Here is a 57123-nt window from a genome sequence, read left to right as displayed (position 1 = left end):
CGCGGTGCCGAGATGGATGGCGTCCACCGGGCACACACTCCGGCATTCACCGCAGTTGGTGCAGTTGTCGCGCTCGGGCCGGGTTTCCAGCCCGCAGGTCCGGTCACACTTGCCGCAATCGGTGCACGAGTCGGCCACGCGGTACTTGAACGGCGAGAACCGGCCAAGGATTTCCAGCACGCCGCCCGTGGGGCACAGGAAGCGGCAGAAGAAGTAGGGAATGAGCAGCCCGAGCAGCAACGTCCCGACCACTATCGAGGTCCGTATCAGCCACAGGGGGAAGGCGTGCTCAAAGGTCAGCACGGTCGAATTGACGAACTCGCCGGTGCGGATGGGCACGGCCCAGCGCGGGTTGTGCATGCCGAAGAACAGGACCGCGCAGATCGCGGCGGCCACGTACTTGCCGTACCCGGCCACGGCCGCGAACTTGCCGCGCACCTTGCCGCGCAACACCGCCACCTTGCTGAACAGCTCGTTGAGCATGCCTGCCGGACAGGCGTAACCGCAAAAGGCCCTGCCGAAGAGCAGCCCCGAGGCCAATATGCCCAGGAGCACGATCAGCCAGAGTTGTTTGCCCGGACACTGGACAACCGGACAGTTGGCGCAGCTGACGTAAGGCACGGCAAAGGGACAGCGGAATATCCCGTAGTAGGAGAACTCCGCGATGGTGAACAGGGCCACGGCCTGAATGAGACGGCGGATCCAGTAGCGGGCGCCTCTGATTGCGGTGGTACTAGACATCCTTCACCCCGTACTTTTCGGCAAGGCGCCGTCCCTCGTCGGACAGCGCGGGAATGAATCCGGCCTCCCGGAAGCAGGCCTGCCCCTCTTCCCCGCAGATGAAATCGATGAACGCCATGGCCATGTCCCGGTTTTCGGCCCACTTCATCATCCCGATGGTGAACGGGATGGGCGGGGCCGGGAAATACTCCTCCGGGATGGGAATGACCTCGAAGGCCTCGCGGTAGCGCGGCAGGCGGGTGATGCGGCGTTCGACCACGGCCGCGTCCGCCTTGCCCGCGGCCACGTCGGCCACGTCGTGCTGGACGCAGGAGCCCAGATAGATGGAGTTGGCCGTGGCCTCCTTGACCACCCCGCTCTTCTTGAGCACGCCCATGGCGGCCGCCCCGCCGGGGGGCGAAGAGTCCGGCGAGCACAGGGTTTTGACGCCGTCCTTCTTCAGGTCCTTGATGGAAGCGATTCCGGCCGGGTTGCCCTTGGGCGTGACCAGAACATATTCGGTGAAGCACAGGGGCTGGAAGGAGAGCATTTTGCCCTGCCCTTTCAGGGCCTGGGCCAGTTTGAGCACGCGCGGAGCAAAGACTTCGGTCCTGGCGCTGCCGCCGAGCAGGGACTTGCCCAGGGCTCCCGCAAAGGCCCCCGTATAGCTGATGGACCCGCCCATGGCCTGTTCGAACTTGGCGTTGGCGGGCATGAACGCCTCGGCCAGCCCGCCGCAGGACCAGACCTGCAGACTCCCGCCGGCAAAGGTTCCCTGCGACGCGGCCGCAGCCGTGTGCGCGCCCATGGGCACGAAGGCGGTGGTCAACGCCGCCCCGCCGCCGACCATGAATTTACGTCGGCTCAACCGTTTTTTATCATCCGACATCCGTAATGCTCCTTACCGGGGATTCCCGCAGCGTCCGCCCGACACTGTTTGCATTTGGTGAAAACGTAGAGTTCCTTGCCGCATCGACGCCTAACCTCGGCCATGTCCCGGCCCGTGGGTCGGCAAAAATGTTTCAGCCCGTTGCGTGGAATGAGGGGCATGGGGTTGAATACCTTGGCCCCGAGCCGCGCGGCCATGCCGGACACTGCCTCGGCCTCGTGCATGTTGATTTCCGGAATGACGACCATGTTGACCTTGACCACCATGCCCGCCTCGGCGGCCCGGGCAATGCCCTCGCGCTGGCGGTCGATGAGGATCCGCGCCGCTTCCGTTTCCTTGATCCAGATACCGCCCTCAAGGATGCGCGGTTGCACCTGGGCCACGGTCTCCGGGGTCACGCCGTTCACGGTGACCGTCAGGGTGTTGACCCCGACCGCGACCAGCCGATCCATGCTTCGCGGCAGGGCCAGGCCATTGGTGCACAGGCACAAGGCGGCCCCGGGGGCCTGCCGCCTGACTCGTTCCAGGCATTCGAAGGTCTCTTCATTGGCCAACGGGTCGCCCGGCCCGGCGATGCCCACGATGGAGTCGCCGCCGTATTCATTCAGAAAGGCCAGGGCCCTGAGCGCGGCGGCGCCGGGCGTCATGACCACCGAGGCCGTGCCCGGTCCGGGCAGGTCCGGGTCGTCGGACAGGATGCGTTCGCAATAGGCGCAGGCCAGGTTGCAGCGCGGGGCGACGGGCAGGTGGATTCTGGCCACCTGGCCGTGGGCCTCGTCGTTCAGGCACGGATGAAAGGGGATGGGCGAAGCATGACGCAACACATCCCCCTGTTCCCGAATCGCTGTCATGACTTCCATACGGGCACTTCCAGGGGTAAAAGGTTCAGCGGCGCAAAGGCGCCCATGCCCGGAACCAGCCGGACGGACCACATCAAAAATAAAAATCGTCTATGGATTTCCCTCGAAGCGATCTATAGCACGACAGGCAAACCAGGACACCTTCCCGCACTCAATCAGGATTTTACACCAAATCACGTGCGTCCCCCCTCCGATGGCCAGGCGCAAAAAAAGGGCGGCGGGTCGCCCCGCCGCCCTCGCGACTTCGAATCGTAATGAACCCCTTATTCCTCGTCGTGCTTCTTGTTGGCCGCGATGACCTTTTCGGTCTCCTGGGGCGGGCATTCCTCGTAAGCGGCGAACTCCATGAAGAAGGTGCCCTGGCCGCCGGTCATGGAGTTGAGGTCCGGGGCGTAGCGCAGCATCTCGGCCATGGGCACGTGGGCCTTGACCTCGGTGATGCCCGCCTGGGAGTCGGAGCCGAGCACCTTGCCCCGGCGCGACGACAGGTCGCCGATGACGTCGCCCATGAACGAGTCGGGCACGGCCACGGTGACCAGCATGATCGGTTCGAGCAGGGCCATCTTGGCCTTTTCACAGGCCTTCTTGAAGGCCAGGGAACCGGCCACCTTGAAGGCCATTTCCGAGGAGTCCACGTTGTGGTAGCTGCCGTCGTACAGGGTCACCTGGAAGTCGATGACCGGGTAGCCCGCGAGCACGCCGCGCGCGGCGGTCTCCTGGATGCCCTTGTCCACGGCCGGGATGAACTGGCGCGGGATGGAGCCGCCCACGATCTGGTCCACGAACTCGTAGCCTTCACCCGAGCCCTTGGGGGCCACGTGGATCCAGCAGTCGCCGAACTGGCCGCGCCCGCCGGATTGTTTCTTGTGGCGGCCCTGGATTTCCTTGGCCCCGGTCTTGAAGGTCTCGCGGTACGGGACCTTGGGGGTCTTGAGCAGGATGGCGGTCTTGTAGCGGCGCTTGGCCTTCTCGACCGAGATCTCGATGTGGTTCTGGCCCATGCCCGAGAGCAGGATGTCGGCGGACTCCTCGTCGCGCCCCAACGTCAGGGTGATGTCCTCCTCGAGCAGCTTGGCCACGGCGGCGTAGACCTTGTCCTCGTCGCCCTTTTCCTCGGGAGCCAGGGCGAAGGTGATCAGCTGCGGGGCCAGTTCGGGCTTGGCCAGCTTGAACTCGCCCTTCTCCACCAGGGTGTCGCCGGTGTGGGTGTTCTTGAGCTTGGCCAGGGTGACGATGGCGCCCGGGCCCATGGGGGTCTTGACCGGGGCCTGCTCCTTGCCGTTCATGAGCAGGAGCTGACCCACGCGTTCCTTTTCGCCGTTTGCGGTATTGACCAACTGGGAATCGGGGGAGAGCTGGCCCGCCAGGACGCGAACCACGGTCAACTGTCCCGCGAACGGGTCGGCCTGGGTCTTGAAGACGAAGCAGGCCAGGGCCTCGTCCGGGGAACTGGTCAGTTCGGAGCCGTCCTCGCCCTGCCACGGCTTGTGGTCCAGCGGGCCGGGCAGCAGGCTCTGCACGGTGTCCAGGATCATTCGGCCGCCCTGGCAGTTGAGCGCGGCGGAGACCACCACAGGCACGAGTTCGCCGGAAGCGACGCCAGCCTGGAGGCCCTTGGTGATGTCCTCGGGGGCCAGTTCGCCCTCCTCGAAATATTTCTCCATGAGCTCTTCGTCGGATTCGGCGATGTTCTCGATCATGGTCTCGCGGATGGTCTCGACCTCATCGGCGATGTCGCCGGGGATGTCCCCCTCGGTGACCGCGCCGTCCGCGCCGAAGATCAGCGCCTTGCCGGAGAGCATGTCCACCACGCCCTTGAAGTCCTCCTTGGACCCGATGGGGTAGTAGAGCAGGGCCGGACGCGCGCCCAGGGCATCGGAAATGCCGTTGAAGGCCAGGTCGAAGTCGGCCCGGTCGCGGTCCATCTTGTTGATGACGATCATGGAGGGAAGACCCATCTCCTGGACCTGGGCCCAGATCTTGCGGGTCAGCGGCTTGACGCCGTCCACGGCGTCGATGACCATGACCACGCCGTCGGCGGCGGTCAGGGAGTAGGAAAGATCACCGGCGAAGTTGGAGTCGCCGGGGGTGTCGATGAGAAAGTGGTCGTTCTTGTTCCATTTGAAGCTGGCGAAACCGGGCTGGATCGAACCGCGACGCTTGATTTCCTCGGGCTCAAAGTCGAGAACGGTGCTCCCTTCTTCGACCTTGCCGAGGCGGTTTACAACTCCCGAGTTGAAAAGCAGCATCTCGGCGACGGTGGTTTTGCCGCTACCGCCGTGACCGACGAGTGCATACGTTCTTTGGGTCTTGAGGTCAGGCATACTTCACTCCACATCGTTTCTGGTTGTCCTTAACGGAGTCGCGGAGCCGCTTTCGCCCCGCGAAAAGCACAGCACTTGGTTTTTTACGGGTTTAGTCCTATAGGAAGACCAACGCGAGAATGTCAAGTGTTGCCAGCTCTTCAACTTTATTCCAACCACTTGAAATAACGTTCTTTTTCTACGAGCTTCTTCATAAAATACCCTCTTTCGCAAACAATATCAATCCGTTGTCGCGACATTGAGAGAAACTTCCAGGAGTCCGCATTGCAGCTCACAAGCGAGATTTTCACCTCCCCGGCCCAGGCCATACGGACCGGGGGCGCCCACCTGTTCTGGTCGGGCAATATTTCGGAATCGCTAAGGAATTCCATAGCGGAATTCGGCCAGTCCGCCCCGGTCCTGGTGTTCAACGGAATGGGGGGACCGACCCTGGCAGCGGGCAGCGCCCGGCTGGCCATACTGGCGGAGCTCGACCGGCCCGTTCTGGCGCGCATGGTCGAGGGCGCGGACGACGTCTCGCTGGGGCTGCTCTACCTGGCGGACAACGCCCACCGGCAACTCGACGACGCCATGCGCTTCAAGGCCCTGCAATATTTCGCCCCGCTCCTGGACAGGACGGACCTGGAGCAAGACGTCCTGCCCCGCCTCGGGGTACGGCCCAAGTCCAAAGACGCACGCCTGCTTCTGGACTGGCTCGGTCTGCCCGAAACGTGGCAGGAGCTGCTCGGGCGCGGCACCCTGCCCCTGGCCGCCGGGATGGTCCTGGCCCGCATGAAGGATGCGGACCGCGACGCGGTCATGCCGCTGTTCGCGGACATGGCCTGGTCCCGCTCCAACGCGGTCAACGTCCTGACCTGGCTGTACGAGGCCGCCCGCATGGCCGGAACGCCCGTGGCCGGGGTCATGGACAAGGCCGGCATGCCCGCCCTGCTCGACCAGGGGCTGTCGCCCAAGGACGCCATCGCCCGGCTGTGCGCCGTGGCCCGCCAGGCGCGCAACCCCGAGCTGACCCGACTGCGGGAGCGGTTCGACGCGGCGGCCCGGACCGTGACCGGAGGCACGGCCTGGAAGCTGGTCCAGCCCGACAATTTCGAGACCGACGGGGCCGAGCTGTCCGTGCGGGTCAAGGACCCCGAGCAGCTCGCCAGGGCCGTGGAAGAACTACAGGGCATGGCCGACAACCCGGCCTGGCAGACCGTGTTCCGTCCGGACGGTGACAATGACTAAGCTGCCCAGCCATCTGCGCAAGATCGGCCAGGTGTTCGTGGACGAGTCCATGACCGGCACGCCCATCGCCCGCCGGGTCCGCGAGCGGCTGGCCGAGGGCGGCCGGGCGGACATCCCGTGGACCGTGATCCCGCCCGACCAGGACCGCGTGGTCTTTGACCAGGGCGATACCCAGGCCATATACCTCAAGGAATACAAGGGGCGCTTTCTGCGCTTCTGCCCCGGCACCCGCGCCTACCACTGCTGCGGTTACCGGATCATCCACATCGGCGAGAACTGTCCCATGGCCTGCTCCTACTGCATCCTCCAGGCCTATTTCCAGGACCGGGTGCTCAAGGTCTGGGCCAACCAGGACGACCTGTTCCGCGAACTGGCCGACGGCTTCGGCGCGGACCGGAACACCCGCTACCGGGTCGGCACCGGCGAGTTCACCGACTCCCTGGCCCTGGAGCACCTGACCGGCTACAGCCGCGACCTGGTCCATTTCCTGGAGGACTACGACAACGTGGTCCTGGAGCTGAAGTCCAAGGTGGTGGACCTGTCCTGGATGGACGGGACCACGCGCACGGACCGCGTCCTGCCCGCCTGGTCCCTGAACGCCCCGTTCATCAACGAACACGAGGAGTTCGGCGTATCCACCCTGACGCAGCGGCTGGAAGCGGCCCGGACCTGCGCCGAGGCGGGCTTCAAGGTCTGCCTGCATTTCGACCCGATCATCCGCTTCGACGGCTGGCGCGATGGCTACGCCGAGATCATCGACCGCATCTTCGACTATGTGAAGCCGGAGCAGATCGCCTACATGTCGCTGGGCTCCTTCCGCTGCATGCCCCAGCTCAACCCGATCATCGAGGACAAGTTCCCGGAGACCACGTACATATATAATGAATTCGTCCCCGGCCTGGACGGCAAGGCCCGCCTGCTCCGCCCCCTGCGCGTGGAGCAGTTCCGGTTCATGGTCGACCGCCTCCGCGCCCACGGCATGGAGGAGCAACTCTACTTCTGCATGGAATCCACCGAGGTCTGGAAAGAGGTCTTCGGCTACGCGCCCAAGGACTTCGGCGGGCTGGGCAAGCGGCTGATGGGACGGGGATTTGGAGATATTGGCATTTTATCAAAAATATGATACTCGATACGCGTTTTATCAAGTCCGCCACATACTTCTAGGGGAGATAAAGATGCAACTTGGTATTCGAATATTATTCGTGATAGTTATGTCAACAATGCTTTTTGGGCTTTGCCAATCTGCCACATCCGCGCCTCATACCCCCCGAACAATTCATGAAGAAATTCAGTTGTTAAAAAATGAAGACATAGCTTTATCATGCAAGATTGCTACTCTTAAAACTGACTCATCTGCTGATAGCAGAATTTTATCAATGCAAATTCAAATTCTTGAATCTCATGCTGTCTGGACTGCAGCAATCGTATCTACTATTCTTGCGCTTTTAAGCATCCTAGGATTCAAACATATTAAAGCTTTAATGACAAAAAGGATCGAATCACAACTGGATGAGAGTGTCCGTAATGCTGAATTTTATTTTCTCAACAAATTATCTGCAATGGAACAAGATGTTTCAATACTAAAGAATAAAGCAGAACAAGATATTATTTGGCTCAAAAAAAGAGCGCTTGAAGAGTCTGCAAACATCAAAAAAGGCAACGCCAGCTCACCGGAAATATTAGAAGAATACAGCGAGCGCATAGCGAATGTCAAAGACAAAGATTCAATGACTGCTGAAGATTGGTACTTGATTGGTAGAGCTCATCAATTAAAAAACAACTTCGCTGAGGCAGTCGCAGCTTATGACAATGCTCTTAAAATTGATAGTAATTTCAAAGAAGTTCTGCTCGAAAGAGGCAATTGCAAAGCAGATTTAGGAGATCAAGCCGGAGCCATTGATGATTATTCCCTCTTGATTAAACAAGAACCAGGTTACGCTTGGGCATACAATAATCGTGGTATTATTTATTTGACCAAAAGTGAGTACGACTTGGCAATCAAAGACTTTCAGAAAGCGCTAGAAATATGCCCCGACCTTACCCAAGCAGAAATCAACTTAGCTGAATCATATTTAATAAAAGGTTGCCCAGAAAAAGCGATTTCGACCCTATTAGATATGAACTTAAAGTCAGCTAATTCTATGTACATTGATCAGGCGAATTATATAAAATGGTTGGCCGAATCAAAGATCGGAACAGACCGCGATCAGCTGATTACTCACCTCTCTAGCCTCGCGTCTGCTTCGTTTATTAATTGGGATTTTACCATTATTGATGCTTGGCTTGAAGAAACCGATATCCCTTCCCAGACAAAAGAAGACATAAGAAAAAATCAAATTCGTTTAAGTTCCGACCGTCAAACCAAATAAAAGCTCCATGTTGCCCCTTGCCAAGCGCGGCTTGATGCGTTAAGTACCCCCGACTTTAAATTCACACATCCCGCCCATAACTCCGGGTGGCCCGTGATGGCACGGGCTCCTTAATGGACCGCGGGATGGACGAAAAACCCAGGAGATTATCATGGCTTACGTTACTATGAAGCAGATGCTGGAGACCGGCGTCCACTTCGGCCACCAGACCCGCCGTTGGAACCCCAAAATGCGCCCCTACATCTTCGGCGCCCGCAACGGCATCCACATCATGGACCTGCAGCAGACCGTCAAGATGTTTGCCACCGCCCATGACTTCATCGTCGACACCGTGGCCAAGGGCGGCAAGGTGCTGTTCATCGGCACCAAGCGCCAGGCCCAGGAGTCCGTCAAGGCCGAGGCCGAGCGCGCCGGCATGTTCTTCGTCACCCATCGCTGGATGGGCGGCACCCTGACCAACTTCCAGACCATCAAGAAGTCCATCGACCGCCTCAAGACCCTCGAGCAGATGTTCGAGGACGGTTCCATCTCCCGCTACACCAAGAAGGAAGCCGTGGGCATGAACCGCGAGGTCAAGAAGCTGAACCTGGCGCTCGGCGGCATCAAGGACATGAACGACGCCCCCAAGGCCGCCTTCGTCATCGATCCCAAGCGCGAGCAGATCGCCATTCAGGAATGCCGCAAGCTCGGCATCCCGGTCGTGGCCGTGGTCGACTCCAACTGCGACCCGGACCTGGTCGACTACATCATCCCGGGCAACGATGACGCCATCCGCGCCATCAAGCTGTTCGCCACCCACATGGCCGACGCCTGCCTCGAGGGCGCCGCCATGCAGAAAGACTACGAGGCCAACGCCAGGGCCGAAGCCAAGGCCGCTGCCGCCGCCAAGGAAGAAGCCGCCCCCGTTGCGGAAACCGAAACCGAAGAGAAGGCCGAGGCTCCCGCCGAAGCCGCTTCCGAGGAGTAGAAATAATGTCGATCACCGCCGCACAAGTTAAGGCCCTGCGCGAGAAAACCGGCGCGGGCATGATGGATTGCAAAAAGGCCCTGGCCGAGTCCGGAGGGGACGAGGAAAAGGCCGTCATGTACCTTCGCGAGAAGGGGCTGTCCAAGGCCGCCAAGAAGGCCGGACGCGCCACCTCCGAAGGTCTGGTCACCCCCTACGTCTCCGAGGACGGCAAGACCGCCGTCATCGCCGAGCTGCTCTGCGAGACCGACTTCGTGGCCAAGGGCGACGACTTCGTGGCCTTTGCCGAGGCCCTGTCCAAGAAGATCGCCGACCTGGACGTGACCTCCGGCGACGCCGAAGCCCTGCCCGCCGAGGTGGCCGACGTCACCGACCTGATCGCCAAGCTGGGCGAGAACATGGGCGTGGGCCGCTTCGCCAAGGTCTCCACCGACGGCGTGCTGGGCGTGTACATCCACTCCAACAACAAGCTGGGCGTCATCGTCGAACTGACCGGCACCGACGACGTGGAGGTCGCCAAGGACGTGGCCATGCACGTGGCCGCCATGAACCCGGCGTGCATCTCCCCCGAGGAGCTCCCGGCCGAGATCCTGGAAAAGGAAAAGGCCCTGTATCTCAAGCAGGCCATGGACGAGGGCAAGCCCGAAGCCATCGCCGAAAAGATCGTTACCGGCCGCCTGAACAAGTTCTACAAGGACGTCTGCCTGATCGAACAAGCCTTCATCAAGGACGACAAGCAGACCATCAAGCAGATCCTCAAGGGCGGCACCGTGGCCAGCTTCCACCGCTTGGCGCTCGGTGAAAAGGCCGAGTAACCGAACAGCCGAAAAAATGAAAACGGGCCTTACGGCCCGTTTTTTTTGTCTGAAAAACATGCTATCGCCTTTGGGCGAGATCGTATCGCAACCTTTCTTACACGTAGGGGTACCAATGACCAAGACGCGTTATTCGCGGATTCTACTGAAACTGAGCGGCGAGGCGCTGGCCGGGGACCAGCAGTTCGGCATCGAGCCCGAGGCCATCGGGCAGTTCGCCAAGGAGATCGCCGAAGTGGCCGCCACCGGCCTGCAGATCGCCCTCGTCATCGGCGGCGGCAACATCTTTCGCGGCATGGCCGCCTCGGCCAAGGGCATGGACCGCGCCCAGGGCGACTACATGGGCATGCTGGCCACGGTCATGAACGCCCTGGCCGTCCAGGACGCGCTCGAAAAGAACGGCTGCGACACCCGGGTCATGACCGCCCTGTCCATGGCCGACGTGGCCGAGCCGTACATCCGCCGCCGGGCGTTGCGGCACATGGACAAGGGCCGCGTGGTTATCTGCGCCGCCGGTACCGGCAACCCCTACTTCACCACGGATTCGGCCGCGGCCCTGCGCGCGCTGGAACTCAAGTGCGACGCCATTTTCAAGGCCACCAAGGTGGACGGCGTGTACGACAAGGACCCGGTCAAGTTCGACGACGCGGTCAAGTACGAAACCGTCTCGTACATGGAAACCCTGGAAAAGCGGCTCGGCGTCATGGACTCCACCGCCATTTCCATGGCCAGGGACAACAACCTGCCGATCATCGTCTTCAACCTGCACAAGGAAGGCAACATCCGCAGGGCCGCCAACGGCGAAACCATCGGAACCATTGTTCAAGGAGACTAATATGCAAACCGTACTCGACGACGGCAAAAAGAGAATGGCCGGCGCCATCGGCGCCCTGGACAAGGAATTCGGCAAGCTGCGCACGGGCCGCGCCACCACCGCCCTGGTTGACTCCATCCAGGTGGACTACTACGGCACGCCCACGCCCATCAGCCAGCTCTCCTCCGTGTCCGTGCCCGACTCCAAGACCATCACCATCCAGCCCTGGGACAAGGGCGCGTTCGGCGCGGTGGAAAAGGCCATCCAGTCCTCGGACCTGGGGTTGAACCCGGTCAACGACGGCAAGATCATCCGCATCTCCATCCCGCCCCTGACCGAGGAGCGCCGCAAGGAGCTGGTCAAGGTGGCCAAGAAATACACCGAGGACGCCAAGATCGCCATCCGCAACGTGCGCCGCGACATGAACGACGCGCTCAAGAAGATGGAAAAGGACAAGGACATCTCCGAGGACGACCTGCGCCGCAGCGAGGCCGAGGTCCAGAAGATGACCGACGACTACGTCAAGAAGGCCGACGAAGTCATGGCCGCCAAGGAAAAAGAAATCCTCGAAATCTAGGACCATCCTTGAGCATGATGCATATTCCCACCCACATAGCCATCATCATGGATGGCAACGGCCGGTGGGCGAAACAGCGCGGGTTGCAGCGATCCGACGGCCACAGGGCCGGGACCGAGGCGGCCCGCGCCGTCGTCACCCGCTGCCGCGAGCTCGGCGTTCGCCATCTCACCCTGTACACCTTCTCCAAGGAGAACTGGTCGCGCCCCAAGGACGAGGTCAGGACCCTGTTCGACCTGCTGACCACCTTCCTCAAGCGGGAGGAAAAGAGCCTCAAGGAACAGGGCATCCGCCTCCAGGTCCTGGGCGAGATCGACGACATGCCCCTGGCCGTGCGCCAAGTGCTCCGGCACGTCATCCGCCAGACCGCCGATTGCGGGGAAATGACCCTGAACCTGGCGCTCAACTACTCGGGCCGGGAGGAAATCCTCCGCGCGGCCCGGGCATTGGCGGCCAAAGGCGTCTCGCCCGAGGCGATCACCGAAGAGGTCTTCGCGAACGAGTTGTGGACCGCGGGCCAGCCCGATCCGGACCTGGTCATCCGCACCAGCGGGGAGTTGCGGCTGTCCAACTACCTGCTCTTCCAGTCCGCCTACTCCGAGTTCTACTTCACGGACATCTACTGGCCGGACTTCACCCCGACGGAACTGGAGAAGGCCATAGCGGACCTGAACGGCCGCCAGCGCCGCTTCGGCAAGACCGGCGACCAGCTGGACGGCGCATAGGCTCCCCTCCCCCGCGCGACGGCCGGGCGAGTTGCCCCCTGCCGTCAAATAGCGTAGAGGAAACGGGTTCGAACCGAGTCCGGAATCACCATTAACCGCTGAAATAATCCATGGATATCTCCCCGCACAAGCAACGAATCGCCACCAGCGCCGTCCTGGCCACGCTCCCCGCCCTGGCCCTGATCTTCCAGGGATGGGTCCTGTTCGCGGTTCTCGCCCTGTTCAGCGTCCTGACCCTGTGGGAATTCTACTCCATGTTCCGGCCCGTGCAGTCCATGACCGCCTTCAAGTCGCTGGGCGCGGCCTGCACCTTCCTGCTCATGGGGGCCTACACCACCGGGGACGCCCGCTATCCCGGGGTCATCCTGGCCCTGGCCTTCTGGGCCTCGTCCATGGTCTTCCTGCTGCGTTACAACAAGGACGTCACCGCGTCCTACCGCCACGCGGCCGTCTTCCTGGCCGGGCTGTTCTACATCCCGTTGAATTTTCATTTCTTCCTCTATTTCGACCGGCTGGAAATCCTGCTCGTCCTGGGCGCGGCCGTGCTCTCGGACACCGCCGCATTCTACGCGGGCTCCCTGTTCGGCAAGAGGAAGATCTGGCCGCGCATCAGCCCCAAGAAGTCCTGGGCCGGGTCCATCGGCGGCATGACCGCCTGCACCGTGGGCACCATGGCCTGGGGGCTCTTCCTCGGCCTGCCCGAGGTGGCCTGGTGGAAGTGGCTGCTGCTCGGCATGGCCCTGAACGTGGCCGCCCAGATGGGCGACTTCTTCGAGTCCGCGCTCAAGCGCTCCCTGGACATCAAGGATTCCGGGACCATCCTGCCCGGCCACGGCGGCCTGCTCGACAGGGTGGACAGCCTGCTTCTGGTCATCCCCTGCTACGGCCTGATCTCCATGTTCCAGCCGTTCTTCCCCTAGGCAGGCCGAGCCGCCCATGAAAACCTACATCTCCTCCTGGCCCGCCTCGGTGGAATGCCCGCCCTTTCCGCGCAGGCTCGCCATCCTCGGGGCCACCGGCTCCATCGGCGATTCGGCCCTGAAGGTCGCGGCCAAGCACCCGGAGCGGTTCACGGTCACGGCCCTGGCCGGAGGCCGCAACGGAAAGAAGCTGGCCGCGCTGTGCGCCAGGTTCCGCCCCGCCTACGCCGCCGTGCTCGACGAGACGGCGCGCAAGGAATTTCTCGACCACCTGCCGACCGGCCACGCGCCCGAACTCCTGGTCGGCCCCGAGGCCTACGTGCGCCTGGCCGCCATGGACGAGGTCGACCTGGTCCTCTCGTCCATCGTCGGGGCCGCCGGGTTCGAGCCCACCCTGGCGGCGGCCGAGGCGGGCAAGATGATCGGCCTGGCCAACAAGGAGTCGCTGGTCCTGGGCGGGCACCTCATCCGCGCGGCCTGCAAGGCGTCCGGGGCCGTGATCCTGCCCGTGGACTCCGAGCATAACGCGCTGTTCCAAGGCCTGGCCGGACACGGTGCGGACCACGAGATCAAGCGCCTGATCCTGACCGCCTCGGGCGGCCCGTTCCGGGGCCACGACCGGGCGTTCCTCGAGACCGTCACCCGCGACCAGGCCCTGGCCCACCCCAACTGGAGCATGGGCGCCAAGATTTCCATCGACTCGGCCACGTTGATGAACAAGGGGCTGGAACTGATCGAGGCCTGCCACCTGTACGGGCTGCCGCCGGAAATGGTCGGCGTGGTCGTCCACCCCCAGTCCATCGTCCACTCCCTGGTGGAGTACGTGGACGGCTCCCAGCTGGCCCACCTGGGCACCCCGGACATGCAGGTGCCCATCGCCCACTGCCTGTGCTTCCCGGAGCGGGTCACGGTGGACGTGCCCCGGCTCGACCTGGCCTCGGTGGGCACCTTGACCTTCGAGGAGCCGGACCTGGACGCCTTCCCCTGCCTGCGCCTGGCCCGCGAGGCCTTCGACGCCGGACCGAGCCACCCCATCGTGCTCAACGCGGTCAACGAAATCGCGGTGGAGGCCTTCCTCGGGGAACGCATCGGCTTCACAGACATACCGACCATGATCGAGGCCGGGCTTGACCGCCACGCCCCTGTGGACGTATCCACGCCCGAGGCGGTCCTGGCCCTGGACCACGAGGTCCGGCGGGAAACCGAGGCCCGCCTCTAGCCAACCAGCTGAAAATGGTTATAGTCATTCGAGCCGCACGCTTTTTTCACCAACGCGGCGACACGAGGAATTCATGATCACGAGCATCATCGCCATTGTCCTGGTCCTGGGCGGACTCATCTTCTTCCACGAACTGGGGCACTTTGTCGTGGCCCGTGTCTTCGGCATGGGGGTCAAGGCCTTCTCCCTGGGCTTCGGGCCCAAGCTGGTCGGCTTCACCTCGGGCAAGACCGACTACAAGATATCCCTGATCCCGCTGGGCGGCTATGTGGCCCTGGCCGGCGAACAGGGCGAGGAGGAGACCGACTTCGCGGACGACAAACTCTTCTCCCACCGCCCGGCCTGGCAGCGCCTGTGCGTGGTGGCCGCCGGTCCGCTCTTCAATTTCCTGCTGGCCTTCCTGATCTACTGGTTCCTTGTCATGGCCCAGGGCCAGGCCGTGATCCTGCCCCTGGTGGGCGGGGTCCTGCCCGACTCCCCGGCCGCGGCGGCCGGATTCGCCAAGGGCGACATGGTCGAGGCCATCGACGGCGCGCCGATCGACTCCTGGACCCGGATGGTCGAGACCATCCGCGCGGCCGACGGCAGGTCCCTCCAGGTGGCCGTGGACCGGGCCGGGGCCAAGCTGACCCTGACCGTCACCCCCCACGTCAGCACCTTCAAGAACCTCTTCGGCGAGGACGTCACCGTGCCCATGGTCGGCATCAACCAGGCCGGGCAGGTGCGCTACGAACCGATCGAGGGCATCGGCGCCCTGACCGCCCTGCAGCACACCTGGGCCATGTCCGAGGTGGTGGTCAAAGGATTCTTGTCCATCATCGAGCGGCTCATCCCGGTGGAGTCCGTGGGCGGTCCGATCATGCTCGCCCAGATGGTCCACGAGTCCGCCCAAAACGGCCTCTACGCCCTGCTCGGCATGATGGCGATCATCTCCATCAACCTGGCGATCATCAACCTGCTGCCCATCCCGGTGCTGGACGGCGGGCACATCCTCTTCTTCGCCCTGGAGATCGTCTTCCGCAGACCACTCAACGACCGCTGGAAGGCCATGTCCATGCGCGTGGGGCTGCTCATCCTGCTCCTGCTCATGAGCCTGGCCATCTTCAACGACGTGCGCAGGCTGCTCGGCTAGGCGTCCCCATGGCCATGCCCAAGACCACGCAACCGCGCGACCTGACCCTGGTCCTGTCCGGTCCCGAGGAACGGCTCCAGCTCGTCCTGGGCCAGCCCGGCCCGGACGGCCTGACCCTGCTCGCCTCCCGCCAGTGGACCGTGCCCGGCCAGTCCGTGCGCTTCCTGGTGCCGGGGCTCAAGTCCGTGCTCGACGAGTTCGGCCTGGACACCTCGGTGTTGGGGCGCATCGCCTGCGTGCGCGGCCCGGGCAGCTTCACCGGCCTGCGGCTGGTCCTGGCCGCCGCCGAAGGCATGGCCGCCGGGCTCGGCCTGCCCCTGGCCGGATTGGACTACCTGCCCCTGCTGGCCACCGGCCCCGGCCCGCTGTTGGCCGGTCCGCTCCACGTCCTGACCTACGCCCGGCGCGGCCTGGTCTACATGCAGTCCTTCAGTTGCCCGACGCTCAACGAAATCGCCCCCCTGGACGCCCTCACCCTTGAACAGGCCAAAAAACACATGGCCGACATCGGCACGGAGGCGCACCTCATGGGTACGGGACTACGCAAGAACCCCGCCTTTTTCGCGGACCTGACCCAGGCCGAGCCCGGCTACGTCCTGCTCGACGCCGCCTCCGACAACCCCGCGCCCGAGCGGCTTCTGGCCGCCGCCGAGCGGGCCGCGTTCAGCGGGGAATCCATCGAGCCCATCTACGTGCGCCCGTCCGACGCCGAGGCCAACCTGGACCAGATCGCGGCCAAGCGCGGCCTGGACCCGGAAGAGGCCCGCAAGAAGCTCGAGGCCCTGAGCCGGGCCTAACCCTCCCCGCAGTCCCGGCCCCGCCGCCCGGACAAGGTTGCCAGAGCGCCCCGCTTGCGGGTAGATTCGGGCATGCAGACCAACCCCGTCCTCCTCGAAGTCTTCAAGAACCGCTTCTCCTCCATCGCCGAGGAGATGGGCGTGACCCTGACGCACACCGCGTTCTCGCCCAACATCAAGGAGCGCCGCGACCTGTCCTGCGCGGTCTTCGACGCGGACGGCGACATGATCGCCCAGGCCGCGCACATCCCGGTGCACCTCGGGTCCATGCCCCTGTCCGTCAAGTCCGCCATGGCGGCCATGGACGAGCGCGGCGGGTTCGCGCCGGGCGACATGGCCATGCTCAACGACCCGTTCAAGGGCGGCACCCACCTGCCGGACATCACCATCGTGGCCCCGGTCTTCGCCAAAGGCGCGGACAAGCCGGTCTTCCACGTGGCCAACCGCGCCCACCACGCGGACGTGGGCGGCATGGCCTCCGGGTCCATGCCCCTGTCCACCTCCCTGTTCCAGGAGGGGCTGATCATCCCGCCCGTGCGCATCGTGCGCGGCGGCGAAGTGGACCGCGAGCTCCTGCTGCTCATCCTGAACAACGTGCGCACCCCGCAAGAGCGCGAGGGCGACTTCTCGGCCCAGTTCATGGCCAACGTCACCGGGGTCCGGCGGATGACCGAATGCATCGGCAAATACGGGCTGGAAGCCTGCGCCCACTACGCCCGCGCGCTCATGGACTACTCCGAGCGCATCACCCGGCAGGCCGTGGCCGCCATCCCGGACGGAACCTACGAATTCGAGGACTACCTGGAAGACGACGGCCAGGGCGCCCGGGACATTGCCATCCGCCTGGTCATGACCGTCACCGGCGACCGGGCCCATCTGGACTTTTCAAGGAGCGGCGACCAGGTGCGTGGCAGCGTCAACGCGGTCCGGGCCATCACCCTGTCCGCCGTGCTCTACGTGTTCCGCGCCCTGGCCGCGCGCGACATCCCGGCCAACGCGGGCTGCATGCGCCCCCTGGCCGTGACCACCCGGCCCGGTTCGGTGGTGGACGCGGACTTCCCGGCCGCTGTGGCCGGGGGCAACGTGGAGACCTCCCAGCGGCTGGTGGACGTGCTCCTCGGCGCACTGGCCAAGGCCCTGCCCGAGACCATGCCCGCCGCCTCCCAGGGGACCATGAACAACCTGACCATCGGCGGCCGGTCGGCCAAGGGCCCGTTCGCCTACTACGAGACGCTGGCGGGCGGCATGGGCGCGGGCCCGAACCACGACGGCGAATCCGCCGTGCACTCGCACATGACCAATACCCTGAACACTCCGGTGGAGGCCCTGGAATACGCCTACCCCTTCCTCGTGCGCGAATACGCCATCCTGCGCGGCACGGGCGGCCAAGGTGCCCATCGTGGCGGCGACGGCCTGGTCCGCGAGATCGAGCTGCTGGCCGACGCCGAAGTCACGGTCCTGTCCGAGCGCCGCGCCCGCGCGCCGTTCGGCGTGAACGGCGGCCTGCCCGGCGCGCCCGGCCGCAATGTGCTCATCCGCGACGGCCGACCCGGCCCCGAGCCCGGCAAGTTCCACCAGACCCTGCGCACCGGGGACCGCGTGCGCATCGAAACGCCCGGCGGCGGCGGATTCGGAGAGCCCGAAGGCGACTGACGCACTCCGTTACCGAAGACTTGATACACTTCGGCCATGTGACCGCCCTACGACTGTAACCTGCCGGAGATAGAGCAGTTCCCATAAGGAGTTGCTCCCATGGACCGCATCCGCGTACTTTTCGTCTGCCGACACAACAGCGGCCGAAGCCAGATCGCCGAGGCCTTCCTGACCAGGTTCGGCCAGGGCCGGTTCGAGGCCCGCAGTGCCGGGACCGAACCCACCGCCGTCGATCCCCTGGTCATCCAAGCCATGGCCGAAGTGGACGTGGACCTCCGCGGAAAGGCCGCCGCCGACGTCCGCGACCTGCTGCACGACAGCCCCCCCTACCACTACGTGATCACCACCTCCGGCCCGGACGTGCTCAAGGACCTGCCCCAGCTGCCCGCCCGGACCGCACGCCTCAACTGGGCCTTCCCCGATCCCGAATACGTCACCGGCTCAAAGGATGAACAACTCGCTGCCGCCCGCGCCATCCGAGACGACATCCGCACCCAGGTCATCCGCTTTCTGAACGATTTCTAGGAGGGGGGGGAGACGCCTCCGGCGGCCGGGGGAAGGGAAAGGGAAACCCTTTGAAAAGGGCTTTCCCTTTCCCCTTCCCCCGGACCCCCCATCCCCTTTCCCTTCCTAAACTTTTTGTTTGCGCATCCGCGCGTGCGGTGGTTTGCGAAAAGACGTGCCTCATTCGTGACGATGTGGGGAATCAATACCTCGAGAAATAAGTACGCCAAGTCACCCTCGCACGGCTCTGCCGAAGGCACACAAAAAGTTTTGGAGGGTCCAGGGAACCTTTTCCAAAAGGTTCCCTGGCGGGGTCCGGGGCAGCGCCCCGGCCGCCGGAGGCACCCCAAAAGAAAAGGCCGGTCTGGCGACCGGCCTTGAATGTTCTCCCAGGGCGGCCAAGGGCGGCTCCGGGAGGACATGCGGGGGGCTTTTTTACGGCGTGAGCCGCTGGGTGGTGTTTTCGATCTGCCGTCCCAGCGGCGTCTGCAGGGAAATTTCCCGTTCCACCTTGGTGATGCCCTTGAGCACGGTGGAGTGTTTGCGGCCCAGGTGTTCGCCGATGCACTTGAGCGACAGTTCGGTGTGTTTGCGGGCCAGGTAGAAGGCGGTGTTCCGGGCCAGGACCACGTCGCGCTTGCGGCTCTTGGAGCGCAGTTCATCTTCGGACAGGGCGTAGTATTTGCAGATGAAGTCGATGATGTGCCCGATGTCCGGGGAGGCGTTGCGCACGGCGTAGTTCTCGAGCACCTCCCAGGCCAGGTTCATGGTCACGTCGCGGTTGAGCAGGCGCGCCTTGAGGATCAGGTTGTTCAGACAGCTCTCTAGCTGGCGGATGTCGGTGGTGATGCGCTCGGCCAGCAGTTCGGAGACTTCGCCGGGCACCGCGACCTGCATGCGCCGGGCCTTGTCCAGGATGATGCGGCGGCGGGTCTCCATGTCCGGGCGGTTGATGTGGGCCAGAAAACCCGAGCAGAACCGTGACACGAGGCGGTCGTCCACCTTGTTGAATTCCTTGGGCATGAAGGAGCTGGTCAAAACCACTTTGCTGCCGCGCTCGCGCAGGGCGGTCAGGGTGCAGAGCAGTTCCTCCTGCATCTTCTCCTTGCCCTGGAAAAAGTGGACGTCCTCGAGCAGCAGGACGTCGAGGGCTTCGCGGAACTGGGCCTTGAACTGGTTGACCTGGCCGGATTTGAAGGCCAGCACCCAGCGGGTGGCGAACTCTTCGGAGGACAGGCAGGCGACCCTGAGGTTCTTGCGGTTGGCCGTGCGGCACAGTTCGTTGCCCACGGACTGGAGCAGATGGGTCTTGCCAAGGCCCGGCCCGGAGCTAAGGAAGAGGTGATCGGAATTGAAGGCGGTGGAGCCGATGGACTTGCTGGCCGCGCAGGCCAGCTCGTTGGACGGGCCGACCACGAAGTCGTCGAAGGAGAAGCGCCAGTTGGAGACCGTCACGGGCTTGAGCGACTGGCCCAGGGGCAGCCCCATATGCTGGGGGGCCCGCTCCGCGACGGCCTTGGTTTTACCCACGGCCGGGGTCGCCTTGGGGCTGGGCTGGCGCGCGCCGATGTTGATGGTGATGCGGGGCTCCGCGCCGAGAACCTCGGCGGCGGATTCGCGGATAACCTGGAGCAGGCGGTCGCGGACCCAGTTGGCCACGAACTCGTTGGGCGCGGTCAGGGTAAGCCGGTTACCCTCCACGCGACCTTGCAGTGGTTTAATCCAGACAGTGAAGAGACCAGGGTTGAGGCTCTTCTCGAGAGAGTAGAGTATTTGCTTCCAGGCAGTGTCGATCATGTTGAGTGAGATAGTGTATCGGGTGGGTTTGGACAATTCGCGTTATTCAATGAAACGGCCAAGACTCGGACAGGTTATCGACAGCATATGGAACATACAACATGCTGTAATGTATTGATTTATGCAAAAACCCACAGCGTGTCGGCGTTTTCGGCTCACCGGGTTTGAAACACCGGCGTAACAAGGGTTTTCCGGCTCTCAAATTTATCTAGAGAATAGAGGTTTAAACAGGTGTTGAAAAACTTTTCCACAACAGAAAAACTAAATTTTACCCAATTATTGACCATTTCACTCTTTTTCGCGTCCTTCGAATTCGATTTGTGACAACCTGTATCCTATGCAATCGGGAGTAGACCGGAGCATATTGTCATAACATATTGAAATAAATTGTAATTTAAAAACAACAACCATTCCTATACAGACCCGGCTAGAAATCCGGCAACGACGATATGCCGCAAAACCCCCGTCCCCCTAGGGCTGCCGGGTACGCACCCGTTAGGAACAGGTGTAACAATACGGATTCAAAAACAAAAAAATAGCCGTAACAGAAACGCCAGGAAGGGCAAGGGGTCCCGGCGGTGGGGAAAAATCCCGGCCTATGGAAAAGATCTATCCCTGACAATCACGGGTCGGATACTTCCCGCAGGCGAATTTGGGGGATTCCGGGCAATATCCGAGCTGTTCGCAGCGGGCGCCGCCGTTGGCGAAAATGGCCGGAAGCTTGTCCTTGCAGATGGCCAGCATGGCGTCGGCCATGGCCCGGACCTCCCATTGGGCGCGGTTGCAGCAGCGCAGGTGGAAGAAATGGTGCAGGCTGCGGCAGTTCATGGTCAGGACGATCTTGGTTTCGGCGGCCTGGGGCAGGACGAAACGGGCGTCCTCGTTGGCCTTGGACTTGCGCCCGTTGGCCACCAGGATGTCACGCAGGTCCGAGTAGGCGGACTGGACCTCGGCCATGAACGTTTCGAAGCGCTCTTTCGCCTCGGGAATCCTGGCGATGGCCGGGGGCAGGATGTAGTCCATGTCGTTTTCGGCCACGTAGCGCTGGCTCTGCTGGGAGTAGGAGGCGATGCGGTGCCGGACGACCTGGTGGGAGCAGGCCCGGGAGATGCCTTCCACGGCAAAGGTCATGGACACGTGCTCGACGGGGCTGTCGTGGCCCGACTCCATGGTCTTGGACACGAAGTCGGCCTGAACCTGCGGGTCGATCTCGCCGGAGAGCAGCCGGGGCCACATGTCGGCCACGAACCCGGCGTGGTAGCATTGCCGGAACGCGGCATAGATGAGGGACAGGGCGTCGGGGGTCATGGCCAGGAATTCGACCCTGAGTTGCTTTTCCGGCATGTATTCTACTCCGTATATATATGTGGGTGAAAAGGTCTTTCTGCTTACCGCAAACGGCCTGGGCTGTCACCAGTCCGGCCCCGGACCGGCTCAGTAGCCGATCTTCTCCAGGGCGTCGTCCACCATCTCCTCCGGGGACCGCGCTCCTTGTAATATGAAATGGAGCACGCCGTAGAAGGTCGGCTCCACCTCGGCCAGCCGGGCCGACAGCCCGCGCCACAGTTCCTCGGCGTTGGCCTGCCCCCCGCGTTCGGCCACCCGGTCCGAGAGCAGGCGGGTGTCGGCCATGAGGTAGAAGACCTTGCCCGCCCCGTGGATGAGCGGCTGCACGCCCGGGTCGTCCACCAGGGAATCCTCGAGCACGATGATCGCGCCCCGCCCCCGCAGGGCTTCGGCCGCGGTTCGGGCATCCGGCGGCACGAGCACGGGCTTGTCCGTGCGTTCGGCCAGCAGCCGGGCCAGTCCGGCCCGCCCGGAGCCGGGCAGCCCGATCAGGACCACGTTGCCGGTCTCGCGCCACGGGTCGGCGTAGTCCTCGCGCCGCTCGCCCCGGGCAAACCCCTTGGCCGCCCCGGCGTCCTCCACGTCGTACTCTTCATTGATGAGATATTTGGCCATCGTCTCCCCGACGGGTTCAGGTTTGTGTTGCCACGCGGAAGGTATCAAGTAGGATGGTCAAAAGGCAAACCCAAAACCGACTGCCATGCCCAAGGAACTGATACACTTCAAGACCGCGGAAAAGACCGCCGCGCTTCTCGCCGACACCCGGTTCGCGCCGGGGCTGGCCGCCCACCCCCAGGGTGTGCTCCTCGGGGCCGTGCTCCACGACGCCCTGTTCTACGGGGCCACGCCCCGCGCCCTGCCCATGGCCCGCCTGGCCCACCGCATCCACGGCGCGCGGGGCGAGGACACCTACGCCCTGCTCCGGCTCCAGGCCCGGCACGCGGCCCGGGCCGCGAACCGCGACCTGGCCGGAGCCCTGCTGGTGGGCATGGCCTCCCACCTGTGGGCGGACACGGTTATGCATCCCATGGTCTGGCACCTGACCGGCGACTACTACGCCGCCTCCCGGCGCGAGAAGTCCCTGGCCCGCCAGCGCCACCGCGCCCTGGAGTCGCTCCTGGACATGACCGCCTGCCCGGAGATGATCGGCCGCCCGCTGTACCGCATCCATGACCAGTTGGCCTCCCTGGGCCCGGCCCTGTACGAGGCCCTGCCCCTGGACGGCATGGCGGAACTGGCGGGCATCCGCCCGGGCAAGGCCGGTCCGGCCCTGGCCTCGGCCCTCAAGGTCTTCGCCGGGTTCCAAAGGCTGTTCCCGGTCCGTCGGCTGGCCTTTGCCCTGTACGCCGCGTCCGCCTGGATGCCGGACACGGCCCGGGAGATCGCCGCCCTGTTCTACGCGCCCCAGTGGCTCGACCAGGCCGATCGGGTGAACGGTGCCATCCGCTACCGCGACCCGGTGTCCGACGAGGTTCGGGAAGAGAGCGCGGCCGAGCTCATGGACCGGGCCGCCGACCGGGCCGGGACGCTCTGCCGCCGCCTGGAACCGGCGGTCTTCTACGGGGCCGGACAGGTCCTGCCGGAGACCGGGCCGTCTCTGGACTCGGGCAGGCGCGGCTCGGGCACCCGGGAGATGCGTCACATGGCCGAAAAATTTTTCCCCTCACTTCCGCAACATTCCCGATAGGATGTTGCCCTGACATCATAAATACCGTATCGTATCCGAGTAGTCCCCATTTAACCAAACAGGAGTCGCCATGAAAAAATACATCCTTATCGGCGCGGGCGTCATCGTCGCAGGCCTCATCACCGCCATCGTCCTCGTCATCCTCAACCTCGGCGACCTGATCAAGACCGCCGTGGAGGAATTCGGCCCGCCCATCACCAAAACCGAGGTCCGTCTCGGCTCGGCCGACATCTCGGTCCTGTCCGGATCCGGAACCCTGTCCGACTTTTACCTGGGCAACCCCGCCGGGTTCAAGATGCCCAGCGCCATGGAATGCGGGACCATCCGCGTCAAGGTCAACACCGACTCCCTGACCAAGGACAAGATCATCATCGAGGAAATCTACGTGGACAGCCCGGTCATCAGCTATGAGAAGCGGGGCAGCACCGACAACTTCCAGACCATCGTCAACAACATCAAGAAGACCGTGGCCGGGGAAAAGAAACCCGGCGAGGCCAAGACCGAGGAAGCCAAGTCCGAGACCGGTTCCGAAAAGACGATCCAGATCAACAACTTCATCGTCAAAAACGGCAAGATCAACCTGGGCGGCTCTCTGCTCGACGCTTTCGGCGACCAGGGCATGGGCATCGACCTGCCCGACATCCACCTGAAGGACATCGGCAAGGACAAGGAGACCTCCCCGGCCGAGGCGTTCGCCCAGATTCTCGGGCAGATGACCGGCGACGTGACCGGCACGGTCACCGAGGTGGGCAAGCAGCTCAAGGAAGCCGTGGGCAAGGCGGTCGAAGGCGCGTCCGAGGCGATCAAGGGCGCGGGCGACGCCGGCGAATCCGTGGGCGGCGCCATCAAGGGACTGTTCGGCGGCTCCAAGGAATAACCGCCGTCCGCACGCACACACAGGGCCGCCCCGGCATGCGCCGGGGCGGCCTTTTCCGTTTCGCCGGCCCTTGCCGGGCGGGCCGCGAATGCAGTACAGGTCCAGATCATGAGTTCCACTCCGTACACGGCCGAAGCGGTCCGAGACGGCGAGACCATCGCCGACCTGCGCATCCATATCCAGGGCAAGACCTGGCACCTGTGGGGCCGGGACGGGCTCGCGAGAGAGACCGGACTGGCCGAGGCTGTGAGGGACGACGCCCTGCCCGTGCTGCTCGGCGCGGGGTTGGGCCATTGCCTGGACCGCCTGGTCGCGCGCGACCTGCCCGTGGCCGTGGTGGACCGGGAGCGCGGATTGCTCGAACTGACCGGAACCCTCGACGGCCGCGACCCCGACGCCTGCCTGCACGTGGACGACCCGGACCCGGCCCGGGCAATGGACCGGCTGGCCGGATGGCGGGCGAAACACGGCGGTCGACCGCTGGTCCCGGTGGTCCTGCCCCTGTACCAGCGGCTCGACCGGGACTATTACGGCGCCCTGGCTCAGACCCTCAAGGCGGGCGCGGCCACGGACTTCTGGTCCCTGGCGCGCTACCCCAAGTTCCGGTCCGACAATCCCCGCGTGCTCTTTTTCGACTCGGACTACTTCCTGTGCCGGGAGATCCTGGCCGCGCTGGACCGGCTGGGCGTGGCTCACCGCAGCCTGCCGCTCAGGGACCGCGAGACCGGCTCGGGCGAATTCATCGAGGGGCTGCTCAAGGCGGTCATCGACTTCCGCCCGGACCTGGTCCTGACCGTCAACCACTTCGGCCTGGACCGCGAGGGCAAACTGGCCGGGCTGCTCGACGACCTCGGCCTGCCGCTGGCCTCCTGGTTCGTGGACAATCCGCACCTGATCCTCTTCGACTACGACCACCCGGGCGCGGACAACACGGCCATCTTCACCTTTGACGCGGGCAACCTCGAAGCCATGCGCGCCCGGGGATTCCGACACGTCCACCACCTGCCCCTGGCCACCGACCCGCAGCGGTTCAGACCGGACGCGGGCCCGGCCCCGGCCGAGTGGAGCGCGGCCATCTCCTTTGTGGGCAGCTCCATGGCCGAGCCGGTCAAAAAAAGCCTGGCCCTGTCAGGCCTGCCCGCTTCCCTGGCCCGGGAGTACGAGGCCGTGGCCGGGGCCTTCGGCCGCTCGGGCGAGACCTCGGTGGCCCATTTTCTCGAATTCCATCGCCCGGACTGGCTGGACACCATGGCCTCCCTGAGCCGCGAACAAAGGCTGGCCGCCGAGTCCCTGCTCACCTGGGAGGCCACCCGGCAGTACCGGTCGGCCTGCGTACGGGCCACCCTGCCCTTTTCCCCGCTGGTCGTGGGCGACGAAGGCTGGACCGCCCTGCTGCACGGCACCGGCGCGCGGCTGCTGGCCAACCTGGACTACTACGCGGACCTGCCCCGCTTCTATCCGCGATCCGAGATCAACTTCAACTGCACCAGCCGCCAGATGAAGGGCGCGGTCAACCAGCGGGTCTTCGACGTCCCGGCCTGCGGGGGATTCCTGCTGACCGACCATCGCGAGCAGATGGAGGATCTCTTCGACCTGGACCGCGAGGCCGCGGTCTACCGCACGGTGGAGGAAATCCCCGGCCTGGTCGAGCGGTACGCCGCCGATCCGGCGGCAAGGGCGAAGGTCAGCCGCGCGGCGGCCCGGCGCATCCTGGCCGAACACACCTATGAAATCCGCATGAAAAAACTCCTCGAGACCATGCGCGAGACCTTCGCCTGATAGCCGACGCCTGTTTCTCACGAAAAGCCTCCCCTTTAATTCCACGAGGCCCGGCGCCCTCCAGCCGCCGTGCTCCGGGCGTTTTCCACCGTCTCGCACATCGTCCGGCGGGCCGCGTTTTTCCCCTGTGTTCAGAGACATAAAAAATCGTTCACACGACCTAAAGTTTTCTTCACCCCCGCCGATGAAGTGGGCAACAAAAGAAGGTTTTCCCGGTGGGATGTGACCCCCGGGATCGTACCTAGGCATGGAAGCCAAAACAATTTCAAGGAGGAAATTATGTCTCTGGTTATCAACCACAACTTGATGGCGATGAACGCTTCGCGCAACCTGGGTGTCTCGTACGGCAACCTGGAAACGTCCACCCGTCGCCTGTCCTCGGGTCTGCGCATCACTCGGGCGTCGGATGACGCCGCCGGTCTGGCCGTTCGCGAATTGATGCGTTCCGACATCAGCTCCCTGCAGCAGGGCATCCGCAACGCCAACGACGCCATCTCCCTCATCCAGACGGCTGACGGCGCGCTCGGCGTTATCGATGAAAAGCTGATCCGTATGAAGGAATTGGCCATGCAGGCCTCCACGGGTACCTACAACTCCGACCAGCGCCTGATCATCGACTCCGAATATCAGGCCATGGCTTCGGAAATCACCCGTATCGCCAGCTCCACCGACTTCAACGGCATCTACCTGCTCAACGGCGCCCTGTCCTCTTCGACCCACGACGGTTCCGGACTGAAGTCCACCGGCAAGCTGAAGGTCCACTTCGGTACCGGCAACGACTGCTCCGAAGACTACTACTACATCCAGATCAACTCGGCCACCGCGTCGGCTCTGGGTGTCGGTCTCGGCGCCACCGGCACCAACGGACGGTCCATCTCCACCCAGGCGTTGGCCCAGAGGTCCCTGGATGTCCTCAACAAGGCCATCATCTCCAAGGATAAGATCCGCGCCAACCTCGGTTCGCTGCAGAACCGCCTGGAGAACACCGTTACCGTTCTGGAAATCCAGGCCGAGAACGTCCAGGCCTCCGAATCCCGCATCTCCGACGTCGACGTCGCCACCGAGATGACCGAATTCGTGCGCAACCAGATTCTGACCCAGTCGGCGGTCTCCATGCTGGCCCAGGCCAACAGCATGCCGAGAATGGCCCTGTCCCTGCTCGGCTAGTCGGCAATCGCATCGCTTCAAGGCGACTTTCGGGCCGGGCTCCTTGGGGGCCCGGCCCATTGTTTTTACGGAGTAATTTTCGTCTCGCACCGTGGCATCAGGATTGCAGGCCATTTCATACCTAATGGAATGGGAAAAATCTTCCGATTAAGGATGCAGCCATGGCAGACAGCACGTATACATCGGGTTCGATCAACTTTACCGGCCTGGGCAACGGGACGGACTTCAACACGCTCATCGACGGGCTTGTCGATGTCGAGCGGGGCCGCGTCACACGCCTGGAGAACTGGAAGGCCTCCTGGGAGCTCAAGAACGAGCAGTTCCAGGAGCTCAACACCCAGTTGCTCAGCCTGAAGACCTCCCTGGAGGGCATGGACTCCCTGAACGAGTTCATGACCAAGGGCGTGGCCAGTTCCAACACGAACCTGCTCATGGCCACGGCCGACGCCGAAGCCCTGGAATCCACCCACACGGTGGTCATCAACCAGCTGGCCACCAACGACATCCTGATCACCAATTCCGGCGCCAGCTCCCTGGATTCGATCATCGCCTCGTCGGACACCTCGTTCACCTTCTCCTACGGCGGCGAATCCTTCACCATAAACGACATCCACGCGGGCACCACCCTGAACGACTTCGTCGATCTGATCAACAACCACCCCGATTCGCGGGGCATCATCCAGGCCTCGACCATCTTCGACGGCACCTCCTACCACCTCCAGCTGGCGGGCAAGGGGCTGGGCGCGGACAACCAGCTGGTCATCTCCAACGCGGGCTCCCTGGCGTTCGGCGCGGGCGGCTTCGTCGAGACCCAGAACGCCCAGAACAGCCAGATCCGCGTGGACGGATTCCCGGCCTCCAACGCGAGCTGGATCGAGCGCGGCTCCAACAGCATCGACGACATCATTTCCGGCATCACCCTGGATCTCAAGGAGGCCTCCCCGGGCTCGGTCGTCAGCCTGACCGTAACCACGGACACCGACGCCATCATGGACAACGTCACGTCCTTCGTGGAAGCGGTCAACACCATCCGCGCCCAGATCATCGCCCTGACCAAGGTGGACGACACCAAGGGCGGGACCAGCACCGGCGGCAACTCGCTGACCGACTCGACCGAGACCAAGGGATCCATCCTGACCGGCAACTACGGCATCGACATCATCTCCCAGAACCTGAAGAACATCACGGCCAACATCGGCGTGGGCTTCACCGTCTGGGACCCGGACACCTTGTCCGGCGACAAGTACTCCGCCCTGTCCCAGCTCGGCATCATGACCGACGCCGAACAGGGATCGCCCACCTACGGACTGCTGACCATCGACTACGACAAGCTCGACGAGGCCCTGCAGGACGATCCCACCGCCGTGGCCGAACTGTTATCCCTGGAGCCCACCGGGGTCAGCCGGACCACGGACTTCACGTTCAACTCCCTCATCGAAGGGACCACCATGCCGGGCGACTACGACATCGAGGTGGTCAGCGACGGCACGCAGATCGTCAGCGCGACCATCAACGGCGAGGAGGCCGCGGTGTCGGGATGGGAGATCACCGGGCTGTCCGGCGACGCGCTCGGCATGGCCATCCGGCTGAACAATACAACGGCCGGAACCTACAACGGCAAAGTGGCGGTCAAGACGGGCAAGGCCACCGAGATGATCAACGAACTGACCGAGTTGACCAAGCCGTACAATAAATTCACCTATGAAGGCGGTCCCCTGGCGGTTCTGCAGAACAACTACGGCGACATCATGAAATCCATCGACGACAAGATCGCCTTTGAAGAGACCCGGATCGAAAAACTGGAACGCAATCTTCGCTTGAAGTATTCCCGTCTCGACACGCTGCTGGGCCAATATCAGCTCAAGCAGGGACAACTTGAAGCGGCATTGGCACAGCTTGAATAGCAAGGAGTAATTGATGGCCAACCCAGCAAAGGCATACCTGGCGACCCAGATCGAAACCACTACCCAGGGGGAACTCCTCCTCATGCTCTATGAGGCGGCGATCAAATTCCTCAAACGGGCGAAGCGGGAAATCGACAACAGGGACTATGCCAAGAAGGGCATTTACATCTCCAAGGCCATGGCGATCATCCATGAGCTGTCCGAGAGCCTGAACAAGGAAAAGGGCGGGGACATCACCCCCAAGCTCGGCCAGCTGTACATGTTCTGCACCACCCAGTTGGTCAAGGCCAACATCCGCCTGGACAACAAGATGATCGACGACGTCATCAAGATCCTGGACGGATTGCGCTCGGCCTACGCCCAGATCGTGCCCATTCACGACGGCAAGGCGGCCCCGGGCGACACCGTGTCCACGGGCGCGCCCCAGCCGGCTCCGACCCCGCAGGCCCCGCCGGTCCTGAACATGCAGCCTCCCCAGGCCGCGCCTCGGCCCGCGCCCGCGCACAAGCCGACGCCTCAGCCCGCGGCCAAGCCCGCCCCAGCGCCGGCCGAGCCCACCCCGCTGCGGACCGGGGCCTCGGCCGCCAAATTCCGTGCGGCCAACGCCTACAACAACGCCAACCGATGATCCTCCGGCCCCGCAAGGGGCCGGTTTTCATTTCGCGGGCAAGGAACTGTTTCACTTGAATCATAGGCAGTCATTTACAACACATGCGGCATGTGTCACCTTTCCGCCATGGTTGAATCCCCTGTCCGCGTTCTCCACGTCATCAAGTCCCTGAGCCTGGGCGGCACGGAGAAGGTCATGCAGCTCTTCGTGGCCAACCTCGATCCGGCCCGGTTCGCCCCGGCGGTCTACAGCCGGGTGAACGGCGTGCGCGCCTCGCAGATTCGCGCGGCCGGCGTGGACACCTTCATCGGCGCCGACCTGCTGGGCGTGATCGAACGCTTCAGGCCGCAGATAGTGCACGTGCACCGGGCAGGCTGGCCCGAACCCGATCTGCTCATGCCCATCAAACGCGCCCGCGTGCCCGTGGTGGTGGAAACCAACGTCTTCGGCCGCCACGATCCCAGCCCCCAGGCCAAGATCATCGACCATACCCTGTTCGTCTCGCGCTTCTGCCTGGACCGGTTCTTCGCGACCACGCCCGTCGCCCCGGCCCCGGCCCGGTACTCATACCTATACAACCCGGTGGACACGGACCTGTTCGCCAAGGCTGCAGCGCCGGACCGGGACTTCTCCCGGCCCGTGGCCGGGCGCGTCTCCCGGCCCGACCCGGGCAAGTGGTCGCGCCTCGCCCTGGACTTCCTGCCTCTGCTCGTGCGCGAGGTGCCCGACTTCCGCTACCTCATCATCGGGGGCATCCCCGAGGCCAGGGATTTCGTCCGCGAACACGGCCTCCGGGGACACGTCCTGTTCCGCGACCAGGTCAAGACCGACGCGGAGATCGCCGCCTTCCTGAACGGGGTCTCGGTCCTGGCCCACGCCAACGACACGGGCGAATCCTTCGGGCTGGCCATTGCCGAGGCCATGGCCTGCGGCCTGCCCGTGGTCACCCATCCGAGCGAAGGATTGCGCGACAACGCCCAGCTCGAACTGGTGGAGCACGGCGTCACCGGGCTTGTGGCCGACAGCGCGGAAGGCTATGCCATGGCCCTCAAGTACCTGTTTTCCCATCCCGAAGAAGCGCGGCGCATGGGCATGGCCGGCCGGGAAAAGGCCGCGCGCCTGTTCCGCATGCAGGACATCGCCCGCAAGCTTGAAGCCGTGTACCTGGAACTGCTCCGACGCAAAGGAATCGTGCAATGAACACCGGATTGATAGAAGCATACACCGCCGCCGTCCTGGAATTCGGTTTCCGCGACGGCCCGGACGCCGCGGCCCAAGGCAAAACAGATCCGGCCGACGCGGCCGCCTTTGCCGAACGCTCCCTGCGCATCCTGGACAAGAGCAGGGGCGAAACCCTGGTCCTGTTCGGCCTGGGCAACGGCGGGCACGCCCTGGCCCTGGCCGCCGGATTGCCCGAGGCCGCCCGGCTGGTGGTCTGCGAGACCGACCCGGCCGTGGCCCGCGCCTTTCTGGCCGCCAACCCTGCCTGGAACGCTCCTGATTCGCGGCTCCTGGTCCTGGCCGACACCTCGCCCTGGGCCCAGCTCTACATCCTGGCCATGAGCGGAATCGGTCCGGACAAAACGGCCCTGGCCCTGAACCCGTCCCTGCCCGAGGATACGCGGGCGGCCTACCGCAACCTCCAGCGGCTGTTCATGAACGCCAGACCCCACCAGGCCATCAACAGCTCGTACCTGAGCCATGTGGGCGTCCAGGCCCCGGACCTGTCCGTGGGCGTGATCCTGGCCCCGGACGAGCCCGGGCTCGACGAATTCTTCGCCCAATTCCCGGACTGGGTCCGCGAGGTGGTGGTCCTCTGGGACGCCGACGAAACGCCCGGCCGCGATTTCACCTGCGCCGCGCCCGTCCGCCAATTGGCCCGTCCGCTGGACGACTTCGCGTCCCAGCGCAACCGCATGCTCGACGAATGCGCCGGAGACTGGGTCCTGTACCTGGACGGCGACGAACGATTCAGCGAGGACGTCTGGGGACTGCTTCCCGCCTGCCTGCTGGTGAAAAGGCTCACGGCCTGCTGGTTCCCGCGCATGACCCTGTATCCGGACGAGACCCGCTGCAAGGCGGGCTACGGGCTGTGGCCCGATCTGCAGTTACGCCTGTTCCGCAACGAGCCCGGCGTGCGCTTCACCCGGCCCGTGCACGAGCGGCTGACCGGGGTTAAGGGACGCACGGCCCTGGTCCTGGACGCGCCCATCCTGCACTACAGCAGGCTGACCAAGTCCCCCGAGACCCTGGCCGCCAAGCTCAAGCGGTTCGACGCGGCCTCGGGCGGCGGCATCAGCCACGTGCTCAGCGACGACTACCCGACCATTCCGCGCGCCCTGCTGTCCGAGGCTACCTTCCTGGTGGGCTCCCTGGCCATGCTCCTGCTGGAGGAAAACCCGGTCTGATCGTGCAGTACGTTGCAGATCGCTTGATTCTGACCTACAAAATGTATACGACCGATCAGCGATCGATATTCATGTCCTTCAAGGAAAGACAATGCAGATAATATGTCCCGAATGCAGGTTCACCCGCGAGGTGGACGAGAGCAAGATACCCGCCCGCTCCCAGGTGGCGACCTGTCCCAAATGCCAGACCAAATTCAAGTTCCGCGACCTGCCCGAGGAGGAGTTCCTCATCGAGGAGCCCGAACCGTCCGCCCGGCCCGAGCACAAGACCGAACCGGCGGCGCGCAGGACCGCCGAGCCCAGGATCAAGCCAAGAACCCCGCCCGTAATAGGAAGCGGACTGCGCCCCCCCGCCCCGGCCCGTCCCGAGAAAGGCGAGGAGCCCGAGGACAGGGCCTTTCCGGGCCTGCCCGAGGAAGAGGACAACGGCGACGGGCTGTGGCAGCGGCTGCACACCATGACCCCGCCCGAAAAGCCCCGTGCGCCCCGGGACGAGCCTTACGACGACGCCTATGACGAGCCGGGGAACGCGCCCTACGACGACCATTACGACAATGCCGGCGACCGGCGGCATGACGCCTATCAGGATCAGCAGCCCGTGCCCGGCTGGACCGGCGAATTCAACGAGGATTTCCCGGACCCCATGCAGGTCGAGTTCGCGGACGGCGACGAGGACGAGGTGGCCCCCATGCAGGTGCCGCCGCCCTTCGAGCAGCTGGACCGCTACGGCTTCTTCCACGGCCTGTTCCTGACCCTGAAGCTGGTCCTGTTCTCGCCGCGCCTGTTCTTCTCGGTCATGCCCGTGGGCAACGGGCTGTCCAAGCCCCTGACCTTCGCCATCCTGGTCTCCATGATCCAGACCGTGGTCCAGTACGCCTGGGGCGTGGCCGGACTGACTCCGGGCATGAACGTGACGGCACATGGGCTTGAGGCCGTGCCCTACGACGCCGTCAACGGACTCTTCGAGCTTCTGCTCACCCCGGCCGTCGTGGCCCTGTCCCTGTTCGCCATCTCCGGTTTCTACCACCTCATCCTCAGCATGCTCAAATCGGGCAACAAGGGATTCGAAGGGTCGTTCCGGGCCGTGGCCTACGCCTACGCGCCGATGATGATCGGGATAATCCCCATGTTCACGGCGAACTTCATGGCGAGCTGGATGTTGATCAACGCCGTCTGGACCCTGATTCTGACCGCCATCGGCCTGAAATACATCCACAAGGTAGGTTACACCAAGATCGTGGCCGTGCTCCTGATTCCCTTCCTGCTGGGCATGATCGCGGCCGTGCTCATGATGCGGGGCCAGGTGCCGACCGTTTAGAGGACGCCCATGATCGGATGGTTCAAACGCAGAATCGAGACCTACAAGGCCCACCGCAAGCTGGCGAGCCAGACCGATCCGCGCGCCTTCAAGCGGATGGCCATGGAGATCCGCGACCTGGCCCTGCTCGCCTCCCAGCTCAACCCGAGGGAGCGGGACATCCACAAGCTCATCCGCAGCGTCATCGTCGAGATGGAGAGGCTTTCGGAACTGGCCGACCGGCCCGAGTTCCGGAAGCTCTCCACCGGCAAGAAGCTGCTCCTGCGCCAGGGGCTCCAGGAGTCGCGCGAGCAGCTCCTGGAATCCATCGAGTCCGCGCCCTCGCCCACCCAGACCCTCCAGTAGATTCACCGGCATACATATTGCTCTGATCCCGCCAAGGATTCCGGCCCCGTCGCAAACCCGGCGGGCAGTTCCGGGCGGCATCAACCATCAGCCGGTGAATGATATGAAAAAAGCTCTTCTTTTCAGCCTGTTGCTGACCATAGCCGCGTGTTCGCACGTGGACCTCTCCCTGACCGACCAGACCAGGATATACACGGACGCGCCCGTCAGGAAATCGGCGCTCCAGGTCTCGGTCCACCCCAAGGGCAGGCAGTACACGCCCCTGACCGCCTATTTCCACCCGTTCATCATCCAGCAGGAAAGCCCGGACCACGCGGCCCTGTCCGCCTCGTTCACCCAGATATTCTTCAACGTCTGGACCGAGGAGCGGCTGTTCTCGACCATGGAGCTGGCCCCGGGCTACGGCTACCAGGGGTATTCCTCGGCCCTGGAATCGGCCAGACGGCGCGGCGCGGACCTGCTGGTCATCGGCAAGGTGCCCTATTTCTACGACGGCACCACCCTGGACGACTCGGCCGTGACCATTCAGGTGGACGTCTACGCCGCGGGCAGCGGCACCCTGCTCTGGACCATGATCCAGTCTTCGCGCATTGAGCAGCGCGACCCGGAAGACTTCGTGGTGGTGGTCCACGAGACGCGCATGTCGCACAGCCCGTTCAACCAGATGATCCGCGCCATCGCCAGGGACATGGCCGTGCCGCTCAAGTCCTGGCTGCCCGACCCGGATTCGCGGTTCCCTTACGCCTCCACCCCGGAGGCGGTGAAAAGCGGGCTCATGGCCGGTCCCACCGACGGCGCGCAGGGCGCGGACCTCCCGCCCGAGACCTCCCCGGCCCCGGCCGTGTCCTCGGGCCCGGCCGCCGGGCAGCCCGCGCGGGGCGACGCGGAAGACGAGGCCGCACGGACCGGCGAGGACGCGACGCCCCGGCCCGGCATCTCGGGCGTGGATCTGGACATCCAGTTCGACTTCGACAAGGCGACCATCAAGCCCGAGTCCCACGCCGTTCTCGACGCCCTGGGCGAGACCCTGAACTCGCCAGAATTCAAGGGAAAGAGCATCGTGGTCGGCGGGCACACCGACGCCTCGGGCGACGCCCGGTACAACCTCGACCTGTCCAAGAAGCGGGCCGACGCGGTCAAGGCGTACCTGGTGGACAAGTGGCGCATCAACCCGGACCTCATCGAGGCCGTGGGTTTCGGCAAGTCCCGTCCCCTGACCGCAGGGACCACTGCGGCGGATCAGCAGCGAAACCGCAGGGTTGAAATCAGGCTGGCGGATCAGGCCCTGCAATGATTTCTTGACTTTCCGAGAATAGTTCTTACCTTTGCGGACAGGGACGCGACAAGGGGCCATTCCTGGCCTCTTTTTTCGTCTTTTACACAGCGCAGTTTGTGTGCTACCTGAGAGACCTTCATTTCACCTGAGAGGTATATTAATGATAGGCATTTCCAAATTGTACTGCGGCGCCGTCGAAGCTTCCGACGCCTTGCGTTACAACCGCGAATCCGGGCAGCTGCCGTCCCATCTGCTCCAATTTTCAAAAGACAAGAAGCCCGTGGTGGTCTGGAACATGACCCAGCGGTGCAACCTCAAGTGCGTGCACTGTTACGCCCACGCCGTGGACCCGAGTTCCCACGAAGACCCCATCTCCACCGAAAAGGCCAAGGAGATGATCGACGACCTGGCCCAGTTCGGCGCGCCGGTCATGCTCTTCTCCGGCGGCGAGCCCCTGGTCCGCGAGGACCTGGTGGAACTGGCCAAGTACGCCAGGGAAAAGGGCATGCGCGCGGTCATCTCCACCAACGGCACCCTGATCACCAAGTCCAAGGCCCGCGAGCTCAAGGAAGTCGGCCTGTCCTACGTGGGCATCTCCATCGACGGCAACGAGGAGGTCCACGACAAGTTCCGCGGCGTCAAGGGCGCCTACAAGCAGGCCCTCAAGGGCATCGAGAACTGCAAGGCCGAAGGCCTCAAGGTTGGCCTGCGCTTCACCATCAACAAGCGCAACGCCGTGGAGATCCCCCACCTGTTCGACCTCATCGAGCAGTTGGACATCCCGCGCATCTGTTTCTACCACCTGGTCTACTCCGGCCGGGGTTCCGAGTTGATCAACGAGGATTTGAACCACCAGGAGACCCGCGACGTGGTCAACCTGATCATGGACCGCACCCGGGCGCTGTTCGACAAGGGGCTGCCCAAGGAGGTCCTGACCGTGGACAACCACGCCGACGGCCCCCTGGTCTACTACCGCCTGCTCAAGGAAGACCCCGAACGGGCCAAGGAAGTGCTTGAACTGCTCAAGTGGAACGAGGGCAACTCCTCCGGACGCGGCATCGGCTGTATCTCCTGGGACGGCCAGGTCCACGCCGACCAGTTCATGCGCCACCACACCTTCGGCAACGTCCTGGAACGCCCCTTCTCCGAGATCTGGACCGATGAGAACATCGAGCTCCTGCACAAGCTCAAGGACAAGCGCCCCCATGTGGGCGGCCGCTGCGCCGGCTGCCGCTTCCTGAACATCTGCGGCGGCAACTTCCGCGCCCGCGCCGAGGCCTACTACGGCGACTTCTGGGCCCAGGACCCCGCCTGCTACCTCACCGACGAAGAAATCACCGGCGAGAAGCTGTAAGCAAAGCGATCCGCAAGGCCGGGACCTCCCCTTTCCGGGAGAGGTCCCGGCCTTTTTCACAACGTTCCACGACGCTCCCGGCTTCGGATGCGAATTGCTGCACCAACTTGCGGGATGGGCGCGGACAGGTATAGTAGTAGTCAAACTGAATCTCTTTCCTGGAGCGGATACATGATACCCACGGATTTCTATCGCGGACGCAGACTGCGGACCTCCCCGGCCATGCGCGAACTGGTACGGGAAAACCAGGTCACGGCCAACGACCTGGTCATGCTCTATTTCGTCATCGACACCGACGACGAGGATTTCAAGAAGGAAATCCCGTCCATGCCCGGCCAGTACCAGCTCTCCCTCAAGCAGCTGGAGATCAAGGTGGCCGAGGCCGTGGGCAACGGGCTCAAGGCCCTGATGCTCTTCGGCATTCCCAAGACCAAGGACGAGATGGGTTCCGGGGCATACGACGACAACGGCATCATCCAGAAGGCCACGCGCATGCTCAAGGCCCGCTGGCCCGAACTGATCATCCTGGCCGACACCTGCCTGTGCGAGTACACCTCCCACGGCCACTGCGGGGTGGTCAAAAACGAGTACGTCCAGAACGACCCGACCTTGAACCTGCTGGCCAGGACCGCCGTGTCCCAAGCCAAGGCCGGGGCCGACATCATCGCCCCGTCCGACATGATGGACGGCCGCGTGGCCGCCATCCGCGCCGCCCTGGACGAAGCGGGCTTCATCAACGTCCCGATCATGTCCTACGCGGTCAAGTACGCCTCGTCCTTCTACGGCCCGTTCCGCGACGCCGCCGAAGGGGCGCCCAAGTTCGGCGACCGCAAGACCTACCAGATGGACCCGCCCAACGTGCGCGAGGCCATGCGCGAGGCCGCCGCCGACCTGGAGGAAGGCGCGGACATGCTCATGGTCAAGCCCGGCCAGCCCTACCTGGACATCGTCCGGCTGGTCCGCGACAATTTCGACACCCCGGTGGCCGTCTACCAGGTCAGCGGGGAATACGCCCTGATCAAGGCCGCCGCACTGAACGGCTGGGTCGACGAGCAGTCCATCGTCATGGAGTCCCTGGTCGGCTTCAAGCGCGCGGGCGCGGACCTGATCCTGTCCTACTTCACCGAAGACGTACTCAAGGTATTGAAATAATATGAGTGAACATCCCAAAGGCCATCCCGGCACCATGACCGGCTGTCCGCCCGAGGGGCATCCAGGCGGACACCCCGGCGGGCACCCCCACGGCAAGATGCATCCCGGCGCGGAGCACGCGCCCAAGCGGTTTCTCGATGATGGCGTCACGCCCATCTGTCGGCTCATCGCCTGGGAAGTGACCCGGTCCTGCAACCTGGCCTGCAAGCACTGCCGGGCCGAGGCGCACCCCGAGCCCTACGAGGGCGAACTGTCCACCGAGGAGGCCAAGGCGCTCATCGACACCTTCCCGGACGTGGGCTCCCCGATCATCATCTTCACCGGCGGCGAGCCCATGATGCGGGCCGACGTCTACGAGCTGATAGCCTACGCCAAGGCCAAGGGCATGCGCTGCGTCATGGCCCCCAACGGCACGCTGATCACCCCGGAGACCGCCCAGAAGATGAAGGATGCGGGCATCGAGCGCTGCTCCATCTCCATCGACGCGCCCGAAGCGGCCCAGCACGACGAGTTCCGGGGCGAGCTCGGGGCGTTCGACGCCTCCATGCGCGGCATCCAGTATCTCAAGGACGTGGGCATCGAGTTTCAGATCAACACCACGGTGACCAAGAACAACCTGCACCTGTTCAAGGACATCTTCCAGCTTTGCGAAAGGATCGGCGCGTCCGCCTGGCACATCTTCCTGCTCGTGCCCACGGGCCGGGCCGTGGAACTCGGCACCGAGATCATCACCGCCGAGGAGTACGAGGACGTGCTCAACTGGTTCTACGACTTCCGCAAGACCACCAGCATGCAGCTCAAGGCCACCTGCGCGCCCCACTACCACCGCATCCTGCGCCAGCGGGCCAAGGAGGAAGGCGTCCCGGTCAACTTCGAGAACTTCGGTCTGGACGCGGTCTCGCGCGGCTGCCTGGGCGGCATCGGGTTCTGCTTCATCTCCCACCGGGGCCAGGTGCAGCCGTGCGGCTACCTGGAACTGGACTGCGGCAATGTCCGCGATATCCCCTTCCCGGATATCTGGAAGAAATCCCAGCAGTTCCTCAACCTGCGCAACCCCGAGGTCTACGACGGCAAGTGCGGGCACTGCGAATACGAAAAGGTCTGCGGCGGCTGCCGCGCCCGGGCCCAGACCATGAAGGGCCACTATCTCAAAGAAGAGCCCCTGTGCTCCTACACCCCGAAAAAAAAGCCGAAGGCGTAAGCCTCCGGCGGCCGGGGGAAGGGAGGGAAAAATCCTTTGAAAAGGGTTCTTTCCCTCCTTTCCCCCGGACCCCCATCCCTCCCTTTTCCTAAACTTTTTGTGCCGCTTCGCGGAGGACGGGGTGGGATGTCAGGTCGGATCGCTTGACCTGAAGCTGGTTTTTGAAAGAGAATTCACCGCGACCGGACGCATCCGCCGAAGGCGCGATAAAAAGTTTTGAAAGGGAGTCCAGAGGGAAAACTTTTTCAAAAGTTTTTCCTCTGGCCGCCGGAGGCATTATCCCCATGGACGCATACGACAAGCAGATACTCGACATCATCCAGTCCCATTTTCCGCTCGCTTCACGTCCTTACGAGGAGGTCGGCAAACAGGTCGGTTTGACCGAGGCCGAGGTGCTGGAGCGGGTGCGGGCCATGAAGGCGTCCGGGCTGATCCGGCGCATGGGGGCGAACTTCTCGTCCCAGTCCCTGGGCTGGCAGTCCACCCTGTGCGCGGCCAGCGTGCCCGAGGACCGGCTCGACGCGTTCGTGGCCGAGGTGAACAGGCATGACGGGGTGACGCACAACTATCTGCGCGAGAACGAGTTCAACGTCTGGTTCGCGCTGATCGCCCCGGACATGGACGCGGTGGAGGAGATTCTCGCCTCCATCACCGAGGCCACGGGCATCAAGGTGCTCAACCTCCCGGCGGACAAGCTGTTCAAGATCAAAGTCGATTTCAAGATGGACAAGTAGAGGGCCCCAAGGCCATGCACAAGTTGTACAAGATCCTGCTGCTCGGCCTGGCCGCCGGCATCCTGAACGCCATCCCCATGGCCTTCCTGTCCCCGGCCTGGCAGCCGGTGGCCGCCACCCTGCTCCACTGGCTGGCCCTGAGCATCGTCATAGCCTACGCACGCATGCCGCTGGAGAGCTGGGCCACGGGCATGCTTATCGCGGTGCTGACCTCCCTGCCCATGGGCATCCTGCTCTATCCGGCCAGCGCCCTGGGCGTGCTCCAGGCCCTGGGCATCGCCCTGGTCCTCGGTGGGCTGCTCGGCTTCACCGCCGAGAGGCTGGTCCAGGACCAGCCCTGACCGGGCCTCGGACTCACTCAGCTTTCTTCTCTTCGACGCCAGGCGCGGGCCTGCCGAAATACGCTTCCCGCATCCGGCTGTACGGGCTGACTCCCGACGAATCCGGCTCCTTGAAACGGTCCAGGGCCGATTGGAGCCGATGGATCAAGCCGTCGTCCGTGCTCTTGTTGAACCCGAAATAGACCGCCAACGGGGCGAGATGGAAAATGGTGGCATATTCGTCCGCATCCATCCCTTCCCCGCGCATCAACTCTCTTGACGCCCTGTCCGCCTGGACGATCACGTCCACCCGCCTTTCACGAAGCATCCTGAGCAGGGCGGGGATACCGCTGAGCAGTACCAGATTGGGCCCGACCTCGGGCAGGTCGCGGATGAGGACGCGGTAGGGAGCCGTGTTGCGGACAATGCCCACCCGGTACTTGAGCAGGTCCTCCAGCCGCTCGACGACGACCCCGGAATCCCTGCGGGCAATGACCCCGACGGGCAACAGGTCCAGCGGCCCCACCCACTTGTAGCGATCGGCCCGTTCGGGCAGCTTGGTCAGCACGAGCAAGGCGGCGTGGGGAACGACTTCGACATGGTGCACGGCGCGCGCCCAAGTCATGACCGCAACGTCCGTCGCGTCGAAGTGCTCGCCGGCTGTGCGCATCAACCGCTCCATCAGGGCCACGGCGAACCCGGTGGGCGGCCCGTCGTCGTGCAGCACGGCATAAGGGGGCAATGCGTCCACATAGAATTGGACATGGTCGGCCAGGGCCGGTTCGGCCGACAAAAGCGCGACAAAACTCCAAAGACACAAGGCCAAAAGGACGCATTTTATCTTGTAGATACCCATTGAAATCTCGTTACCGTAATTCCGACACGGACAAAATGATATTTTTCGGGTTGGCCGAACAGGGGACTTCGAAAGACTTGCGGTCCCATCCGCGAGCGGGTACACCTTTGCCAGCAAAACCACCAAGCGGAGCGACGCGAATGATACTTTCCCCCTCCATGCTCTCCTCGGACTTCGCCAACATGGAAGCCGAGCTGAAAGCCCTGGAAGCCGCAGGTCTGTCCTGGGTCCACCTGGACGTCATGGACGGCATGTTCGTGCCCAACATCACCTTCGGGCCGCCGATCATCAAGGCCATGCGCGCCAAGTCCAAACTCTTCTTCGACTGCCACCTGATGATCGAGGACCCGGGCCGGTACATCACTGAGTTTGCCGACGCCGGGGCCGACCTGATCTGCGTCCACGCCGAGGCGTGCACGCACCTGGAGCGGGTCTGCGCCCAGATCGCCGAGACCGGTGCCAAGCCCGCCGTGGCTCTGAATCCGCACACCCCGCCCGAGGCCATCCGCTATCTCCTGCCGCAGCTGTACATGGTCCTGGTCATGTCCGTGAACCCGGGCTTCGGCGGCCAGAAGTTCATCCCGTTCTGCCTGGACAAGGTCCGCGACCTCAAGGCCATGATCGAGGCGGCCGGGGCCGACACCCTGATCCAGATCGATGGCGGCGTGACCCTGGACAACGCGCGCGAGCTGACCGGGGCGGGCGTGGACGTGCTCGTGTCCGGTTCGGCGTTCTTCAAGTATCCGCCCTACGGCGAGCGGCACAAGGCGTTCCAGGACGCCTGCGCGTAAACGCAACATCAACGGGGCTGTCCGCAGCCCCTTTTCTTTGAGCGACATCATGGCCCTGGTCAGTTTACGAGACATTTCCATCAATTTCACCGGCACGGTGCTGCTGGACAAGGTGTCCATGCAGATCGAGCCGGGCGAGCGCGTCTGCCTGCTCGGCCGCAACGGCGAAGGCAAGTCCACCCTGTTGTCCATCATCGAGGGCATCACCCCGCCGGACACCGGATCCGTGGACTACCAGCGCGGCTGCCGCGTGGCCATGCTCCCCCAGGAGGTCCCCCAATCCCTGGAGGGCACGGTCTACGACATCACGGCCAAGGGGTTGGGCGAGGTCGGCGAACACCTGGCCGCCTACCACGACGCGGCCCGCGCCCTGGCCGAATCCCCGGACCCGGGCCAAAATCTGGTGGACCGGCTGGAGCGCGCCCAGCACGCCCTGGAGGACGCCGGAGGCTGGCCCCATCACCAGGCCATCGAGACCGTGCTTTCGCACCTCAAGCTGGACGGCGACGAGCCGTTCGCCTCCCTGTCCGGCGGGACCAAGCGCCGCGTGCTCCTGGCCCGCGCCCTGGTCTCCAACCCCGACCTGCTCATCCTGGACGAGCCCACCAACCACCTGGATATCGACTCCATCGCCTGGCTCGAGGACTTCCTCCTACGCCAGAGCGCGGCCCTGCTCTTCGTCACCCACGACCGCGCCTTCCTGCGGCGGCTGGCCACGCGCATCGTGGAGCTGGACCGGGGGCGGCTGACCAGTTGGGAGTGCGGCTACGAGACCTACCTCGAACGCAAGGACGAGGCCCTGTCCGCCGAGGCCAAGCAGAACCACAACTTCGACCGCAAGCTGGCCGAGGAGGAGGCCTGGATCAGGCAGGGCATCAAGGCCCGCCGCACCCGGAACATGGGCCGCGTGCGGGAGCTCAGGAAGATGCGCGAGGAGCGCGGTGCCCGGCGCGAGCGCGTGGGCTCGGTCAAAATGGTCATCCAGGAGGCCGAACGCACGGGCAAGCTGGTCATCGAGGCCAAGGACCTCTGCTTCGGGTTCGACGACAGACCGCTCATCGCGGATTTCTCCGCGACCGTCATGCGCGGGGACAAGGTCGGGCTCATCGGGCCCAACGGCGCGGGCAAGACGACCCTGCTCAAGATCCTGCTCGGCGAGATCGAACCGCAGTCCGGAAGCGTGCGCCGCGGGGTCAACCTGCAGATCAACTATTTCGACCAGCTGCGCCTCCAACTCGACGAGACCCGATCGGCCCGGTACAACGTGGCCGAGGGCAACGATTTCGTGGACATCAACGGCAACCGCCGCCACGTCATGTCCCACCTCAAGGACTTTCTCTTCACTCCGGACAGGGCCAAAGTCCCTGTCAGCGTGCTGTCCGGCGGGGAGCGCAACCGGCTGCTTCTGGCCAAGCTGTTCACCCGCCCGTCCAACGTCCTGGTCATGGACGAACCGACCAACGACCTGGACGCCGAGACCCTGGACCTCCTGGAGGAGCTGCTCATGGACTATCCCGGCACTCTGCTGCTGGTCAGCCACGACCGCGACTTCCTGAACAACGTGGTCACCTCGTCCATCGCCTTCGAGGGCGAGGGGCGGGTGGCCGAATACGTGGGCGGATACGACGACTGGCTCAGGCAGCGGCCCTCCGCCGCGCCCTCTCCGGCCAAGGCGTGCAAGCCCAAGCCGGAGCCCGAGCGGGAAAAAGCGGCTCCGGCCAAGCGGAAACTGAGCTACAAGGAAAAGTTCGAGCTGGAGAAAAAACGCGAGGAACTCAAGGGGATGCCCGCCCGCATCGAGGGGCTGGAAACCGAGCTCGACGCCTTGCAGGGACGCATGGCTTCAGCGGATTATTACAAGAATTCCGGCGAGGTGATGGCGGACGACCAGAAACGGCTGGAAACCCTTGAGTCCGACCTTGAAATCGCCTATGAGACCTGGGAAGAACTCGAAACCGCCCTCGAGGGCGTGGAGCTGGATTGATCATGAAAGGCCTGACCATACGCCACGCGGACATGGACGACCTGCCCGCCTGCCACACCATTGAGGCCAATTGTTTTCCGCCCGCCGAGGCGGCCTGGGCGAGCAGCCTGCGCAACCGCATCGAGCTCTATCCCGAGGGGTTCCTGGTGGCCGAATGGGAAGGCCGCGTGGTCGCCCAGGTGAACTCGGGCGCAACCGACAAGGACGACATCACGGACGAGGAGTTCAAGCAGCTCATCGGGCACGACCCGGAGGGCCGCCACATGGTCATCTTCTCCCTGTCCGTGCACCCGGATTTCCAGAAGCGCGGCATCGCCGGGAAGCTGCTGGCCAACTTCATCGAGCACGCCGGGGACATGGGCAAGTCCGACATCAAGCTGTTGTGCAAGGAGGAGCTTCTGCCCTTCTACGCCCACTTCGGCTTTACGGACGACGGCCTGTCGTCGTCCACCCACGGCGGCGCGGCCTGGCACGCCATGAGCCTGCGCCTGCAGGACTGACCGCGGCGAAAACGAGACAAAGAAAAGGCTGCCGGAATCATTCCGGCAGCCTTTTTCCGTCTTGGGCGACAGGGGCTTACCACCCCTTGGATTTGAGGATGTCGTTGACCTTCTTCTCGGTCTTCTTTTCCACGATGACCATCTTCTTGGCCTGGGCCTTCTTGATCTTGTCGGTCAGGGCGTCGATGTCCGCGGGCTTCTCCATGAAATCCATGGCGCCGAGCTTCATGGCCTGAATGCCCGCTTCCAGGGTGGCCTGGCCCGTGAGCAGGATGACCTGCATGTCCGGGTTGGTCTTCCGAATGATCTTGAGCATGTCGATGCCGTTCATGTCCGGCATCTGCAGGTCCAGCACGATGGCGTCGAAATCGCCGGAATTGATCGCGCTGACCGCCGCGCTGGCGTTCTCGGCCGTGGTCACATCCATGCCCCGGATCTCCATCCGTTCGGACAGGGCCTCGAGGAATTCCACTTCATCATCGATAAGCAGTACTTTTTCTGCCATTTTTTCTTCTCCGATCAGGTATGAATGTTGTCTTACGCGGGAGCGCCCTTGTCCGCAAGCAACAACTGGCTGGTCCCGGTCTTTTCGTCCACCTCGACGCGGGCGTTCATGGCCCGGGCCAGTTCGGCGAACGGCTCGTCATTCTTCAGCGGCGCATCCTTTCCGGGCACGGAAAGGGAGAACGATGCGCCGCCGCCATACGGGGAAACGCTGACCGCCAGCGTGTCGCCCGGTTGCATGGAATCGAAGGCCGCCACTATTGAGGAGTGCAGCAGCCGCGTCAGATCAAAGGGGCAGGCAACCATGGACGCGGGTTCGCTCTCGCCCACGGTCAGCCTGATCTGGCGCATGTCGGCGAAACGGGCGGTCAGGTCCGCCGCCAGCCTGAGGGCCTCGACAAGGTTCACCTCGCGGACGTCCTCGTCCGTGGAATGGGCGAACGCGTTCATGTTCCTGACGATGGCGTCGCCGCGTTTGATCTGGCCCTGGATGGAATTGGCCGCGCTCTTGAGCCGCTCCGGCTGAAGGGGCACTCCGCGCCCGGCCATGAGCGTGAAGTCCTCGATCAGGCCGGCAGCCTCGTTGATCACGGCGAACACGTTCTTGATCTCGTGGGACACGGACGCGCTGATGCGTCCGAAAAATCGCAGTCCCTCTCGGGGCTCGCATTGGGTCCGGCTCATTGAGTCTCCTTTGCGGTTACGCCGCCACCTTGCGGATCAGGGCGACGAGGTCCTCAAGCTGGATGGGCTTGATCAGGTAATTGCAGCCCGCGGCGCAGCCCGCCTTGAAATCCGCTTCCGAGCCGTGGCCGGACAGGAAGATGAACTTCATGTCCGGGTGCCTGTCCGCCAGCAGCTCCATGAGTTCCAGTCCGCTCAGCCTGGGCATCTTCATGTCCAGGACGGCCACGTCGTAATCGGTCTCCTCGGCCATGGCCAGGGCGGATTCACCGTTGTCCGTCCAGTCCGCGTCCACGTCCCGGAACCCGAGCCGCTCGGCCATGGCGGAAACCAGTTCCACTTCGTCGTCAACCAGCAGTACTTTCATGTTATGCCTTGCCCGTCCTGTCTTCGGTCTTGTCCCCCTTGAGGGGCATGATGATGGTGAAGGTCGTGCCCACGCCCACCTTGCTCTCCACGGTCATGGACCCGCCCAGCTCCTGGACCAGGCCGTAGGTGATGGACAGCCCCAGGCCGGTGCCGCCGGTCTTCTTCTTGGTCGAGAAGAACGGGTCGAAGATACGCTTGATGTCCGCTTCCGGGATGCCGCAGCCGTCGTCCTCCACGGTGAAGACCAGCTGGTCGCAGGCCGTGTCCCGGGCCGTGATGGACAGGTGCCCCCCGTCGTTCATGGCCTGGAAGGCGTTGTTCACCAGGTTGAGGAATATCTGCTGCAGCTTGCCCCTGTCCGAAATGAACGGGGGCAGCTTCTCCGGGATGTCCATGTCGATGGTGATGGACCGGTACTCGGCCTCCTTGCGCAGGAAGTCGATGACCTCGTTGGCCAGGTCCTTGAATTCGATTTCGTCCATTTCCACGTCGATGTGCCGTGCGAAGCTCAACAGCCGCTTGGTGATCTTGCCGCAGCGGGACACCGAGTTGATGATGGAGTCGATGTTCCCCAGCAGCCGCTCGTCGTTGGCGTACTCCTGCCTGTAGACGAACAGGTCGCGGATCAGCCCGGCCTTCTCGTTGATGATGGCCAGGGGGTTGTTGATCTCGTGGGCAACGCCCGCGGCCAGCCGTCCGATGGAGGCCATGCGGTTGGTGTGCTCCATGCGGTGCAGGGTCCTCGCCCGGGTCTGGTCCGCTATGTAGACCTTGTTGACCAGGTAGGTGGCCACGCCCACGATGACCAGCAGGATGACGATGATGCTGGTGATCAGAATCCAGAGCAGCTCCATGCGTATGGTCTGCAGCGGCTTCATCAGCTCATGGGTGCGCTTGACCACGAGCACGATGAACGGGGTGTCGTGGATGTAGGCGTAGCCCACGGTGTATTCCAGGCCGTCGCCGCCCCGGACCTGCTCCACGCGGGTGGTGTCCGAGTACCCGGGGATGGCCAGGTCCACCCTGGTCAGCAGCGAGCCGTGCTCCTTGGACGGGGTCTGGATGATCCCGTCGCGGTCGACCACGAAGGCGTCGCCGCCGCCGGGCAGGTCGAGCTGGGTCAGGATGGAGTTGAACTGGTCCGTGTCCAGAGTGGCCCGGAGGATGAAGTCCCCGCCGGACCCGCTGTCGTGCACCTTGCGCGAGATCACCAGGTGCGGCTCGTCGCGAAAACCGAGAAAGACCCGGCTGATGTAGGTGCCGTGGGCCATGGTCGTGGCGAATCCCTCCTGGCCGCTGTAGTCGCGGCCGAGCAGATCGTAGGGACCGATGTAGGCGATTTGCCGCCCCTGGGCGTCGATCACGCCGATGTCCACGAACCCGCCGAAGCTCTGCTGCAGGGAGGCCAGCACCTTGGCCAGGTTCCGGTTGTCGCGCAGGGCGCCGACGCCCTGGTCCTGGACCAGGAACTCCAGGGCCTTGGTCCGCTCCTCCAGGAAGTAGGCCACGGTCCGCCGGGTGTTCGAGGTGGTCCTGGAGGTGCGCAGGAGGTTTTCGGATTCCAGGGAATGCCGGGTGACGTTGTAGTCGATGAGGGCCATGACCATCAGCGGGACCAGCGCCACCAGCGCCAGCAGAAAGATGGCGAAGCGCCAGATGCGGCGGTAGTTGAACAGGCTCTTGCCCGCTCCCGCGTCGCTCTCGGTGTCCCAGAACTGGGGCCGTATCTTCTCGATCAACGATGCCATCGCGCCACCCGGCTTCCGGAGTTACTTTTCGGCCCTGATCTTTTCGTTGGCGGCCTTGAGCGTCTCGCTCAGGACGTCGATGTCCACGGGCTTGTGCAGGTAGGCGAACGCGCCCAGGTCCATGCACACCTTGCGGTCCGCCTCCGAGCCGTGGCCTGTCAGGATGATGACCTCGATGTCCGGGTGCTCGCTCTTGACGCGGCGCAGGACCTCGATGCCGTCGATGCCGGGCATCTTCAGATCGAGGATCATGACCTCGGGTTCGTCGTCCCTGACCAGGTTCAGGGCGGACTCCCCATCATAGACCACGGCCGAGCCCATGTCACGCATCATCAGTCTTTCGGACAGGGTCTGGACGAATTCGCGCTCGTCGTCCACCAGCAGGACCTTGGAGGGCAGGTCGAAGTCCATCTTGCGGTAGATGTCGGTCTGGTGGAATCCCTTGCCCACCTGGGCCTCCACGGCCAGGACGCCGTCCAGGCCGGAGACGATGGACTTGAGTTCGCGCTCCAGCTTCTCCAGCAGCAGGACGTGCTTGTTGATGGTCAGGGTGACGGTGCCCTTGCGGGACGAGACCTGGACGCTGTGGCCCTCCTTGGCCAGCACGGTCTCCACCCGGGCGGCCAGGAGGAAGTCCCGCACGGCCGCGCGGGTCTTGTCCGTGACCTTGACCGCGGCGTTGGAAAGCTGCTCGACGATGAGGTCGGCCGAGCGCTCCACGCCGGTGGAAGCCACGGGCAGGACCAGATCGTAAAGGGTCCCGGACCAGGGGTCGTCCACGTCGCGCAGGGCCTTGACCCAGGCGGCGCGGTCCTCATCGTCCTTGCGGATGAGCTTCATGGCGTGCTTGTCGGCGAACCCCTCCTCGCGCTCGGCCACGGCCACCCGCGCCTTGCGGTCGGAGATCAGGCAGACCTTGAGGATATGGCCGATGGACGGATCGGGCAGCTGGGAGGCGAACCCGGGAATGATCAGATTCTCGTCCTCGACCAGCCGTTCGGCCACGGCCAGGCGCATCCAGGCGATGGCCTGCTCCTTCTCGTGGCTGAAGCTGTTGAAGACCGAGGCCTTGGCCTGGAAGGCGCGGGCGATGCGGTCCTCGGCCATGCCCGACAGGCGCGAGGCGTCGGCCACGATCTCCTGGTCGGTTACCAACCGGCAGTCCGTGGCGTCGAGCACGCGCTTGACCACCACGCCGGCTTCGCAAAACAGTCCGTTGAATACGGTGATGACAGACATATTGACTCCCTTTTCTCGCCCTTAGGCCAGGCGGCAAACGGTGGTGAGGGGACAGCTATCTTCGTCGCCGTCGCGGTGGGCACTCTCGTGCGTGGCGCAGATGGCGCTCTCCATGGTCGCGTAGACATGGTCCTTGCCGATCTTCTCCAGCAGGTGGGTGCGTTCGAGCACGGCCATGACCGCCTCGTTCACACCGCACAGGGAGATGTCCAGCCCCCGGGAGCGGACCCGGTCGACGATGAGCGACAGGGCCTCCTCGCCCGATGCGTCCATGTCGTTGATACCGTTGGCCACGATGATGATGTGCCTGAGCTTGTCGTTGCCCATCAGCCGCTCGGTGATCTGATCCTCCAGGAAGCTGGCGTTGGCGAAGAAGAGCGGGCCGTCGAAGCGGACCAGGGAGATGTGCTGGCACTCCTTGAGCCCGAAGGCCGTGGCGTCGCGCAGGGACTCGTCCTCGGTGCGGGACAGGTTGGCCACGCGCGGGCGCATGGACTTGTACAGGAAGACCAGCAGCGACAGGACCACGCCGACCATGATGCCCTTGTCCAGATGCGGGGCGAAGGCCAGGGTGCAGACGAAGGACAGGATGGAGATGGCCCCGTCATACCACTGGGCCTTCCAGGCGTGGATGAAGCCCGAGGCGTTGATCAGCCCGATGACGGCCATCATGATGACCGCGGCCAGCACGGCCTGGGGCAGGTGGTAGAGCAGCGGGGTGAAGAAGAGCAGCGCGATGACGACCATGAGCGAGGTGAACACGCTGGACATGCCGGAGACCGCGCCCGCCTGCAGGTTGACCGCCGAACGCGAGAACGAGCCCGAGGCCGGGTAGCTCTTGCCGCAGGCGCCGATCATGTTGGCCAGCCCCTGGCCGATGAGCTCCTGGTTGGGGTCCAGCCGCTGGCCGGTCTTGGCGGCCATGGCCTTGGCGATGGAGATGGCCTCCATGAAACCGAGCAGGGAGATGATCGCCGCGAACGGGATCAGGTGCAGCATGACCTTGAGGTCGAGCGACGGCATGGTGATGGACGGGATGCCCGAGGGCACGACGCCGACCACGGCCCCGCCGCCCATCATCTTCAGGGAGGCGGCGTCGAGCTTGGTGTTGCCGACCTTGATGCGCCAGGTCCGGCCGTCGTCGGCCATGCCGTCCGGGACGGCCCCCCGGGCGAAGAAAAGCATTCCGCCGCCGGACTCCTCCACGCCCGAAAGCAGGGTCTCACGAAGTTCGGTGCGCAGTTCGTGGGCCTTTTCCTTGAGGGCGGTCATCTTCACGGAGATGACGTTCTGGCCGTGCTGGATATCCAGGACCGCCAGCGGATCGCCGCTCTCCTTGGCCGCTTCCAACCGCTTGCCCAGGTCGGTGCGCTCCAGGGCCAGGGCGTCCATGGCGTCCACGGTGGCGTTGAAGCCGACCACGGCCTCGTGCACGGCCGGAACGCGGATGGCCTCCACCGAGGCCTTGGTGTCGTGGTTGAAGCCCAGGCCCCAGGACAGGGCCGTGGTCACGACGACGGCCACCAGCACGTTGGGGATCTTGGGATTGACGCGCTTGAGGCCGACCATGATGCAGAAGGCCAGTGCGCCCATGCCCAGCGTGGGCCAGTGGGTGTAGTGAACGGCGCTCTCGACCACGCGGATGATGGTCTCGTAGTGGTGCTCGGCACCGTCCACGTAGACGCCGAACATCTTGGAAAACTGGGACGAGGCGATGATGATCGCCGCGGCGTTGGTGAAGCCGTTGACCACCGGGTGGGACAGGAAGTTGACCACCAGGCCGAGCTTGAGCACGCCGAGCAGGAACTGGAACATGCCGACCATCAGGGCCAGCAGGATGGCGTAGGCGATGTACCCTTCGCTGCCCGCCGTGGCCAGGGGTTCGAGGGAGGCCGAGGTCATGAGCGAGACCACGGCCACGGGGCCGGTGGCCAGCTGGCGGCTCGAACCGAACAGGGCGGCCACCAGGGGCGGCAGGAAGGACGCGTACAGGCCGTAGTAGGCGGGCATGCCCGCCAGCTGCGCATAGGCCATGGATTGCGGAATGAGCACCAGGGCAACGGTCAGCCCCGCAATGGCGTCGGCGCGGAACGCCGCCATGTTGTACCCTTTGAACCAGCCGATAAAGGGGAATATTCGTGAAAGCATGCAGCCTCTTCCTTGCATTACGCCTGCAGCATCCTGCGGCACGCCCGCATCAACTCGTTGAACAGCGCGCCCGCATCGTACAGGTTGTAGTTTTTGAACCGAACCAGACCATCAGCCATCGTGAACAGAATGAGCGCCGATTTCCTGGGAAGGATTTCCTGGCTGATGGAACCGTCCTCCAGCCCCGTCACGATGGCCTTCTCGAAGATGTCCACGAGGCAATTGTAGATATCCTCGAGGTTCCCCCTGAACTCCGGGTTGGACTCGGAGAACTGGTAGAGAAAGTGGCGGTGCAGCAAAAGGAACTTGTCTTCCATCAGGCCTGCCAGATAGAGGTAGAACGAGATGACCTCCTCCGTCATCTCGAGACCGGACTTGAACGGCCTGTTCTCGAAGAACCGTTCGAACTGGTCCACTATCTCGTCCCTGGTTTTTTCCAGGATCGCCAGCAACAACCCCTCTTTGGTCTTGAAGTGATAGAAAATCGTCCCCTCGGCCACCCCGGTGAGGCGGGCAAGTTCCTGCCCGGACGTGTCCGCGAACCCCTTGTGCGCGAACATGAACGTGGCGACCTTGAGGATGGATTCCTTCTTCTTCATGCCTTGATCCTTTTTTCCCAAGCGAACCGAGTGTTCACTCAGTTTTTTCCTTAGTACTTGGTAAAATCCTACAATGTCAAAAAAACCGGGAAAACTGAGCATGCACTCAGTTTCACAATCAAGACTCCCTAAATGATTAAAAACTCGAAACCCCGAATTCGACGAACAAATAAAAAATAAAAAAAAGTTGCCCCGGCTCCTCCCTTTTTCCTCTTTCGCCCCCCCTCTCTTGTCCCCTGCCCCGCGAAGCGGTCCCCAAAAGTTTAGGAGGGATGAGGGGATGGGGGGGGCCGGGGGGCAACAAAAAAAGTCCCGCCGGGCTCACCCGGCGGGACTTTTTTTGTTGCGGCGACAGCCTGCCTAGCTCAGCCAGTCGTCGTCCTCCTCGATGGGGGCGAAGCCTCGGCGCATGGTGTTTTCGCAGACGATGCGCGGGTCCATGAACTGAAGCAGGTAGTCCGGGCCGCCGGACTTGGAGCCCACGCCGGACATCTTGAATCCGCCGAAGGCGTGGCGTTCGAGGGCGCCCACGGAGTGCTTGTTCAGGTACAGGTTGCCCACGCGGAACTCCCGAGAGGCCCGCTCCAGGTTGTGGGGGCTACGGGAGTAGACGGCTCCGGTCAGGGCGAACCGGGTGGAGTTGGCGATGTCCAGGGCCTCGTCCATGTCCTTGGCGCGCATGACCGCGAGCACGGGCCCGAAGACCTCTTCCTGGGCGATGCGGTGTTCCTTGGTAATGTTCTCCACGATGGTCAGGGGCACGTAGCAGCCCCCGGTGGCCTTGAGGTCGTCGGACACGTTGCGCTTGACCAGCACCCTGCCCTCCTCCTCGGCGATCCTGACGTAGCGCAGGACGTTTTCCTGGGCTCCCTTGTCCACCACCGGGCCCATGTAGTTGGCCGGGTTCTCGGACGGGCCGAGCCTGATGGACTTGGCGGCCCGGGTCAGACGGCCGACGAAGCGGTCGTAGATGGCGTCCAGGACGATGACCCGCGAGCAGGCCGAGCACTTCTGGCCCTGGAAGCCAAAGGCGGAATAGAGCACGCCGAGCACGGCCTCGTCGAGGTCGGCGTCATCGTCGATGATGGTCGCGTTCTTGCCGCCCATCTCGGCGATGACCCGCTTGCACTGCTGCTGGCCGGGCTGGACAACGGCCGCGCGCTCCTGGATGCGCAGGCCCACTTCCATGGAGCCGGTGAAGGCGATGACGGCCACGTCGGGGTGGTCCACCAGGTGGTCGCCCATGACCGAGCCGCGTCCGGGGCAATAGTTGAACACGCCGTTGGGCAGCCCGGCAGCCTTCCACATATCGACGATGGCGCGGCCCACGCAGGAGGAGGCCCCGGCGGGCTTGTAGACCACGGGGTTGCCGCAGACGATGGCCGCGGAGACCATACCCACGGAGATGGCCATGGGGAAGTTCCAGGGGGCGATAACCGCGGCCACGCCCTTGCCCTGGTAGAAGAGATGGCTCATCTCGCCCGGGGCCCGGCCCATGCGGCGGGGCTTGCCCAGGCGGATCATCTCGCGGGCGTAGTATTCGAGAAAGTCGATGGCCTCGCCCACGTCGGCCTGGGCCTGATCCCACTGTTTGCCCACTTCCAGGACCTGCAGGGCGGCCATGTCGTGGATGTTGGCCTTGAGATGCGCGGCGGCCTTGAGCAGGATACCTGCCCGCTCCTCGGGGAGGACGTCGCGCCAGGAGAGATACGCCTCGCGGGCGGCCTCCACGGCGGCGTCCACCTCGGCCACGCCCGCCTGGCACACGGAGCCGATGACCTCGGCCGGGTTGGCCGGGTTGTAGGAATCCAGGGTGTCGTCGGTGACCACGTCCTGGCCGTTGATGTAAAGCGGGACCTGTTGGCCCATGGCGGCGCGCAGCCTGGCGATGGACGCGGGGAATGCCTCGCGTTCGGCCGGGACGGTGAAGTCCGAGGGCGGGAAGTTCCTGAACCGGGGCAGCCCGTCCCGTTCCGCGGGCTCGGTCCTGCACGCGTTCTCCAGCTGGCGGCGCAGGGTCTCCTGGGGATTTTCCAGGAGCCGGTCCATGTCCGCCTCGTCGGCGAAGGTCTGCTTGAGGAAGGACTCGTTGGCCGTGTTCTCGAGCAGGCGGCGGACCAGGTAGGCCATCCCGGGCAGCAGGTCGCCGTAGGGGCAGTAGAGGCGCACGCGCTTGGCCACGTTTTTGAGGCCCTTGCGCACGGGCTCGGCCATGCCGTAGAGGACCTGGAACTCGTAGCGGTCCTCGGGCACGTTCAGCTCGGCCGCGTTCTCCATGACCGCCGAGATGGTCCGGATGTTGTGCGAGGCACAGGCGAAATGGCAGATGTCGTGGTTTTCGAGGATGTAGCGGGCGACGCGCTCATGGGCCATGTCGGACTCGGGCTTGTGGGTCCAGACGGGCACGGGCCAGTCGTTCTGCTTGGCCAGCACGGTCTCGTAGTCCCAGTAGGCGCCTTTGACCAGCCGGATGGAAATGGGAAGGTTCACCTCGCGCGCCCAGTCGATGAGCAGGCGGACGTCCTCGTCCACGGTCTTGAGATAGGCCTGGAAGACGATGCCCAGGTGCGGGTAGTCCGGGTACTTGAGGCGCAGCCGCTTGTACAGCTCCACCGTGGCCTCCTTGTATTTGAGCTGCTCCATGTCGATGCACATGAATCCGCCCATCTCCATAACCTTCCTGTAGACCGGCTCGATGCTGTGGACCATGCCGTCCACGGTGCCTTCCGGATCCACGGGCTTGGACTGCGAGTAGAAGGCCGAGGGCTTGACCGCCACGTTGACCTTGGGGGCGTTGCCCCAGTCCAGGTCGCCCTCACCGCCGTCCAGCGGCGTCCATTTGTCCAATTCCTTATGTATGGCGTCCAGGACCTCCAGGTAGCCGTCGCGGTAGGCGGCGGACTCCTCTTCGGACACGGTGGCCTCGCCGAGCAGGTCGAGGACAAAGGCGAATCCGTCCTTGCGCAGCTTCTTGATGCCCTTGACCGCCTCCCTGGCCTCCTGGCCGATGATGAACTGGCGGGCCATGGACTCGATGTTGGAGCGGATGGTCTTGTGCAGGACCTTGGCCACCAGGCCGCCGCCGAACTTGGTCTTGGTGGCCCCCCACTTGAGCACGTCCGGGATGTTGGAATCCTCGCCGGCAAAATATTCTTCGATATGGCGGGAAAGGGATTCCGAGGTGCTCAGGTACGGAAGAACGTCAACGAATCGGAACATCTGGACCTTGAAATCCTCGTTTTTCATGGCCCAATCCATGACCTTTCCGGTCCACCAGCCTTTGTTGAAAACCGAAGGAGATTCGCCGGAAATGGACGAAAAAAACTCCCTGCCCCGAGCGATGATTCTCGGGTCCAGGGAGGTCGGTGTAGCGGACATTGTTGACTCCTTGTGTTCTAGTCTTTTTCGTGGGGTAGCGGTATGACCCGTGACTCCTTGACCGTGGTCAGGACAATGGTCGAATTGGTGTCCCTGACCGGGCCAATGGTGCCGAACTTCGCCAGTGTCGCCTGCAAGGCCTCGGTGTCTTCCACCCGGACCTTGACCAGATACGAATCCCGTCCCGCCGTGTAATGAACTTCCAGAACCTCGGGGAATTCGGCCAGCTTCTGGCCGACCTCGGTGGCGCCCACTCCCTCTTCCACCCGGATGGAAGTGAACGCGGTCAGCCCGCGCCCCAGGGTTTTATGGTTGACAATACATTCATAGCCCTTGATGATACCGCTCTTCTTCAGCTTGCGCACGCGCTCGAGCACGGCCGAAGGAGCCTTGCCGACCTTCCGGGCTATTTCGGCATTGGAAACCTTTCCGTCTTCCTGAAGGATGTTCAGGATTTCCAAATCCAGTTTGTCAATTTTTCTGATATTCATGGAATAAAGGAATAATATTCTTTCCACCCCCTGTCAAGCGCCATGCCGCCCCTGGCACACCCCCTTCCACATACAACTTTTCTTTTCCCGCCGCCTCGGATAATCTGACAATTCGATATCTTCGGAGTACAACTCCGGAATCAAGCAAGGAAAACACCGCATGGCCACCAACGATAACCGCAGCCGGACCGACGCGAGGGTCACGGTTTCAAGCCGGGCCGACGGCCTGGTCGTGGCCCTGTCCGGCCGCCTGGACGCGGCGGGCGCGGCCTCGGTCTGGGACGAGACCGTCAAGGGCGCGTCCTCGGCCTCCTTCGCCCGGCTGACCGCCGACTGCGGGGGCGTGACCTATATGGACGGCGCGGGCGTGGCTCTGCTGCTCAAACTCAAGGAGTTGTGCGCGGAGCGGGACGCCGCAATAGCCCTGGACAACCTGCGCGAAGAGGACCGCCGCATGGTGTCCCTGACCTGGGACAACGTGTTGCCCAAGCCGCAGTCCGCCGAGTTGGAACGGCGCAGCCTGGCCGAGTCGCTGGAGGCCTGTAGCGGCGAGATCTGGCGCGGCATCCGCGAGATGGTCGCCTTTGTGGGCGAATCCGTCTCCCTGCTCGCCCAGGTCGTGCTCCGGCCAAACAAGGTGCGCTGGAAGGACGTCGTCCTGGCCTGCGTCAACGTGGGCGTGGAGTCCACGTTCATTATCGCGCTCATCGGCTTTCTCATGGGGCTGATCATGTCCTTCCAGTCGGCCATCAGCCTGCAGCGGTTCGGCGGCGAGATATTCGTGCCCAACATGCTCGGCCTGGTCATGTTCCGCGAGATGGGCCCGCTGGTCACCTCCATCCTCCTGGCCGCCCGGTCCGGCTCGGCCTTCGCCGCCGAGATCGGGACCATGAAAATCAACGAGGAGCTGGACGCCCTGACCACCATGGGGCTCTCGCCCATGCGTTTTCTGGTGGTCCCCAAGCTGCTGGCGACCATGCTCATGGTCCCGCTGATGACCATGTTCTTCAACCTGGCCAGCCTGGTGGGCGGCGCCCTGGTCATGCTCTCCATGGGCTACCCGCTGGTGACCTTCACATCCCGCGTCTTCTCCTACGTCGGCATGTCCGACTTCTGGGGCGGCATGTCCAAGGGGCTGGTTTTCAGCTTCCTGGTGGCGGGCGTGGGCTGCCTGCGCGGCATGCAGACCCGGTCCGGGGCCAGCGCGGTGGGGCTGTCCACCACCAGCGCCGTGGTCTCGGGAATCATCCTCATCGCGTTCGCCGACGGCATCTTCGCCGTGGCGTTCTACTACCTGGACTTCTAGGCGGCGGGCATGGAAAACACAGCGGTCATCAGCGTGCGCAACCTGACCTGCGGCTACGACGGCACCGTCATCGTGGACGACGTCACCTTCGACGTCCACCACGGCGAGGTCTTCATCATCCTCGGCGGCTCGGGCTGCGGCAAATCCACCCTGCTCAAGAACATGATCGGCCTGGTCGAGCCCATGGCCGGGCAGGTCTATTACGGCGACGAGGAGCTGACCTCGGCCTCGGGCGACGCGCGCCAGGCGATCATCCGCAAGTTCGGGGTCATGTACCAGATGGGCGCGCTCTTCGGCTCCATGTCCGTGCTCCAGAACGTCATGCTCCCGCTTGAGGAGTTCACCGATCTGCCCCCGGACGCCATAGAGCTCATCGCCAAGTCCAAGCTGGCCATGGTCGACATGGAGAACGCGGCCTTCAAGATGCCCGCCGCCCTGTCCGGCGGCATGAAGAAGCGGGCGGCCATCGCCCGGGCCATGGCCCTGGACCCCGGCATTCTTTTCCTGGACGAGCCGGGCGCGGGTCTGGACCCCATCTCCAGCGCGGTCCTGGACGAGCTGATCCTGGACCTGTCCAAAAACCTGGGCATCACCTTCGTCATCGTCACCCATGAACTGGAAAGCATTTACAAAATAGCGGATCGGGTTATCATGCTCGACAAGGAAGTCAAATCCATCGTGGCCGAGGGCGACCCGCGCGAGCTGCGCGACACCTCGGACAACCCGTCCGTCCGGCGC

General features: G+C 63.8%; 52 protein-coding genes (2 of these 52 only partly in view). 35 read left to right on the top strand and 17 right to left on the bottom strand.

The genetic code is table 11. From position 1 onward, the window contains the following. From BerOc1_RS16220 to BerOc1_RS16205, 4 genes are all read right to left on the bottom strand, one after another. Window positions 1-741: the 5' portion of a 4Fe-4S binding protein gene (locus BerOc1_RS16220; RefSeq protein ID WP_071546764.1), read on the bottom strand. Its footprint begins 33 nt before the window's first position; the window shows 741 of its 774 coding nt (coding positions 1-741); its start codon is at window positions 739-741; its stop codon lies beyond the left edge, outside the window. Beyond that, on the bottom strand, window positions 734-1609 hold the full coding sequence (locus BerOc1_RS16215; protein ID WP_071546762.1) for a substrate-binding domain-containing protein: 876 nt from the start codon (window positions 1607-1609) through the stop codon (window positions 734-736). The genes BerOc1_RS16220 and BerOc1_RS16215 overlap by 8 nt, the downstream gene beginning before the upstream one ends. Further along, complete coding sequence (locus BerOc1_RS16210) at window positions 1585-2469, bottom strand: radical SAM protein (RefSeq protein WP_084641647.1); 885 nt, start codon at window positions 2467-2469, stop codon at window positions 1585-1587. Before BerOc1_RS16210 ends, BerOc1_RS16215 begins: the two co-directional genes overlap by 25 nt. A gap of 263 nt (window positions 2470-2732) precedes the next feature. Continuing rightward, window positions 2733-4793: an elongation factor G gene (locus BerOc1_RS16205; RefSeq protein WP_071546760.1), complete on the bottom strand. Its 2061-nt coding sequence runs from the start codon at window positions 4791-4793 to the stop codon at window positions 2733-2735. A 264-nt stretch (window positions 4794-5057) separates the two neighbouring features. On the opposite strand from BerOc1_RS16205, the gene BerOc1_RS16200 reads away from it, so the two are divergent. The 14 genes from BerOc1_RS16200 to BerOc1_RS16135 all read left to right on the top strand — a co-directional run bounded on the left by BerOc1_RS16200 (window position 5058) and on the right by BerOc1_RS16135 (window position 18533). Next, window positions 5058-6020, top strand: a complete 963-nt coding sequence (locus BerOc1_RS16200; RefSeq protein WP_071546758.1) for a ParB/RepB/Spo0J family partition protein — start codon at window positions 5058-5060, stop codon at window positions 6018-6020. Continuing rightward, the gene (locus tag BerOc1_RS16195) at window positions 6013-7143 is read left to right on the top strand and encodes an SPL family radical SAM protein (RefSeq protein WP_071546756.1); all 1131 of its coding nucleotides are present in this window, start codon (window positions 6013-6015) and stop codon (window positions 7141-7143) included. Before BerOc1_RS16200 ends, BerOc1_RS16195 begins: the two co-directional genes overlap by 8 nt. A 52-nt stretch (window positions 7144-7195) precedes the next feature. After that, window positions 7196-8389 (top strand): tetratricopeptide repeat protein, encoded by a 1194-nt coding sequence (locus tag BerOc1_RS18735; protein WP_084641644.1) that lies wholly within the window; start codon window positions 7196-7198, stop codon window positions 8387-8389. 151 nt (window positions 8390-8540) lie between these two features. After that, window positions 8541-9356 carry a 30S ribosomal protein S2 gene (rpsB, locus tag BerOc1_RS16185; protein WP_071546753.1) on the top strand — a complete coding sequence of 272 codons (816 nt, stop codon included), beginning with the start codon at window positions 8541-8543 and terminating at the stop codon, window positions 9354-9356. A 5-nt stretch (window positions 9357-9361) separates the two neighbouring features. Then, window positions 9362-10171, top strand: coding sequence for a translation elongation factor Ts (gene tsf, locus BerOc1_RS16180; protein ID WP_071546751.1), 810 nt, complete (start codon window positions 9362-9364; stop codon window positions 10169-10171). A 115-nt stretch (window positions 10172-10286) separates the two neighbouring features. Then, entirely contained in the window at window positions 10287-11006 is a 720-nt protein-coding gene (gene pyrH / locus BerOc1_RS16175; protein ID WP_071546749.1) for a UMP kinase, read from the top strand. Between the two features lies 1 nt (window position 11007). Beyond that, window positions 11008-11562 (top strand): ribosome recycling factor, encoded by a 555-nt coding sequence (gene frr / locus BerOc1_RS16170; protein ID WP_071546747.1) that lies wholly within the window; start codon window positions 11008-11010, stop codon window positions 11560-11562. A gap of 17 nt (window positions 11563-11579) precedes the next feature. Next, window positions 11580-12287: a polyprenyl diphosphate synthase gene (uppS, locus tag BerOc1_RS16165; protein ID WP_071547158.1), complete on the top strand. Its 708-nt coding sequence runs from the start codon at window positions 11580-11582 to the stop codon at window positions 12285-12287. Window positions 12288-12397: 110 nt separating this feature from the next. Then, window positions 12398-13207 carry a phosphatidate cytidylyltransferase gene (locus tag BerOc1_RS16160; protein WP_071546745.1) on the top strand — a complete coding sequence of 270 codons (810 nt, stop codon included), beginning with the start codon at window positions 12398-12400 and terminating at the stop codon, window positions 13205-13207. Window positions 13208-13223: 16 nt separating this feature from the next. Continuing rightward, window positions 13224-14426, top strand: a complete 1203-nt coding sequence (gene dxr, locus BerOc1_RS16155; RefSeq protein WP_071546743.1) for a 1-deoxy-D-xylulose-5-phosphate reductoisomerase — start codon at window positions 13224-13226, stop codon at window positions 14424-14426. 73 nt (window positions 14427-14499) lie between these two features. Next, window positions 14500-15558, top strand: a complete 1059-nt coding sequence (gene rseP / locus BerOc1_RS16150) for an RIP metalloprotease RseP (protein ID WP_071546742.1) — start codon at window positions 14500-14502, stop codon at window positions 15556-15558. Between the two features lie 8 nt (window positions 15559-15566). Beyond that, window positions 15567-16355 (top strand): tRNA (adenosine(37)-N6)-threonylcarbamoyltransferase complex dimerization subunit type 1 TsaB, encoded by a 789-nt coding sequence (gene tsaB, locus BerOc1_RS16145; protein WP_071546740.1) that lies wholly within the window; start codon window positions 15567-15569, stop codon window positions 16353-16355. Between the two features lie 72 nt (window positions 16356-16427). After that, window positions 16428-18008 (top strand): hydantoinase B/oxoprolinase family protein, encoded by a 1581-nt coding sequence (locus BerOc1_RS16140; RefSeq protein WP_071546738.1) that lies wholly within the window; start codon window positions 16428-16430, stop codon window positions 18006-18008. Between the two features lie 99 nt (window positions 18009-18107). Then, complete coding sequence (locus tag BerOc1_RS16135) at window positions 18108-18533, top strand: arsenate reductase ArsC (protein ID WP_071546736.1); 426 nt, start codon at window positions 18108-18110, stop codon at window positions 18531-18533. A gap of 414 nt (window positions 18534-18947) precedes the next feature. Here the strand turns inward: BerOc1_RS16135 and dnaA are convergent, their stop codons facing one another. The 3 genes from dnaA to BerOc1_RS16120 form a co-directional block, all read right to left on the bottom strand. After that, the gene (gene dnaA / locus BerOc1_RS16130; protein WP_071546734.1) at window positions 18948-20309 is read right to left on the bottom strand and encodes a chromosomal replication initiator protein DnaA; all 1362 of its coding nucleotides are present in this window, start codon (window positions 20307-20309) and stop codon (window positions 18948-18950) included. Between the two features lie 609 nt (window positions 20310-20918). Further along, entirely contained in the window at window positions 20919-21653 is a 735-nt protein-coding gene (gene thyX / locus BerOc1_RS16125; RefSeq protein ID WP_071546732.1) for an FAD-dependent thymidylate synthase, read from the bottom strand. A 90-nt stretch (window positions 21654-21743) separates the two neighbouring features. Continuing rightward, window positions 21744-22271: a nucleoside/nucleotide kinase family protein gene (locus BerOc1_RS16120; RefSeq protein ID WP_071546730.1), complete on the bottom strand. Its 528-nt coding sequence runs from the start codon at window positions 22269-22271 to the stop codon at window positions 21744-21746. A gap of 85 nt (window positions 22272-22356) precedes the next feature. Between BerOc1_RS16120 and BerOc1_RS16115 the strand changes: the two genes are divergently transcribed. From BerOc1_RS16115 to BerOc1_RS16040, 16 genes are all read left to right on the top strand, one after another. Further along, window positions 22357-23343 carry a zinc dependent phospholipase C family protein gene (locus tag BerOc1_RS16115; protein WP_071546728.1) on the top strand — a complete coding sequence of 329 codons (987 nt, stop codon included), beginning with the start codon at window positions 22357-22359 and terminating at the stop codon, window positions 23341-23343. A 70-nt stretch (window positions 23344-23413) separates the two neighbouring features. Further along, entirely contained in the window at window positions 23414-24220 is an 807-nt protein-coding gene (locus BerOc1_RS16110; RefSeq protein WP_071546726.1) for an AsmA family protein, read from the top strand. Window positions 24221-24328: 108 nt separating this feature from the next. Further along, window positions 24329-25999 (top strand): CgeB family protein, encoded by a 1671-nt coding sequence (locus BerOc1_RS16105; protein WP_071546724.1) that lies wholly within the window; start codon window positions 24329-24331, stop codon window positions 25997-25999. A 279-nt stretch (window positions 26000-26278) separates the two neighbouring features. Then, window positions 26279-27166 (top strand): flagellin N-terminal helical domain-containing protein, encoded by an 888-nt coding sequence (locus tag BerOc1_RS16100; RefSeq protein ID WP_071546722.1) that lies wholly within the window; start codon window positions 26279-26281, stop codon window positions 27164-27166. A gap of 161 nt (window positions 27167-27327) precedes the next feature. Further along, a complete protein-coding gene (fliD, locus tag BerOc1_RS16095; protein ID WP_071546720.1) occupies window positions 27328-29070 on the top strand; it encodes a flagellar filament capping protein FliD in 1743 nt (580 codons plus the stop codon). Window positions 29071-29083: 13 nt separating this feature from the next. Then, on the top strand, window positions 29084-29698 hold the full coding sequence (gene fliS, locus BerOc1_RS19445) for a flagellar export chaperone FliS (RefSeq protein WP_071546718.1): 615 nt from the start codon (window positions 29084-29086) through the stop codon (window positions 29696-29698). Window positions 29699-29806: 108 nt separating this feature from the next. Continuing rightward, window positions 29807-30880: a glycosyltransferase family 4 protein gene (locus tag BerOc1_RS16085; protein ID WP_071547157.1), complete on the top strand. Its 1074-nt coding sequence runs from the start codon at window positions 29807-29809 to the stop codon at window positions 30878-30880. After that, window positions 30877-32088, top strand: a complete 1212-nt coding sequence (locus BerOc1_RS16080; protein ID WP_071546716.1) for a glycosyltransferase family protein — start codon at window positions 30877-30879, stop codon at window positions 32086-32088. The genes BerOc1_RS16085 and BerOc1_RS16080 overlap by 4 nt, the downstream gene beginning before the upstream one ends. A 91-nt stretch (window positions 32089-32179) precedes the next feature. Further along, window positions 32180-33406 carry a YIP1 family protein gene (locus tag BerOc1_RS16075; RefSeq protein ID WP_071546714.1) on the top strand — a complete coding sequence of 409 codons (1227 nt, stop codon included), beginning with the start codon at window positions 32180-32182 and terminating at the stop codon, window positions 33404-33406. Window positions 33407-33415: 9 nt separating this feature from the next. Further along, window positions 33416-33751 carry a hypothetical protein gene (locus BerOc1_RS16070; protein WP_071546712.1) on the top strand — a complete coding sequence of 112 codons (336 nt, stop codon included), beginning with the start codon at window positions 33416-33418 and terminating at the stop codon, window positions 33749-33751. Window positions 33752-33854: 103 nt separating this feature from the next. Then, window positions 33855-35045, top strand: a complete 1191-nt coding sequence (locus tag BerOc1_RS16065) for an OmpA family protein (RefSeq protein WP_071546710.1) — start codon at window positions 33855-33857, stop codon at window positions 35043-35045. A 142-nt stretch (window positions 35046-35187) separates the two neighbouring features. Beyond that, a complete protein-coding gene (ahbC, locus tag BerOc1_RS16060; RefSeq protein WP_071546708.1) occupies window positions 35188-36381 on the top strand; it encodes a 12,18-didecarboxysiroheme deacetylase in 1194 nt (397 codons plus the stop codon). 171 nt (window positions 36382-36552) lie between these two features. Next, complete coding sequence (hemB, locus tag BerOc1_RS16055; protein WP_071546706.1) at window positions 36553-37533, top strand: porphobilinogen synthase; 981 nt, start codon at window positions 36553-36555, stop codon at window positions 37531-37533. Window position 37534: 1 nt separating this feature from the next. After that, window positions 37535-38734, top strand: a complete 1200-nt coding sequence (ahbD, locus tag BerOc1_RS16050; RefSeq protein ID WP_071546703.1) for a heme b synthase — start codon at window positions 37535-37537, stop codon at window positions 38732-38734. Between the two features lie 284 nt (window positions 38735-39018). After that, window positions 39019-39468: a siroheme decarboxylase subunit alpha gene (gene ahbA / locus BerOc1_RS16045; protein WP_071546701.1), complete on the top strand. Its 450-nt coding sequence runs from the start codon at window positions 39019-39021 to the stop codon at window positions 39466-39468. Window positions 39469-39482: 14 nt separating this feature from the next. Next, entirely contained in the window at window positions 39483-39809 is a 327-nt protein-coding gene (locus tag BerOc1_RS16040) for a hypothetical protein (protein WP_071546699.1), read from the top strand. A 13-nt stretch (window positions 39810-39822) separates the two neighbouring features. Here BerOc1_RS16040 and BerOc1_RS16035 read toward each other — a convergent pair whose 3' ends face one another. Then, the gene (locus BerOc1_RS16035; RefSeq protein ID WP_071546697.1) at window positions 39823-40644 is read right to left on the bottom strand and encodes a substrate-binding periplasmic protein; all 822 of its coding nucleotides are present in this window, start codon (window positions 40642-40644) and stop codon (window positions 39823-39825) included. 140 nt (window positions 40645-40784) lie between these two features. Here BerOc1_RS16035 and rpe point away from each other — a divergent pair, with 140 nt between their 5' ends. From rpe to BerOc1_RS16020, 3 genes are read left to right on the top strand one after another with little or no spacing between them, the layout of a single operon-like run. After that, on the top strand, window positions 40785-41435 hold the full coding sequence (gene rpe / locus BerOc1_RS16030) for a ribulose-phosphate 3-epimerase (protein ID WP_071546695.1): 651 nt from the start codon (window positions 40785-40787) through the stop codon (window positions 41433-41435). Window positions 41436-41484: 49 nt separating this feature from the next. After that, the gene (locus BerOc1_RS16025) at window positions 41485-43419 is read left to right on the top strand and encodes an ATP-binding cassette domain-containing protein (protein ID WP_071547156.1); all 1935 of its coding nucleotides are present in this window, start codon (window positions 41485-41487) and stop codon (window positions 43417-43419) included. A 2-nt stretch (window positions 43420-43421) separates the two neighbouring features. After that, the gene (locus BerOc1_RS16020) at window positions 43422-43919 is read left to right on the top strand and encodes a GNAT family N-acetyltransferase (RefSeq protein WP_071546693.1); all 498 of its coding nucleotides are present in this window, start codon (window positions 43422-43424) and stop codon (window positions 43917-43919) included. A 76-nt stretch (window positions 43920-43995) separates the two neighbouring features. On the opposite strand, the gene BerOc1_RS16015 is transcribed toward BerOc1_RS16020, so the two are convergent. From BerOc1_RS16015 to BerOc1_RS15975, 9 genes are all read right to left on the bottom strand, one after another. Then, entirely contained in the window at window positions 43996-44424 is a 429-nt protein-coding gene (locus BerOc1_RS16015) for a response regulator (RefSeq protein ID WP_071546691.1), read from the bottom strand. 32 nt (window positions 44425-44456) lie between these two features. Beyond that, window positions 44457-45107 (bottom strand): sensor histidine kinase, encoded by a 651-nt coding sequence (locus BerOc1_RS16010; protein ID WP_071546689.1) that lies wholly within the window; start codon window positions 45105-45107, stop codon window positions 44457-44459. A gap of 16 nt (window positions 45108-45123) precedes the next feature. Further along, window positions 45124-45474, bottom strand: coding sequence for a response regulator (locus tag BerOc1_RS16005; protein ID WP_071546687.1), 351 nt, complete (start codon window positions 45472-45474; stop codon window positions 45124-45126). A gap of 1 nt (window position 45475) precedes the next feature. After that, on the bottom strand, window positions 45476-47224 hold the full coding sequence (locus BerOc1_RS16000) for a sensor histidine kinase (protein ID WP_071546685.1): 1749 nt from the start codon (window positions 47222-47224) through the stop codon (window positions 45476-45478). Window positions 47225-47245: 21 nt separating this feature from the next. Next, on the bottom strand, window positions 47246-48463 hold the full coding sequence (locus tag BerOc1_RS15995; RefSeq protein ID WP_071546683.1) for a response regulator: 1218 nt from the start codon (window positions 48461-48463) through the stop codon (window positions 47246-47248). A 21-nt stretch (window positions 48464-48484) separates the two neighbouring features. Then, window positions 48485-50611 carry a SulP family inorganic anion transporter gene (locus tag BerOc1_RS15990; RefSeq protein ID WP_071546681.1) on the bottom strand — a complete coding sequence of 709 codons (2127 nt, stop codon included), beginning with the start codon at window positions 50609-50611 and terminating at the stop codon, window positions 48485-48487. A gap of 17 nt (window positions 50612-50628) precedes the next feature. Beyond that, entirely contained in the window at window positions 50629-51210 is a 582-nt protein-coding gene (locus tag BerOc1_RS15985; RefSeq protein WP_071546679.1) for a TetR/AcrR family transcriptional regulator, read from the bottom strand. Between the two features lie 360 nt (window positions 51211-51570). After that, window positions 51571-54588: a proline dehydrogenase family protein gene (locus tag BerOc1_RS15980; protein ID WP_071546677.1), complete on the bottom strand. Its 3018-nt coding sequence runs from the start codon at window positions 54586-54588 to the stop codon at window positions 51571-51573. Between the two features lie 17 nt (window positions 54589-54605). After that, complete coding sequence (locus BerOc1_RS15975; RefSeq protein ID WP_071546675.1) at window positions 54606-55079, bottom strand: Lrp/AsnC family transcriptional regulator; 474 nt, start codon at window positions 55077-55079, stop codon at window positions 54606-54608. Window positions 55080-55239: 160 nt separating this feature from the next. Between BerOc1_RS15975 and BerOc1_RS15970 the strand changes: the two genes are divergently transcribed. Both BerOc1_RS15970 and BerOc1_RS15965 read left to right on the top strand, forming a co-directional pair. Further along, on the top strand, window positions 55240-56385 hold the full coding sequence (locus tag BerOc1_RS15970; protein WP_071546673.1) for an ABC transporter permease: 1146 nt from the start codon (window positions 55240-55242) through the stop codon (window positions 56383-56385). 9 nt (window positions 56386-56394) lie between these two features. Next, window positions 56395-57123, top strand: the 5' portion of a protein-coding gene (locus BerOc1_RS15965; RefSeq protein ID WP_071546671.1) for an ABC transporter ATP-binding protein. It continues 72 nt past the right edge of the window; only the first 729 of its 801 coding nucleotides appear in the window; the start codon lies at window positions 56395-56397; the stop codon falls past the right edge of the window.

The sequence above is a fragment of the Pseudodesulfovibrio hydrargyri genome (assembly GCF_001874525.1).
GTDB lineage: Bacteria > Desulfobacterota > Desulfovibrionia > Desulfovibrionales > Desulfovibrionaceae > Pseudodesulfovibrio > Pseudodesulfovibrio hydrargyri.
This window is presented reverse-complemented; position numbering and strand designations above follow the sequence as displayed.

What these genes read in the sequence shown, in the direction of transcription:
- ahbC (WP_071546708.1), top strand. Translation starts at nt 35,188, where the DNA reads ATGATAGGCATTTCCAAATTGTACTGCGGCGCCGTCGAAGCTTCCGAC.
- BerOc1_RS16025 (WP_071547156.1), top strand. Translation starts at nt 41,485, where the DNA reads ATGGCCCTGGTCAGTTTACGAGACATTTCCATCAATTTCACCGGCACG.
- BerOc1_RS16015 (WP_071546691.1), bottom strand. Translation starts at nt 44,424, where the DNA reads ATGGCAGAAAAAGTACTGCTTATCGATGATGAAGTGGAATTCCTCGAG.
- rpsB (WP_071546753.1), top strand. Translation starts at nt 8,541, where the DNA reads ATGGCTTACGTTACTATGAAGCAGATGCTGGAGACCGGCGTCCACTTC.
- BerOc1_RS16085 (WP_071547157.1), top strand. Translation starts at nt 29,807, where the DNA reads ATGGTTGAATCCCCTGTCCGCGTTCTCCACGTCATCAAGTCCCTGAGC.
- BerOc1_RS16135 (WP_071546736.1), top strand. Translation starts at nt 18,108, where the DNA reads ATGGACCGCATCCGCGTACTTTTCGTCTGCCGACACAACAGCGGCCGA.
- rpe (WP_071546695.1), top strand. Translation starts at nt 40,785, where the DNA reads ATGATACTTTCCCCCTCCATGCTCTCCTCGGACTTCGCCAACATGGAA.
- BerOc1_RS16020 (WP_071546693.1), top strand. Translation starts at nt 43,422, where the DNA reads ATGAAAGGCCTGACCATACGCCACGCGGACATGGACGACCTGCCCGCC.
- BerOc1_RS18735 (WP_084641644.1), top strand. Translation starts at nt 7,196, where the DNA reads ATGCAACTTGGTATTCGAATATTATTCGTGATAGTTATGTCAACAATG.
- BerOc1_RS16065 (WP_071546710.1), top strand. Translation starts at nt 33,855, where the DNA reads ATGAAAAAAGCTCTTCTTTTCAGCCTGTTGCTGACCATAGCCGCGTGT.
- pyrH (WP_071546749.1), top strand. Translation starts at nt 10,287, where the DNA reads ATGACCAAGACGCGTTATTCGCGGATTCTACTGAAACTGAGCGGCGAG.
- thyX (WP_071546732.1), bottom strand. Translation starts at nt 21,653, where the DNA reads ATGCCGGAAAAGCAACTCAGGGTCGAATTCCTGGCCATGACCCCCGAC.
- BerOc1_RS16205 (WP_071546760.1), bottom strand. Translation starts at nt 4,793, where the DNA reads ATGCCTGACCTCAAGACCCAAAGAACGTATGCACTCGTCGGTCACGGC.
- BerOc1_RS16195 (WP_071546756.1), top strand. Translation starts at nt 6,013, where the DNA reads ATGACTAAGCTGCCCAGCCATCTGCGCAAGATCGGCCAGGTGTTCGTG.
- BerOc1_RS16210 (WP_084641647.1), bottom strand. Translation starts at nt 2,469, where the DNA reads ATGGAAGTCATGACAGCGATTCGGGAACAGGGGGATGTGTTGCGTCAT.
- BerOc1_RS15995 (WP_071546683.1), bottom strand. Translation starts at nt 48,463, where the DNA reads ATGTCTGTCATCACCGTATTCAACGGACTGTTTTGCGAAGCCGGCGTG.
- BerOc1_RS16215 (WP_071546762.1), bottom strand. Translation starts at nt 1,609, where the DNA reads ATGTCGGATGATAAAAAACGGTTGAGCCGACGTAAATTCATGGTCGGC.
- BerOc1_RS15975 (WP_071546675.1), bottom strand. Translation starts at nt 55,079, where the DNA reads ATGAATATCAGAAAAATTGACAAACTGGATTTGGAAATCCTGAACATC.
- tsaB (WP_071546740.1), top strand. Translation starts at nt 15,567, where the DNA reads ATGGCCATGCCCAAGACCACGCAACCGCGCGACCTGACCCTGGTCCTG.
- frr (WP_071546747.1), top strand. Translation starts at nt 11,008, where the DNA reads ATGCAAACCGTACTCGACGACGGCAAAAAGAGAATGGCCGGCGCCATC.
- BerOc1_RS15985 (WP_071546679.1), bottom strand. Translation starts at nt 51,210, where the DNA reads ATGAAGAAGAAGGAATCCATCCTCAAGGTCGCCACGTTCATGTTCGCG.
- BerOc1_RS16070 (WP_071546712.1), top strand. Translation starts at nt 33,416, where the DNA reads ATGATCGGATGGTTCAAACGCAGAATCGAGACCTACAAGGCCCACCGC.
- BerOc1_RS16010 (WP_071546689.1), bottom strand. Translation starts at nt 45,107, where the DNA reads ATGAGCCGGACCCAATGCGAGCCCCGAGAGGGACTGCGATTTTTCGGA.
- uppS (WP_071547158.1), top strand. Translation starts at nt 11,580, where the DNA reads ATGCATATTCCCACCCACATAGCCATCATCATGGATGGCAACGGCCGG.
- ahbD (WP_071546703.1), top strand. Translation starts at nt 37,535, where the DNA reads ATGAGTGAACATCCCAAAGGCCATCCCGGCACCATGACCGGCTGTCCG.
- BerOc1_RS16075 (WP_071546714.1), top strand. Translation starts at nt 32,180, where the DNA reads ATGCAGATAATATGTCCCGAATGCAGGTTCACCCGCGAGGTGGACGAG.
- BerOc1_RS16000 (WP_071546685.1), bottom strand. Translation starts at nt 47,224, where the DNA reads ATGGCATCGTTGATCGAGAAGATACGGCCCCAGTTCTGGGACACCGAG.
- rseP (WP_071546742.1), top strand. Translation starts at nt 14,500, where the DNA reads ATGATCACGAGCATCATCGCCATTGTCCTGGTCCTGGGCGGACTCATC.
- hemB (WP_071546706.1), top strand. Translation starts at nt 36,553, where the DNA reads ATGATACCCACGGATTTCTATCGCGGACGCAGACTGCGGACCTCCCCG.
- BerOc1_RS16105 (WP_071546724.1), top strand. Translation starts at nt 24,329, where the DNA reads ATGAGTTCCACTCCGTACACGGCCGAAGCGGTCCGAGACGGCGAGACC.
- BerOc1_RS16160 (WP_071546745.1), top strand. Translation starts at nt 12,398, where the DNA reads ATGGATATCTCCCCGCACAAGCAACGAATCGCCACCAGCGCCGTCCTG.
- BerOc1_RS16110 (WP_071546726.1), top strand. Translation starts at nt 23,414, where the DNA reads ATGAAAAAATACATCCTTATCGGCGCGGGCGTCATCGTCGCAGGCCTC.
- dnaA (WP_071546734.1), bottom strand. Translation starts at nt 20,309, where the DNA reads ATGATCGACACTGCCTGGAAGCAAATACTCTACTCTCTCGAGAAGAGC.
- BerOc1_RS15990 (WP_071546681.1), bottom strand. Translation starts at nt 50,611, where the DNA reads ATGCTTTCACGAATATTCCCCTTTATCGGCTGGTTCAAAGGGTACAAC.
- fliD (WP_071546720.1), top strand. Translation starts at nt 27,328, where the DNA reads ATGGCAGACAGCACGTATACATCGGGTTCGATCAACTTTACCGGCCTG.
- BerOc1_RS16100 (WP_071546722.1), top strand. Translation starts at nt 26,279, where the DNA reads ATGTCTCTGGTTATCAACCACAACTTGATGGCGATGAACGCTTCGCGC.
- BerOc1_RS16005 (WP_071546687.1), bottom strand. Translation starts at nt 45,474, where the DNA reads ATGAAAGTACTGCTGGTTGACGACGAAGTGGAACTGGTTTCCGCCATG.
- BerOc1_RS16115 (WP_071546728.1), top strand. Translation starts at nt 22,357, where the DNA reads ATGCCCAAGGAACTGATACACTTCAAGACCGCGGAAAAGACCGCCGCG.
- fliS (WP_071546718.1), top strand. Translation starts at nt 29,084, where the DNA reads ATGGCCAACCCAGCAAAGGCATACCTGGCGACCCAGATCGAAACCACT.
- BerOc1_RS16120 (WP_071546730.1), bottom strand. Translation starts at nt 22,271, where the DNA reads ATGGCCAAATATCTCATCAATGAAGAGTACGACGTGGAGGACGCCGGG.
- ahbA (WP_071546701.1), top strand. Translation starts at nt 39,019, where the DNA reads ATGGACGCATACGACAAGCAGATACTCGACATCATCCAGTCCCATTTT.
- BerOc1_RS16040 (WP_071546699.1), top strand. Translation starts at nt 39,483, where the DNA reads ATGCACAAGTTGTACAAGATCCTGCTGCTCGGCCTGGCCGCCGGCATC.
- BerOc1_RS16035 (WP_071546697.1), bottom strand. Translation starts at nt 40,644, where the DNA reads ATGGGTATCTACAAGATAAAATGCGTCCTTTTGGCCTTGTGTCTTTGG.
- BerOc1_RS16080 (WP_071546716.1), top strand. Translation starts at nt 30,877, where the DNA reads ATGAACACCGGATTGATAGAAGCATACACCGCCGCCGTCCTGGAATTC.
- tsf (WP_071546751.1), top strand. Translation starts at nt 9,362, where the DNA reads ATGTCGATCACCGCCGCACAAGTTAAGGCCCTGCGCGAGAAAACCGGC.
- BerOc1_RS16140 (WP_071546738.1), top strand. Translation starts at nt 16,428, where the DNA reads ATGCAGACCAACCCCGTCCTCCTCGAAGTCTTCAAGAACCGCTTCTCC.
- dxr (WP_071546743.1), top strand. Translation starts at nt 13,224, where the DNA reads ATGAAAACCTACATCTCCTCCTGGCCCGCCTCGGTGGAATGCCCGCCC.
- BerOc1_RS15970 (WP_071546673.1), top strand. Translation starts at nt 55,240, where the DNA reads ATGGCCACCAACGATAACCGCAGCCGGACCGACGCGAGGGTCACGGTT.
- BerOc1_RS15980 (WP_071546677.1), bottom strand. Translation starts at nt 54,588, where the DNA reads ATGTCCGCTACACCGACCTCCCTGGACCCGAGAATCATCGCTCGGGGC.